General features: G+C 37.4%; 51 protein-coding genes, 28 tRNA genes, 1 rRNA gene and 1 riboswitch (1 of these 81 running past the window's edge). Of the genes, 7 read left to right on the top strand and 73 right to left on the bottom strand.

The window, feature by feature from the left end:
* The 11 genes from ligA to F5ESL0260_RS02875 form a co-directional block, all read right to left on the bottom strand.
* On the bottom strand, positions 1–1487 hold the 5' portion of the coding sequence (gene ligA, locus F5ESL0260_RS02925; protein ID WP_122025794.1) for an NAD-dependent DNA ligase LigA. The gene continues 526 nt to the left of window position 1, outside the view; the window shows 1487 of its 2013 coding nt (coding positions 1–1487); its start codon is at positions 1485–1487; the stop codon falls past the left edge of the window.
* A 44-nt stretch (positions 1488–1531) separates the two neighbouring features.
* Positions 1532–3775 carry a DNA helicase PcrA gene (gene pcrA / locus F5ESL0260_RS02920; RefSeq protein ID WP_122025793.1) on the bottom strand — a complete coding sequence of 748 codons (2244 nt, stop codon included), beginning with the start codon at positions 3773–3775 and terminating at the stop codon, positions 1532–1534.
* A 78-nt stretch (positions 3776–3853) separates the two neighbouring features.
* Positions 3854–4501 (bottom strand): glycoside hydrolase family 73 protein, encoded by a 648-nt coding sequence (locus tag F5ESL0260_RS02915; protein WP_110445793.1) that lies wholly within the window; start codon positions 4499–4501, stop codon positions 3854–3856.
* 164 nt (positions 4502–4665) lie between these two features.
* Positions 4666–4751 (bottom strand) — tRNA-Leu (locus F5ESL0260_RS02910).
* Positions 4752–4824: 73 nt separating this feature from the next.
* Complete coding sequence (locus F5ESL0260_RS02905) at positions 4825–6576, bottom strand: ABC transporter ATP-binding protein (RefSeq protein ID WP_122025792.1); 1752 nt, start codon at positions 6574–6576, stop codon at positions 4825–4827.
* 77 nt (positions 6577–6653) lie between these two features.
* Positions 6654–7334 carry a MarR family winged helix-turn-helix transcriptional regulator gene (locus F5ESL0260_RS02900; RefSeq protein ID WP_122025791.1) on the bottom strand — a complete coding sequence of 227 codons (681 nt, stop codon included), beginning with the start codon at positions 7332–7334 and terminating at the stop codon, positions 6654–6656.
* Between the two features lie 118 nt (positions 7335–7452).
* Complete coding sequence (locus F5ESL0260_RS02895) at positions 7453–7908, bottom strand: SprT family protein (protein ID WP_122025859.1); 456 nt, start codon at positions 7906–7908, stop codon at positions 7453–7455.
* Between the two features lies 1 nt (position 7909).
* Complete coding sequence (locus F5ESL0260_RS02890; protein ID WP_122025790.1) at positions 7910–8608, bottom strand: glycosyltransferase family 32 protein; 699 nt, start codon at positions 8606–8608, stop codon at positions 7910–7912.
* A gap of 3 nt (positions 8609–8611) precedes the next feature.
* Positions 8612–10042: an oligosaccharide flippase family protein gene (locus tag F5ESL0260_RS02885; protein ID WP_122025789.1), complete on the bottom strand. Its 1431-nt coding sequence runs from the start codon at positions 10040–10042 to the stop codon at positions 8612–8614.
* Between the two features lie 10 nt (positions 10043–10052).
* Entirely contained in the window at positions 10053–11192 is a 1140-nt protein-coding gene (locus tag F5ESL0260_RS02880) for a CDP-glycerol glycerophosphotransferase family protein (protein WP_122025788.1), read from the bottom strand.
* 125 nt (positions 11193–11317) lie between these two features.
* Positions 11318–12166 carry an aldo/keto reductase gene (locus tag F5ESL0260_RS02875; RefSeq protein WP_122025787.1) on the bottom strand — a complete coding sequence of 283 codons (849 nt, stop codon included), beginning with the start codon at positions 12164–12166 and terminating at the stop codon, positions 11318–11320.
* Between the two features lie 271 nt (positions 12167–12437).
* Between F5ESL0260_RS02875 and F5ESL0260_RS02870 the strand changes: the two genes are divergently transcribed.
* The gene (locus F5ESL0260_RS02870) at positions 12438–13178 is read left to right on the top strand and encodes a CPBP family intramembrane glutamic endopeptidase (RefSeq protein WP_122025786.1); all 741 of its coding nucleotides are present in this window, start codon (positions 12438–12440) and stop codon (positions 13176–13178) included.
* A 192-nt stretch (positions 13179–13370) separates the two neighbouring features.
* Here the strand turns inward: F5ESL0260_RS02870 and F5ESL0260_RS02865 are convergent, their stop codons facing one another.
* The 5 genes from F5ESL0260_RS02865 to F5ESL0260_RS02845 all read right to left on the bottom strand — a co-directional run bounded on the left by F5ESL0260_RS02865 (position 13371) and on the right by F5ESL0260_RS02845 (position 16922).
* On the bottom strand, positions 13371–13904 hold the full coding sequence (locus F5ESL0260_RS02865; protein WP_122025785.1) for a ClbS/DfsB family four-helix bundle protein: 534 nt from the start codon (positions 13902–13904) through the stop codon (positions 13371–13373).
* Positions 13905–14052: 148 nt separating this feature from the next.
* On the bottom strand, positions 14053–14706 hold the full coding sequence (locus F5ESL0260_RS02860; protein WP_122025784.1) for an amino acid ABC transporter permease: 654 nt from the start codon (positions 14704–14706) through the stop codon (positions 14053–14055).
* A 16-nt stretch (positions 14707–14722) separates the two neighbouring features.
* Positions 14723–15361, bottom strand: coding sequence for an amino acid ABC transporter permease (locus tag F5ESL0260_RS02855; RefSeq protein WP_046324514.1), 639 nt, complete (start codon positions 15359–15361; stop codon positions 14723–14725).
* On the bottom strand, positions 15358–16173 hold the full coding sequence (locus F5ESL0260_RS02850) for a glutamate ABC transporter substrate-binding protein (RefSeq protein ID WP_122025783.1): 816 nt from the start codon (positions 16171–16173) through the stop codon (positions 15358–15360). The genes F5ESL0260_RS02855 and F5ESL0260_RS02850 overlap by 4 nt, the downstream gene beginning before the upstream one ends.
* 11 nt (positions 16174–16184) lie before the next feature.
* Entirely contained in the window at positions 16185–16922 is a 738-nt protein-coding gene (locus F5ESL0260_RS02845) for an amino acid ABC transporter ATP-binding protein (protein ID WP_122025782.1), read from the bottom strand.
* Between the two features lie 331 nt (positions 16923–17253).
* Between F5ESL0260_RS02845 and F5ESL0260_RS02840 the strand changes: the two genes are divergently transcribed.
* Positions 17254–17703, top strand: coding sequence for a GAF domain-containing protein (locus F5ESL0260_RS02840; RefSeq protein ID WP_122025781.1), 450 nt, complete (start codon positions 17254–17256; stop codon positions 17701–17703).
* Between the two features lie 60 nt (positions 17704–17763).
* Here the strand turns inward: F5ESL0260_RS02840 and F5ESL0260_RS02835 are convergent, their stop codons facing one another.
* The gene (locus tag F5ESL0260_RS02835; protein WP_122025780.1) at positions 17764–20433 is read right to left on the bottom strand and encodes a calcium-translocating P-type ATPase, PMCA-type; all 2670 of its coding nucleotides are present in this window, start codon (positions 20431–20433) and stop codon (positions 17764–17766) included.
* Positions 20434–20674: 241 nt separating this feature from the next.
* Positions 20675–23077, bottom strand: a complete 2403-nt coding sequence (locus F5ESL0260_RS02830; RefSeq protein ID WP_122025779.1) for a phosphoketolase family protein — start codon at positions 23075–23077, stop codon at positions 20675–20677.
* A gap of 283 nt (positions 23078–23360) precedes the next feature.
* Between F5ESL0260_RS02830 and F5ESL0260_RS02825 the strand changes: the two genes are divergently transcribed.
* Both F5ESL0260_RS02825 and F5ESL0260_RS02820 read left to right on the top strand, forming a co-directional pair.
* Positions 23361–24125, top strand: a complete 765-nt coding sequence (locus tag F5ESL0260_RS02825) for a DeoR/GlpR family DNA-binding transcription regulator (RefSeq protein ID WP_122025778.1) — start codon at positions 23361–23363, stop codon at positions 24123–24125.
* Between the two features lie 4 nt (positions 24126–24129).
* Positions 24130–24501 (top strand): bacteriocin immunity protein, encoded by a 372-nt coding sequence (locus F5ESL0260_RS02820; protein ID WP_122025777.1) that lies wholly within the window; start codon positions 24130–24132, stop codon positions 24499–24501.
* 53 nt (positions 24502–24554) lie between these two features.
* On the opposite strand, the gene F5ESL0260_RS02815 is transcribed toward F5ESL0260_RS02820, so the two are convergent.
* The 6 genes from F5ESL0260_RS02815 to F5ESL0260_RS02790 all read right to left on the bottom strand — a co-directional run bounded on the left by F5ESL0260_RS02815 (position 24555) and on the right by F5ESL0260_RS02790 (position 29720).
* Entirely contained in the window at positions 24555–25280 is a 726-nt protein-coding gene (locus F5ESL0260_RS02815) for a GntR family transcriptional regulator (protein ID WP_122025776.1), read from the bottom strand.
* Between the two features lie 8 nt (positions 25281–25288).
* The gene (locus tag F5ESL0260_RS02810) at positions 25289–26212 is read right to left on the bottom strand and encodes a nucleoside hydrolase (protein ID WP_122025775.1); all 924 of its coding nucleotides are present in this window, start codon (positions 26210–26212) and stop codon (positions 25289–25291) included.
* 107 nt (positions 26213–26319) lie between these two features.
* Complete coding sequence (gene rpiA, locus F5ESL0260_RS02805) at positions 26320–27012, bottom strand: ribose-5-phosphate isomerase RpiA (protein ID WP_122025774.1); 693 nt, start codon at positions 27010–27012, stop codon at positions 26320–26322.
* 117 nt (positions 27013–27129) lie between these two features.
* A complete protein-coding gene (locus F5ESL0260_RS02800; RefSeq protein WP_122025773.1) occupies positions 27130–27600 on the bottom strand; it encodes a DNA starvation/stationary phase protection protein in 471 nt (156 codons plus the stop codon).
* A gap of 162 nt (positions 27601–27762) precedes the next feature.
* Positions 27763–29127 carry a PTS cellobiose transporter subunit IIC gene (celB, locus tag F5ESL0260_RS02795; protein ID WP_122025772.1) on the bottom strand — a complete coding sequence of 455 codons (1365 nt, stop codon included), beginning with the start codon at positions 29125–29127 and terminating at the stop codon, positions 27763–27765.
* Positions 29128–29219: 92 nt separating this feature from the next.
* Positions 29220–29720 carry a PTS cellobiose transporter subunit IIA gene (locus F5ESL0260_RS02790; protein WP_122025771.1) on the bottom strand — a complete coding sequence of 167 codons (501 nt, stop codon included), beginning with the start codon at positions 29718–29720 and terminating at the stop codon, positions 29220–29222.
* 148 nt (positions 29721–29868) lie between these two features.
* Here F5ESL0260_RS02790 and F5ESL0260_RS02785 point away from each other — a divergent pair, with 148 nt between their 5' ends.
* On the top strand, positions 29869–31314 hold the full coding sequence (locus tag F5ESL0260_RS02785) for a 6-phospho-beta-glucosidase (protein ID WP_122025770.1): 1446 nt from the start codon (positions 29869–29871) through the stop codon (positions 31312–31314).
* Positions 31315–31415: 101 nt separating this feature from the next.
* On the opposite strand, the gene F5ESL0260_RS02780 is transcribed toward F5ESL0260_RS02785, so the two are convergent.
* From F5ESL0260_RS02780 to F5ESL0260_RS02735, 10 genes are all read right to left on the bottom strand, one after another.
* The gene (locus tag F5ESL0260_RS02780) at positions 31416–32357 is read right to left on the bottom strand and encodes an aldo/keto reductase (protein WP_122025769.1); all 942 of its coding nucleotides are present in this window, start codon (positions 32355–32357) and stop codon (positions 31416–31418) included.
* Between the two features lie 169 nt (positions 32358–32526).
* Positions 32527–32898 (bottom strand): PTS lactose/cellobiose transporter subunit IIA, encoded by a 372-nt coding sequence (locus F5ESL0260_RS02775; RefSeq protein ID WP_122025768.1) that lies wholly within the window; start codon positions 32896–32898, stop codon positions 32527–32529.
* 10 nt (positions 32899–32908) lie between these two features.
* Positions 32909–33244 carry a PTS sugar transporter subunit IIB gene (locus F5ESL0260_RS02770; protein ID WP_046324495.1) on the bottom strand — a complete coding sequence of 112 codons (336 nt, stop codon included), beginning with the start codon at positions 33242–33244 and terminating at the stop codon, positions 32909–32911.
* Between the two features lie 242 nt (positions 33245–33486).
* Positions 33487–33714: a hypothetical protein gene (locus tag F5ESL0260_RS02765; protein WP_046324494.1), complete on the bottom strand. Its 228-nt coding sequence runs from the start codon at positions 33712–33714 to the stop codon at positions 33487–33489.
* A gap of 101 nt (positions 33715–33815) precedes the next feature.
* Positions 33816–34034: a hypothetical protein gene (locus F5ESL0260_RS02760; protein WP_122025767.1), complete on the bottom strand. Its 219-nt coding sequence runs from the start codon at positions 34032–34034 to the stop codon at positions 33816–33818.
* 155 nt (positions 34035–34189) lie between these two features.
* On the bottom strand, positions 34190–35386 hold the full coding sequence (locus F5ESL0260_RS02755; protein WP_122025766.1) for an MFS transporter: 1197 nt from the start codon (positions 35384–35386) through the stop codon (positions 34190–34192).
* A gap of 6 nt (positions 35387–35392) precedes the next feature.
* Positions 35393–36835: an FAD-binding protein gene (locus tag F5ESL0260_RS02750; RefSeq protein ID WP_122025765.1), complete on the bottom strand. Its 1443-nt coding sequence runs from the start codon at positions 36833–36835 to the stop codon at positions 35393–35395.
* A 12-nt stretch (positions 36836–36847) separates the two neighbouring features.
* Complete coding sequence (locus tag F5ESL0260_RS02745; RefSeq protein WP_122025764.1) at positions 36848–37582, bottom strand: SDR family NAD(P)-dependent oxidoreductase; 735 nt, start codon at positions 37580–37582, stop codon at positions 36848–36850.
* A gap of 13 nt (positions 37583–37595) precedes the next feature.
* Entirely contained in the window at positions 37596–39071 is a 1476-nt protein-coding gene (locus F5ESL0260_RS02740) for an FAD-binding protein (protein WP_122025763.1), read from the bottom strand.
* 89 nt (positions 39072–39160) lie between these two features.
* Entirely contained in the window at positions 39161–40039 is an 879-nt protein-coding gene (locus F5ESL0260_RS02735) for a LysR family transcriptional regulator (protein ID WP_122025762.1), read from the bottom strand.
* 178 nt (positions 40040–40217) lie between these two features.
* Here F5ESL0260_RS02735 and udk point away from each other — a divergent pair, with 178 nt between their 5' ends.
* A complete protein-coding gene (udk, locus tag F5ESL0260_RS02730) occupies positions 40218–40859 on the top strand; it encodes a uridine kinase (protein WP_046324487.1) in 642 nt (213 codons plus the stop codon).
* 90 nt (positions 40860–40949) lie between these two features.
* Here udk and F5ESL0260_RS02725 read toward each other — a convergent pair whose 3' ends face one another.
* Positions 40950–41528 carry an ECF transporter S component gene (locus F5ESL0260_RS02725; RefSeq protein WP_046324486.1) on the bottom strand — a complete coding sequence of 193 codons (579 nt, stop codon included), beginning with the start codon at positions 41526–41528 and terminating at the stop codon, positions 40950–40952.
* Positions 41529–41571: 43 nt separating this feature from the next.
* A riboswitch (TPP riboswitch) is annotated at positions 41572–41661 on the bottom strand.
* A gap of 75 nt (positions 41662–41736) precedes the next feature.
* Entirely contained in the window at positions 41737–42819 is a 1083-nt protein-coding gene (locus tag F5ESL0260_RS02720) for a M42 family metallopeptidase (protein ID WP_110445757.1), read from the bottom strand.
* Between the two features lie 237 nt (positions 42820–43056).
* On the opposite strand from F5ESL0260_RS02720, the gene hpt reads away from it, so the two are divergent.
* A complete protein-coding gene (gene hpt / locus F5ESL0260_RS02715; RefSeq protein ID WP_046324484.1) occupies positions 43057–43626 on the top strand; it encodes a hypoxanthine phosphoribosyltransferase in 570 nt (189 codons plus the stop codon).
* Between the two features lie 36 nt (positions 43627–43662).
* Here the strand turns inward: hpt and F5ESL0260_RS02710 are convergent, their stop codons facing one another.
* The 37 genes from F5ESL0260_RS02710 to rrf form a co-directional block, all read right to left on the bottom strand.
* Positions 43663–45009 carry a hemolysin family protein gene (locus F5ESL0260_RS02710; protein WP_046324483.1) on the bottom strand — a complete coding sequence of 449 codons (1347 nt, stop codon included), beginning with the start codon at positions 45007–45009 and terminating at the stop codon, positions 43663–43665.
* Positions 45010–45099: 90 nt separating this feature from the next.
* Positions 45100–45756 (bottom strand): nitroreductase, encoded by a 657-nt coding sequence (locus F5ESL0260_RS02705; RefSeq protein ID WP_122025761.1) that lies wholly within the window; start codon positions 45754–45756, stop codon positions 45100–45102.
* A 435-nt stretch (positions 45757–46191) separates the two neighbouring features.
* Positions 46192–46650, bottom strand: coding sequence for an SsrA-binding protein SmpB (gene smpB / locus F5ESL0260_RS02700; RefSeq protein WP_046324481.1), 459 nt, complete (start codon positions 46648–46650; stop codon positions 46192–46194).
* A gap of 9 nt (positions 46651–46659) precedes the next feature.
* On the bottom strand, positions 46660–48984 hold the full coding sequence (rnr, locus tag F5ESL0260_RS02695; protein ID WP_122025760.1) for a ribonuclease R: 2325 nt from the start codon (positions 48982–48984) through the stop codon (positions 46660–46662).
* A 74-nt stretch (positions 48985–49058) separates the two neighbouring features.
* Positions 49059–49292 carry a preprotein translocase subunit SecG gene (gene secG / locus F5ESL0260_RS02690; RefSeq protein ID WP_046324479.1) on the bottom strand — a complete coding sequence of 78 codons (234 nt, stop codon included), beginning with the start codon at positions 49290–49292 and terminating at the stop codon, positions 49059–49061.
* A 68-nt stretch (positions 49293–49360) separates the two neighbouring features.
* Complete coding sequence (locus F5ESL0260_RS02685) at positions 49361–51421, bottom strand: LTA synthase family protein (protein WP_046324478.1); 2061 nt, start codon at positions 51419–51421, stop codon at positions 49361–49363.
* 69 nt (positions 51422–51490) lie between these two features.
* The gene (locus tag F5ESL0260_RS02680; RefSeq protein WP_046324477.1) at positions 51491–52516 is read right to left on the bottom strand and encodes a lysylphosphatidylglycerol synthase transmembrane domain-containing protein; all 1026 of its coding nucleotides are present in this window, start codon (positions 52514–52516) and stop codon (positions 51491–51493) included.
* Positions 52516–53559 (bottom strand): glycosyltransferase family 4 protein, encoded by a 1044-nt coding sequence (locus tag F5ESL0260_RS02675; protein ID WP_122025759.1) that lies wholly within the window; start codon positions 53557–53559, stop codon positions 52516–52518. Before F5ESL0260_RS02675 ends, F5ESL0260_RS02680 begins: the two co-directional genes overlap by 1 nt.
* Positions 53552–54724: a glycosyltransferase family 4 protein gene (locus F5ESL0260_RS02670; protein ID WP_110445751.1), complete on the bottom strand. Its 1173-nt coding sequence runs from the start codon at positions 54722–54724 to the stop codon at positions 53552–53554. The genes F5ESL0260_RS02675 and F5ESL0260_RS02670 overlap by 8 nt, the downstream gene beginning before the upstream one ends.
* A 113-nt stretch (positions 54725–54837) precedes the next feature.
* Positions 54838–54922: transfer RNA gene (locus tag F5ESL0260_RS02665), tRNA-Leu, on the bottom strand.
* 44 nt (positions 54923–54966) lie between these two features.
* Positions 54967–55037 (bottom strand) — tRNA-Cys (locus F5ESL0260_RS02660).
* 22 nt (positions 55038–55059) lie between these two features.
* Positions 55060–55131: transfer RNA gene (locus F5ESL0260_RS02655), tRNA-Gln, on the bottom strand.
* 7 nt (positions 55132–55138) lie between these two features.
* Positions 55139–55211 (bottom strand) — tRNA-His (locus F5ESL0260_RS02650).
* 12 nt (positions 55212–55223) lie between these two features.
* A tRNA-Trp gene (locus tag F5ESL0260_RS02645) sits at positions 55224–55294 on the bottom strand.
* A gap of 4 nt (positions 55295–55298) precedes the next feature.
* Positions 55299–55380 (bottom strand) — tRNA-Tyr (locus F5ESL0260_RS02640).
* Between the two features lie 7 nt (positions 55381–55387).
* Positions 55388–55460, bottom strand: a tRNA-Phe gene (locus F5ESL0260_RS02635).
* 6 nt (positions 55461–55466) lie between these two features.
* Positions 55467–55540 (bottom strand) — tRNA-Asp (locus F5ESL0260_RS02630).
* A 3-nt stretch (positions 55541–55543) separates the two neighbouring features.
* Positions 55544–55617: transfer RNA gene (locus F5ESL0260_RS02625), tRNA-Met, on the bottom strand.
* 10 nt (positions 55618–55627) lie between these two features.
* Positions 55628–55714, bottom strand: a tRNA-Ser gene (locus tag F5ESL0260_RS02620).
* Between the two features lie 27 nt (positions 55715–55741).
* A tRNA-Glu gene (locus F5ESL0260_RS02615) sits at positions 55742–55813 on the bottom strand.
* Between the two features lie 310 nt (positions 55814–56123).
* Positions 56124–56213 (bottom strand) — tRNA-Ser (locus F5ESL0260_RS02610).
* 4 nt (positions 56214–56217) lie between these two features.
* Positions 56218–56291, bottom strand: a tRNA-Ile gene (locus tag F5ESL0260_RS02605).
* 5 nt (positions 56292–56296) lie between these two features.
* Positions 56297–56367: transfer RNA gene (locus F5ESL0260_RS02600), tRNA-Gly, on the bottom strand.
* A 12-nt stretch (positions 56368–56379) separates the two neighbouring features.
* Positions 56380–56452: transfer RNA gene (locus F5ESL0260_RS02595), tRNA-Phe, on the bottom strand.
* Positions 56453–56458: 6 nt separating this feature from the next.
* Positions 56459–56532: transfer RNA gene (locus F5ESL0260_RS02590), tRNA-Asp, on the bottom strand.
* A 3-nt stretch (positions 56533–56535) separates the two neighbouring features.
* Positions 56536–56609, bottom strand: a tRNA-Met gene (locus tag F5ESL0260_RS02585).
* A gap of 41 nt (positions 56610–56650) precedes the next feature.
* Positions 56651–56724 (bottom strand) — tRNA-Ile (locus tag F5ESL0260_RS02580).
* 13 nt (positions 56725–56737) lie between these two features.
* A tRNA-Met gene (locus tag F5ESL0260_RS02575) sits at positions 56738–56811 on the bottom strand.
* Between the two features lie 29 nt (positions 56812–56840).
* Positions 56841–56914, bottom strand: a tRNA-Pro gene (locus F5ESL0260_RS02570).
* A gap of 6 nt (positions 56915–56920) precedes the next feature.
* A tRNA-Arg gene (locus F5ESL0260_RS02565) sits at positions 56921–56994 on the bottom strand.
* Positions 56995–57003: 9 nt separating this feature from the next.
* A tRNA-Leu gene (locus tag F5ESL0260_RS02560) sits at positions 57004–57089 on the bottom strand.
* 10 nt (positions 57090–57099) lie between these two features.
* Positions 57100–57171, bottom strand: a tRNA-Gly gene (locus F5ESL0260_RS02555).
* Between the two features lie 11 nt (positions 57172–57182).
* Positions 57183–57255, bottom strand: a tRNA-Thr gene (locus tag F5ESL0260_RS02550).
* A 32-nt stretch (positions 57256–57287) separates the two neighbouring features.
* A tRNA-Leu gene (locus tag F5ESL0260_RS02545) sits at positions 57288–57369 on the bottom strand.
* A gap of 12 nt (positions 57370–57381) precedes the next feature.
* A tRNA-Lys gene (locus tag F5ESL0260_RS02540) sits at positions 57382–57454 on the bottom strand.
* A 4-nt stretch (positions 57455–57458) separates the two neighbouring features.
* A tRNA-Val gene (locus F5ESL0260_RS02535) sits at positions 57459–57531 on the bottom strand.
* A 4-nt stretch (positions 57532–57535) separates the two neighbouring features.
* A 5S ribosomal RNA gene (gene rrf, locus F5ESL0260_RS02530) occupies positions 57536–57652 on the bottom strand.
* Positions 57653–57671 lie beyond the last annotated feature (19 nt).

Genomic DNA, 57671 nt, shown 5'->3' with positions numbered 1-57671 from the left:
GCGTTTAATAAATTGCTGATAGATTTATCTTTAAAATGATCCAGTTTTTCCAAATCAGCAGCGGTTAAATGATACAAATCAGCTACATTATGAACTAGACCATTCTTAATTAACTGCCGCACGATCTTAGGCCCTAAGCCGTCAATATTCATAGCCGGTCTTGAAGCAAAATGAGTTATGCCCTCTTCAATTTGAGCAGGACACGACGGATTAACACAGCGCAATGCTACTTCATCTTTTAGATGAATCAATTTTTCTCCACACGACGGGCAAGTTGTTGGAATCGGATAAGGTTGAGCATCCTTCGGCCTTTTAGCTAATACCACTTCTGAAATCTCGGGTATAATATCACCCGCTTTATGTAACATAACGGTATCGCCAATACGGACATCTTTTTGTTGCAATAAATCGGCGTTATGCAAAACAGCATGAGAAACTGTAGTACCAGCTAACTGGACAGGATCCATAATCGCAGTTGGCGTTACAACTCCAGTACGACCAACCGTCCACTTAATTTCATGAACCACAGTTTCCTGCTCTTCAGGAGGAAATTTATACGCTATTTCCCACCGTGGCACTTTGACGGTATTTCCTAGTTCTTGTTGCAAATCCAAATCGTCAACTTTTAAAACGATCCCGTCAATACCGTAATCTAGCGAATTTCTTTTAGCAGTATATTCGTCAATAAAAGCAAAAATATCGGCCATTTTCGCAATTCTGCGACCGGTTTGATTAGTATGAAAACCCAGCTGCGTCATCTTTTCAATGGCTTGGTGTTGGCTGGTAATTTCTGCTGGCGGATTAACCAAGGTATAAATAAATGTGCTCAAGTGCCGGTGTTTGGTAATACTTGCATCTAATTGCCGTAAAGAGCCGGCTGCGGCGTTGCGCGGATTAGCAAAAGTTGTTTCACCTTTTTCATCACGCTCCGCATTGAGTTTAGCAAACGGTTCTTTACCCATGTAACATTCACCCCGGACTTCCGTGGTCAATTTTGCGGGCAAGGTTTGCGGTATATCAGAAATATAGCGTGCATTAGGAGTAACATCTTCACCTACTTGACCATTTCCCCTGGTAGAAGCCCTGGTTAATTTACCGTCAGTATATTCTAAGGCAATAGACAGACCATCTATCTTTAATTCGACATTATAAGCAACTTCGTGACCTATTTGTTTTTGCACTCTGTCATCAAATTCCTGCAGTTCTTCTTTAGAAAAAACATCTCCCATTGATAACATTGGAATTTCATGAGTAACCTTAGTAAACTGATTGTCAATCTGTCCCCCTACTTTTTGAGTAATGGAATCTTGTGACACCAGCTGCGGAAATTCCTGCTCAAGTTCAACTAAACGATTATAGTTTTTATCGTACACATTATCTTCAACTTCAGGTGTGTCCTTTGTATAATAGGCATTTGCCCATTCGTCTAGTTTATCTCTTAGAGCTGCGACTTCTTTTCTGGCCTCATCAAGAGTTAAATCTGCCATTTTCTTCCTCCTGATTTAAAACTATTTTTTTATTTCTGCTTTTATTATACCTTTTTAATTGGTGCAAATGCTGCTAGAAGCCGCTTGATTCCCTTACCACTAAAAGCAATATCAAGTTCCATATCTTCGCCCTTGCCGTTAACTTTAGTTACAACGCCTCTGCCCCAGGACTTATGCTCTACCTGGTCGCCGACATTCCAGCCTTTTTTCTCCGCTCCTACTGCACCAGCAGGTTTAACTTTTGGAGTATAAACTTGTGCACGTGCCCGTTCATCACTATTAGCAAATGGTGCAGTTTCAGCTTGCAAGTTAGCACTAGTCAAAGTAATTGGAACGGAATTTTCAATATTCAGGTCGTCTTGATCAATTTCTGCCAAAAATCTGGAAGGAGGATTATTTTGCATTCTGCCATACATCATGCGTGAGTAAGCATTGGTTAAAAACAGTTCGCGCTTAGCTCGGGTAATACCCACATAAGCCAATCTGCGCTCTTCTTCCAGCTGATCATCTTCCATCAAAGCGCGGGACAAAGGAAAAAGTCCATCTTCCATTCCCACTAAAAAGACTACTGGAAATTCCAGTCCCTTCGCAGCGTGTAATGTCATTAACGCAACTTGATCATCATTATTGGCCAAATCATCTTGGTCACTTAAAAGAGAAACCTCGGCCAAAAATTCACTCAAAGCATTTTCAGCGTCATCATTTTCTTCATATTCATCGTCAAAACGCTTAGTAACAGACAAAAATTCATCCAGGTTTTCTAATCTAGTTTCTGCTTCAATTGTATGTTCAGCTTTCAAGGCAGCAGTATAGCCAAAGTCTTGCAGTATTTTTTCAGTCAAACCAGTAACTGTATGATCTTTAGCGAAGTTAATCGCATCGCGTAGTTTAGCGCCAAAATCACTTAGTCTGGCGGCTGCCCGAGCAGTAACGCCCGACATACTAATGTGATCAAAGGCTCCTAAAATTGATAAATTGTTATCACGGGCAAAGTCCATAAAACGCCGCACACTTACTGGTCCAATACCGCGCTTAGGGGTATTAATAATCCGGTTGAAACTCATGGAATCGCTGGGATTAGCAACTAACTTTAAATAAGCCATAATATCCATGATTTCTTTTCTATCATAGAACTTATGACCACCAACAATTTGGTAAGGAACATTTGACTTAACAAAGGACTCCTCAACTGTTCTGGATTGCGCATTAGTACGGTATAATACCGCAAAATCGTGATAAGAACGCTTTTTCTCTTTTACCTCTTCTTGTATTTTAGCAATAATAAAATGCGCTTCATCGTCGCCACTTTGGGCGCGATAATAAGTTACTTTTGCACCTTCACCTTGGTCTGTCCACAGCTTTTTGGCTTTGCGGTTACGATTATTCTTAATTACGGCATTAGCAGCTGCTAAAATATGACCAGTTGAACGGTAATTTTGCTCCAGTTTGACAGTTTGCACGCCATCATCATGATAGTCCTGCTCAAAATTCATAATGTTTTCCATGTTGGCACCGCGCCAGCCATAGATTGACTGATCTGCATCACCGACAACACAGATATTTTTATATTGTGCAGCTAAAGCATGACACAGTTCGTATTGTGCCTGGTTGGTATCCTGGTATTCATCTACCAGTAAATAACGAAATTTATTTTGATAATAATGTAAAACTGTCGGAGCCTTTTTGAATAAAACCAGAGTTTGCATAATCAAATCATCAAAGTCCATAATTTGATCATTCTTTAGGCGTTTTTGATACTCCTGATACACTTGAGCAGTTATTTTTTCAAAAGGTGAGGCAGCGCTAGCTGAAAATGCATCTGGAGTAAGTAAATCATTTTTGCCATTGGAAATGGCAGACAAAATCCTCCGTGGTTCATACATTTTGGGATTAATATTTTGCTCTTTTTGAATATGTTTAATTAAAGTGAGCTGTTCAGCTGAATCAGCAATCGAAAAATTACTGCTATAACCAATTTTTTCAGCATCCCGTCTTAATATGCGGACACAAAGAGCATGAAAAGTCGACATCCAGATACCGTCAGCCTGCTGGCCCAATAACTTATATTCGCGCTCTTTCATTTCAGTAGCGGCTTTATTGGTAAAAGTAATAGCCAAAATATTCCAAGGCGCGATCCCTTTTTCAGCAACCAGATAAGCAATTCGCCGCGTTAGCACGGATGTTTTCCCGGAACCAGCTCCAGCAACGACTAATAAAGGCCCTTCTGTAATCTGTACTGCTTTTTTTTGCTGTGGATTTAAACCTTTTAAAATTGATTCTACGCTCATTCTGAATCCTCTCACCCTAAAAATTATAACTCTTCTATTGTACCAAAAATCGTAATTGTATTTGCTACCCTGTGCATTCTATTTATCAAAACGGTCAAGATTGTATTCTTCAATTAATTTAATCAGTTTGTCCGCATAATCAGGGTCGGTGGCATAGCCGTCTTTGACTAAAGCATGAGCCTGAGCCTCATAATTTTTGGCTGCCAGAACGTGTCGGTACTGCTTGGCATCCCAAGTTGTCCCTTTTTGGAACAAGCGCGCATGTGCCCTGATTGAAGCTTCATAAGAGTCATAAATTTGAAAACGAGCTTTAATTTCAATCCACTTGCCTTTTTCAAATTCTTTGGTTTTCAAGACAGCAGAGGTATTAGGGTTATTGCCTTTGACACCAAAGAGGTTATTGTATTTTTGCGAAAGATCGCTTTTACCATAATCACTTTCGAGACAGGCTTGGGCAATAGTAATACTAGGTAAAAGATCAAAAGATTTATCCACTTCTTTAGCTATCGGGCCAATTTCTCGGATAAAGGCCTTATGCTGTCTGATAATCTTTTGCCTTGCTTCTTCACGCGCAAGCTGCTCTTGTCTAATCTGTTCAGACTGAATTGCCTGCCTCCGATAATAACGAAAAGCCACAAAAGCAATTATTAACAAAAATAAAATAATAAAAGTGCGCATAATGATTGCTGTATTAGATAACTTCTTGCTTCTTCGTTTTCTCGCCATTTGTTTTCCCTTGCTTTAAAAAATCTCTTCTTAAGTATAACCTCTCTTAATTATAAAACTATGCAACATAATTAATTTTTAAAATAAAGTTAGTTGGTTGCAAAATAAATCTGCTCAAAAAAATTAAGCACAAAAAAATGGAGCCAAAGCTCCATTAAAGCAAATGCGGGCAAGAAGACTCGAACTTCCACGATCTAAAAGCGATCACAAGATCCTTAGTCTTGCGCGTCTGCCATTCCGCCATGCCCGCAACACATTCAATACTATAACCCAAAATTGAATTTAGCACAAGAGTTTTCTTAATCATTTTTATGTAAAAGCGGTTAATTTACCATCTGCTCGGTGACATACTTAGCGTATAAACTATGCTTTTGCATCAATTCGTGGTGGGTTCCATGGCCCGTAACCTTACCGTGTTCTATAAAATATATTTGATCGGCATTAACAATCGTCGCCAGTCGGTGCGCAATTACCAAAGTAGTTCTGTTAACCATCAGTTTATCGAGTGCTTGTTGCACTTTTCCCTCTGATTCTGAATCGAGACTCGCAGTAGCTTCATCCAGCATTAAAATCTTGGGATCACGTAAAAAAGCTCGGGCAATAGCTAAGCGTTGCTTTTGACCACCAGAGAGCTTAATTCCGCGCTCACCTATTTCAGTCTCCATCTGATCAGGAAATTCACGGACAAATTGATCCGCATAAGCCAAAGAAAGTCCATGCCAAAGATCTTCATCGGTCATCTTTTTAGTTAAACCATAAACCAGGTTTTCCCGAATTGTTCCAGAAAAAATAGCACTATTTTGAGAAACATAGCCTATTTGGCAGCGCCAATTTGCCAGGTCAATATCTTGAATGTTCTGGTTTCCAATAGTAATTTTGCCACTATCCGGTTGGTAAAACCGCTCTAGTAATGCAAAAATAGTTGACTTCCCGCCACCACTGGGACCAGCAAAAGCAATTACAGAATTTGGCCGTGAAACAAATGAAATTGACTGTAAAACTGGTTCATTTTTCACATAGCTGAAATTCAGATTTTGTGCAGTTAAAGTTTTATTAGTTAAATCGCAGGTCTGTTGACCCGAGTTCTTTTCGGGCTCTATTCGTAAAATTTCTTGGATACGTTCAGTTGAGCCTAAGGCTTTTTGAATCTGGGAGAAAAAGGTGGCAAAATTGGCAACAGGGCCAATAACATTAAATAAGTACAGTAAAAAGGCCACTAATGAACCACTTGTTAAAGAACCTTGACCAACGCGAATAATGCCAAAAGCCAAAATGCCGGCAAAAGCAGCCATCATCAAGGTCATAATGATTGGCTGTAAAACAGCTTCGACGCGTGCGTCTAAAACTCCAATGGTGAAAATTTTATTGATTCGGTGATTACCAGCTTCCTGCTCATGTTTTTCGCCGTTACTGGATTTAATCAAGCGGACCTCAGATAGTTTTTCACTGACCTCACCATTAAATTTGGCTGTTTCCGCTTGTAGTTTCCGACCTAGTCTCACCATTATGCGACCAACCGGTAATAAAATTACTACCACAATAGGAACTACGACAAACATTAAGGTGGCCATTTCCCAATCCATCACAAATAAAATGATTAATGAGAAAAATAATTGGATTGCGCCGGTAATAAAATTAGGAAACTGCGAAGCCAGTAAATCTTTTATTATTCCAGTATCATTGACTAGTCGCGAGCTGCTTTCACCCACTTTATTAGCATCAAAATAAGTAACAGGTAATTTTAAAAGGTGAGCCCATAAGCGTTCACGCAGGGTCTTGACTACGCTTTCACCAAAATAGCGCAGTACATATCCACCCAAAGTTCCTAAAACTAGCTGCAACACAAAAACTATAATGATAATAATTAAACTTGAATAATTAAAGTTATCCCATTTACTAGTGTCCACTAGCTGCCTGGTTAATAAAGGTAATGCTAAATTGGCTGCACTTGTGATAAGACTAAGTAATAAGCCAATTATGAACAAAGACTTTTTCACATTTAAACTTTTTAGCAGGTCTAAAAAGTCACTAATTTTAACATTTTGCTTTCCATCTTTACGTGACTTAAATGCCATAAAAGATACCGGCTTTCCTTATTTAGACTAAATAAAAAAGTTTTTCAATAATTGAAAAACTTTAATCATGTTGCTAATTATAAATCTTCATCTTCATTATGCCAAAATTTACGCCAAAAGTCGCGGTCATAACCGTGCATCTTATCATAATTGCAATAATTTCTGTTAAAATCTTCGCGAGGGCAGTCATGATGGTAGTGATGCCGTTCATGCATATGATGACACATAGCGCGCATATCTGATCTTGAAAAATGATGCTCAGCAGCATATTCACGCCATTTTTTAATTCTTTCCATTCGATAGGCCGGATCAACAAAAGAACTGGCTTTATCCTTAAAATCATCATCCCAGCCCGCAGCAATTTTTTGCAGATACTGACCAAATTGGTCTTGCTCTTCTGCAGTTAAACCGGCAAAAAATGGCGCAGTATCTTGCTTGTCTTTTTGTTCAGCCAACTTTGCGGCCTTTTCTTTTCCGCTCTCTGTTAGATAAACTCGTTTAACCCGTTTGTCTTGCTCATCAACTTCACGTTGGATATCGCCTTTTAACTCCATTTTTTTCAATAATTCTGCTAAAGACCCGGGCTTCAGAGCCAAAATCTCAGCCAGATAATTTTGAGTTAAGCCGTCTTCTAACTTTAAGATTGCTAAAACTCGTTTTTGACCAGATATTGGTTCTTTATTCTGAAACAGGTAGTAGCGACTGGCACGCATAATAAAATGAAGTTGTTTCATTAATTGATCACTTGTTTGACTCATAGTTAAACTCCTTTAAACTAAAACAGCAAATTGTTAGGTACCTAATATGTTTTACAAGTTAATTATAGTTTGGTACCTAACATTTTGTCAAACCAAAAATTTTTAAGTTGTTTTTAAGTCACCTGTGGTCAACCAGCTTCAATTTACCTTTACAATGACCACACGCATATCGTCGTAAATCTAGCCGGCGAACTCGCCAATATTTTTGTCCGCAAACTGTGCAAACGTATAAGTATTTTGCTTTGCTTTTGCGTCTGAGACCAATATCCGGTGCATACCTTGAACCACCAACTTTATTAAGTAAAACTTTAAAATCATGGTCTTGATGACGATATCCTCTGTGATTTAAATGTAAGTGGTAATGCGTCAATTCGTGCTTAATTATGCCAATCAATTCTTGATAATATTGCGGCACTAAAAAATGCGCATTAATTTCAATGTGGTGATCATCTAAGTGATACCGACCACCAGTTGTTGTCATGCGCTTATTAATTTTTACTTGGTGCTTAAATTGTTTGCCAAAATATTTGAGAGAAACTTCTTCCACCAAGTTCTGTAATTCTTCTTCAGTCAGATTATCTGAAAACTTTGGCATATAGTGCTGCCTCTTTTTTCGTTTTGATCCTGACTTTCAGAGCTGTCACTAATTTTCTTTTTAACGGCTTAGCTCCTTCCATCCATGTGCCAGTAAAAACATGGATGGTCTTTGACTGCGCAGAAGGATTACAAAGTACTCCATCCGGATAAACGTGTATACCGGTCTGCAATTGCTGCTCCTTGTTATTAGGCTGAGCACCATATTTATTTTTTAAAATATCAGATACAGAAACAGTATTCACTCCTGCTAATTGGTCTTGTTTGTCAAACGTAAAATTACGGTCATCATAATAAGAAAGCATGTCTTTAATCAGTGGATGACCTTTTTCCGCTCCAAATACTGCTGTAAAAGGATTATCCTTATTTTCAAAGCCGACAAAAGCTTTATTATTTAACAAATCGTGCAAATTATCCAAAACTAAAACATCCGTATCCAGATAGATACCGCCCATTTCATAGACTGCTTTAGCTCGAATGTAATCTGAAACAAAGGCCCATTTTTTAGCTTGATATGCTTGTTCTACATATTTATTTTCGTGAATATCAAAATTGTGTTCGTTCCATTCGATAATTTGATAATCCTGCAAGTGTTTTGACCAGGTCTTCATGCAACGCTGAATATTCTGTGGTTTAGGGTTACCCCCTACCCACACATAATGAATTATTTTGGGAATCATTTATTAACCTCTGGTAAAAAATTTTTTCAATAACAAAATTATGTCTTGGTTAAAATCGAGTTTTAATAAAAACATTAACGCGATATATAAAACAAACATAATGATTGATTTGCAGAGCATATTAAGAAATGCCGAAGCAAACATTTGGGGCAAAAGGAGACCTACTAGCAAAACAATAGCAGCAATTATAAAATACTTGGGAATTTCACGAAAAGAGTATTTAAAATCGTAACCATCCCGCACAATCCACAAACGCAAAAGTAAAACTATAAACTCGGTTATTAAAATTGCTATCATAGCACCTGTTGCACCGTATAGTTGATCCAGAAAATAGCTTAATATTACTTCCAAGAAAGCACCAACTATGACTGGAATGGCATAATCGCGATCTCGATGATTGGCAAGCGCAAATTGATTAGCGAATACTCCGCCAGTTGGAATCATAATGATAGTTAAGGTAAAGAAAAACATCAACGGTGTCATAGGAATGAATTTATGACCGAAAAAGAAAGGCACAAATTCCTTGGTATTAGCCATAATAATAACTGCAAACAAAGTTCCCAGCATAACCGTCGCTTCAAGGGACTTTTTTAAAACTATTCGTTGTTCTTTTTTCCCTTCACCCGCCATTTTAGGCATAATCACTAAGGAAATACTGGTTACAATTCCCAAAACCATGTTAGAAATTCTTTGGGAATTATCATAAAAGGCAACCTGCGTCGAATTTTGAAAGAGACCCAAAATAGGTTTATCAAGCGAGGTATAAATTTGGGTAGCAATTTGGGGAATTAACAGGGTAATGATTGCTTTAACAGTCGCGCGGTATTGATAGAAATGTCTGACCGGTCCACCAACATAGCGGTGAATGTCAAACCAAAAAACAAATGAACCCAGCATTGTTGAAACTGACATGATCAACATGTACTTCCAGAGATCGCCTGGATTTTTTACCCATAATAAGATCAGAATGACAGAAACCAGCTTAACCGCAGTATTTTTTAACACAACACGACCAAAATCAGCTAATCCCTGAAAGAACCACGAAATATCAACTTGAGCTGAAATAAGATAGGGCACCATTAATAGTAAATATTGACCGTACTTAATCTTAAAAAAGCTGGTAACAGCAATTACTATCACTATTGTGACGAATCCAGCTATGGCCTGAAAATACCATAAGCCCCAAAAGGCCTTGGTTAAATCCTGCTCGCTGCCAAAGGCTCTAATCTGAGAAATTGTCCTCATCCCAATATAGGACACTGAAAGAGTACAGAAAATCATTAAAAACTGAACAATATTATTGACGTTGCTGTATATCCCATATGTTTTGGGACCTAAAATTCTTGAAAGATAGGGAACTGTTATTAACGGTACTAATACCAGAAAAATTTGGTAAACCGCATTATACAGAATGTTTAAAAAAGTTCTTTTCACAACTTACCCTCTAAATACTCTTTAACAACTGAACTACATTTGCGCAACTTGATTGGTCTTGAACCTGATTTGTTAATTCTAACCAGTAACGACGTTTCGCCCCGTAGCGATCGGGCCTTGTAAGTGCTTGCAAGAGTTCTTGCTGTGTCTTTACACATATTCCAGGTACAATTTCTTCATAAGGTCCCATTAAAAGGCCACGCTTTTCTTCGTATTGCCGTAAATAATTGGTTATAAATATTATCGGCTTATCAATATTTAAATAATCAAAATAAATTGAGGAAAAATCTGTAATCAGAAAAGCAGTATTACCCAAAAGCTCATAAAGGTCAATATCTTGCTGATATAAATAATCATTATTAAGAAAGGCAATATTAGAATAATTACTCTGCAAATGCTTAAAAAGTTTCATTTCATAAGGATGCAGTTTCACTACTAAATATTGGTGATTCTTTTTTAATGAATTATTTAACTGCTCAATGTTAAAATCAAACAGCGTTAAAAAATTACCCTGCTGAACTTGCTTCATAATTTGACTGTCTTCCATTTCATAACGAAATGTTGGCATATAAATACCAATTTGCGCCTCATCATCCTCGGTTTTAAATAAATCACCAAGTAGCTGTTTTTTACTAATAACTGGGTTTTTCAAAGCATCAATACGAGGAAAACCAGTTTTATGATACTTATTAGATTCAATTCCGCAGCAGGCACTCATCAAGCTTTCATATAAATCGCTGCTTGAGCAAACTATATCAGCATTCTTTTGCCACAACTTAGCATTGCGCTGGTCAACCTTGGAACTAGTATTATTGGCCATGAAGCCCATGCGTTTAAGGGGTATACCGTGCCAAAACTGAATATTAACCTGCCTGGCATGAACTTTGAACGGCTGATGTGTGGTGAACACAAATTTCGCTGCCCCAATTTTTCGCCAAGTTTTAAGTGGCAAATGTGACGATGGCCAAGGTTCTACAATAGTAACCTCATATTCGGGATGGCTTTTTTGTAAATATTTACCAAACAGATAGCCATTGGAGCCAGAACGACCTGCACCATTAAGAACAACCACTTTATTGTTTTGTATTGGTGTAAAACGAGCAATCATTTTCATTGCCAACAAATATAAACGAAATAAAAAACTTTTCATTATTTAACTTCCCAATTTATTACCTAGTATTAGGGTACAGAAAAAGCCTGAGATAACTCAAGCTTTTTTACTTTATTTTTTAGTTTTTTAATGATTATTGCTTATAAGGACAATTAAAACTCGTTTTAATAAATTGCCAGGGGCTCTTTGCGTTCAGGCTTAGGATATGCCTTTTCCAAAATCTGCAAGTCTTCTGGAGTTAGCTCAATATCTAAAGCTTTCAGGTTGGATAATAAATGCTTTGAGCTACTGCTCTTTGGTATTGCCAAAACATCGGGCTGTTGCATTACCCAGGCAAGTAAAATTTGATAAGCACTTGCCTCGTGTTTCTCAGCAACTTGTAAAACGGCCTCGTTTTTCATCATTGTGCTGCCCATTTTTGGTCCACGTCCTAAAGGACTATAAGCAATTAGTGGAACGTGATGCTCTCTTTGCCAAGGTAAAAGACTATATTCAATTCCCCTGGTTTCTAAATTATATAAGTCCTCATTAACTACACAATTTTGGCCTTCCGGAAATTGCCATAATTCTTCCATATCGTCTATATCAAAGTTCGATACGCCCCAGGAGCGAATTAACCCTTCATTTTGTAAAGCCTGCAATTCAGAAACGGTCTCAGATAAAGGCACCATTCCCCGCCAATGATATAGATATAAATCCAGATAATCAGTTTGGAGCCTTTGCAAACTGTTTTGCAAACTTTGCCGCATTTTTGATCTAGACGCATTTTGCGGTAAAACTTTAGAAATCAAAAAGATTTTTGCTCGTTGATATGGTTTAATGGCTTTCCCCACCAACTCTTCAGAACGACCATTTCCGTACATTTCAGCGGTGTCAATCACACTTAAGCCTGCATCAAGACCGGCTCTAATTGCTGCTATTTCTTCATCATGAAGTTTAGGATCGTCTCCCATTTCCCAAGTACCTATTCCTAGCGCTGGTAATACTTGATTATTAATTGTGACTTTTTTCATATAATGAACCTTCTTAATTAGTTAAATAAATATATTTTGAGATATAAAGTTGATGACTGCTGGTTTTAAATTTAATATAAAACAAATTAAAATACTGTTAGCTTCCAAGATAATTGTAGCACTTAGCCAGAAAGTTTATTAACCTATAGATTATTTTTTAACGTAATGCTATTTAAGTAAAATTAAGTTGCTTTTGTGATACTTTCACAAGCCAGCAAATTGTCTTTTACAAAATAACAATATAAAATCAAAAACAAAAGGAAGAATAAACATGGTTAACAATTTAAATAGTTCATATAAATTATCTGGTAAAAAATGGCTGATAATATTGCTCTCAAATTTAATAGCATACTGCTGTTTGATTATGCCAGGTGTGCAAATCCCGGATTCTCTAATTTTTGACGAAAATCATCCCACTTTAATAGCAGCAGGCTTTCAAATCTTAGTAGTAACTGTCTTTCTGATAATTCAAATAATCGGAGTGCAAATTGCTACTGGGAGTAAATGGCAGCAATTATTTCATACTCCTCGTGCCAAAGAATGGCTGTGGGTGCTAGTCTTTTTCATTTTAGCTTATTTCGTATCCGTTGTTTCAGGAGCGGTTTCTCAGAAGTTGTTTGGTGCAGTTTCTGGAAATGCAGCTGCTGGACTAACCATGAGTACACCCCACGTTTGGCTCATTTTCATTTATCAGCGCTTCAGCAGTGCGATTCAAATATTGGGTGAAGAGTTTTTAGCAATTATGCCGCTGTTAGCTGTGACCCAATTAGCTGATTCTATGCACATGCCACTCCCGCTTTTCTGGGGCAATATTGCTTCAGCTTTAATATTTGCTTTACTTCATTTGTCAACTTATGATTACAACTTGGGCTATGTTATTTTAGGATTAGCATTTACACGTCTGGTTTTAAACTGGGCTTTTATCAAAACCCACAATATCTGGGTAAGCTTCTTAGTCCATTTCTTGTTCGATACATTAGCTTTCCTAGTTTTATTATTAGTTACAAAGTAAAAATAATTATTGACTAACAAAAAAATGATAGCTGGAACTATGTTCAACAGCTATCATTTTTATTTTGTAAAATATTAAAGCAAAAATTAATTTCTACTGCTGCAAATAATAAAAGTAAGGGTAAAACATTGAACATTTGAAAAATGGTCAGTACTTTCAGAGCAATGCTAATCTTTATGCTTTTAGTTACATTTATTTCAATGATCTTTGATATTTACGCAATTTTTTCAGCGCCCATTCATAATGACTAGAGGTATTTGCAATAAAGTACGTACCTAAAGCGTTCGTTCCAGTCCAGGAAAATACATTCTTTTGGAAAAGTTGATCGTCAGTAAAAGTATCAAGCAATGCCATTGTTTGCTTATGACTTTCTGCCAATAATTTTTCAGCTTCATCTAGCGCAGTAGCTTGGTGCTTTTCCCAAAATTGCTGATTCATTTCACCATAATTGCGCCAATTGTACCCTTCTGGTAAAAATTCTTGTGCATGACCGGCCTGATTGTTTTTAACCCATTCCAGTAATAATCTCTGCCATTCGTATAAATGAATTAGAACGTCACGAACATTGCGATCTCTTTTCCAATGGGCTTCTTTTAATTTACTAGTATCAAAGTTGAAGCTACCTGTGCGAGCATCTTCCGGCAACTTAGAAATCAAAGCAACAATCTTTTGGTAAGATGCATTACTTGCATCTATTAATTCTTGTTTGGTTTTAGGACGAGGCATAAGTTCTCCCTTTTAAATTTAGTTTTTATCTTTATAGTATTTTAACATATATGATTATCTAATAATAAATATTTCTAGCAGCTTCTTAAATACTAAAAAAAGCACCTCACAATTAGTGAAATGCTTTAAATAATAAAACGATCTTCCTTTAAGACAAGTGCTTACCAATCACATTACCAATAATTGATAATGTAAAACAAACAGCAAAATATAAAACCGCAAGTGCAGCAAACATTGGTAAGATATAGTTTGCATCTTGTCCGTAAATAACTTGTGCATGTTGCATCATTTCAGGAACAACAATAATCGTTGCTAGAGATGTATCCTTAATGAGGGAAACAAACTGACTAATAATTGCAGGAACCATATTTTTATAAGCTTGTGGCAAAACAACATGCCATAGTGCTTGTACAAATGACATCCCTGTAGACCGTGCCCCTTCCATTTGACCAACAGAAACAGACTGAATACCTGAACGTACAATTTCAGCAATCATACTCGATTCGAAAACAGTCATGGCGATTATCGCTGCTGGAATTGTTTCTGGTCTTAAGCCAAAGTTAGGTAGTCCAAAGTAAGTAAAGAAGATAATTAGAAGTAACGGAATATTACGAATAATATCAATTACAAAGCCAACAATCTGTGAAACATACTTTATTTTAGAATACCTGATTATGCCTAAAATTGAACCAAAAATGAAACTTAAGATAACTGAAATTACTGAAATATAAATAGTTACCCAGAGGCCCATTAACAAAAAGCGCACATTAAGCCATGAAAAGGCATTAATCCAATTTTGCATTTTCTAATACCTCCTTCTAACCTAATTTCTTTTCTAAGTGTCGCATGTAGTAGCTAATTGGCAAAGTAACGATCAGGTATAAAACACCTACAACTAAATAACTGTTAATGGTGTCAAAAGTAGTAGACGCAATTGAGTTTGCCTGGTACATCAAATCAAACCCTGCAACAAAGGCTAAAACTGAAGAGTTTTTAACTAAGTTAACGAATTGATTACCTAAAGGCGGAATTACTATTTTAAATGCCTGAGGCAAAATAATGTAACGCATTGCCTGCCAATAGGTCATACCGGTTGATCTGGCTCCCTCCATTTGCCCGTTAGAGACCGATTGAATACCTGAACGGATAGTCTCCGCAATAAAGGCAGAAGTATAGAGTGTTAAGCCAATAGTTCCTGCAGTAAAGCCATTGATTTTGACAACATACATCGGAATTACTAGATAGAAAAACATAGTGATTACAAGCAAAGGAATGTTACGCATAATTTCCACATAAGCATGGCCAATTACACGCATTACTTTACTTGGAAGAACTTCCATAATTGCAAAAATTGTTCCAATTATTAAACTGAAAAATAGAGCAATTACACTAGATAGTACTGTCCAGCCTAAGCCAACAAACAGCTGGCTGCTGAATTTTGAAAAAATATTAATCATCGGCGATACAGCTCCTTATACTTAAATCCTGGAACGTCGCCAAACCACTTTTTAATTAAGCGATTATATTCACCGTTATGCTGCATCTCAAGAACTGCCTTGTCTACAGCTTCAGTAAATGAGGTTTGTCCCTTATTAACCGCAACACCGTATGGTTCAACAGTAAAGGTGCCACCACGAACTTCGTAGCCCGGGTTCTGCACTGCCAAACCAAATAAAATTCCGTTATCAGTAGTAAGAGCATCCCCTTGATGCGATTTCAATGCATTCATTGCTTGAGCATAATCCTGCAATTCAATCACTTTTGCTTTAGGAGCTACTTTTTTAATGTTTGCAACCGAGTTGGCACCTACAACACCAATAACCGTCTTACCATTTAGATCTTTTGTACTTTTAATTGAAGAATCCTTAGGAACTAAAAGCGATTGACCAGCATCAAAGTATGACTTTGAAAAAGAAATAATCTTTTTACGCTCTGGCGTAATCGACATCGTAGCAATCACAGCATCCACATTACCATTCTTTAACAGAGGAATTCTGGATTGAGAGGTTGTAGTGACAAATTCTGCCTTACCCTGAGGACCTAAAATATGCTTCGTAAGATGTTTAGCCATATCAACGTCAAAACCTTTTTGCTGGCCATCACGAACATCGATTAAACCGAAAAGCTTAACGTCACCTTTAACACCCCAAACAATCGTATTAGATTGCTTAGCATTTTTTAAAACGGATTGATCATTAACGCTTTTACCACAGCCGGTTAACATTAAAATACATGCCAATAAAGGAAGTAGCCAAAATTTCTTTTTCATAATTGGCCTCCTTAGTGAGAAATAATTTTACTCAAAAATTGTTGTGCCCGCTCCGTCTTTGGCTGTTTAAAGAAGCTCTCGCTATCATCATCCTCAACAATCCGACCCTGATCCATGAAGATAACTCTATTAGCCACCTCTTTGGCAAAGCCCATTTCGTGAGTAACGATTAATGAAGTCATACCACTTTCGTTGGTAACTTTCTTCATAACTTGTAAAACATCATCAATCATTTCCGGATCAAGAGCAGAAGTTGGTTCATCATATAAGATAAGCTTTGGCTTCATTGCCAGAGTTCGTGCTATTGCAACACGCTGCTTTTGACCACCAGAAATCTGTGAAGGCATATTATGTGCCCATTTGCGTAACCCAACCATATCGAGCAAGTCTAACGCCTGTTTTTTATTTTCCTCTTCAGGAATATGACTTACTATTCTAGGTGCCAGCATAATATTTTCCAATACGTCTTTATTCTTGTACAAATTAAAGTGCTGGAAAACCATCCCAACATCACTACGTAAAATATTGAGATTAGTCTTTGGGTCAGAAAGATCGTGACCGTTAACTACCAACTTACCCTTCTGGATTGATTCAAGTCCATTAACGGTCCGTACAAGTGTACTTTTACCAGAACCGGATGGCCCGATCAGAACCACCGTTTCACCTTGATCAATCTGTAAATTAATGTCGTGCAGTGCATGAAAATGGCCATAAAATTTTTGCACGTTATGGAACTCTATCATCGACATTGTCATCGCCCCTTTCATAATCAATGCATGAAATAATAAGTTGTAGTTTCTATTTTACTATAACGGTTAAGAATTTTAAAAGTGATACAGTTTTTTTAATAAAAATTTAGACAAAGCTCTGTTTGATTCACGTCAAACTAAAAGTCTGTTAGTGCCTGCCATATAAGCAAACAATAAATAATGATGGCTATATTGTATGTTCAATACTAATATTTTTTTGTCAAAAAAAGCAATTATCATTAAAAATATCTGTGAGAAATTTATTTTGAATTACAGATTGGCACTTTTAAAAAGAGCTAAACTAGCTTACACTTTCATTAGGAGAATACTTATGGATAAAATAAAAGATTACAAGTTAATTTTGAAACAGGCTGATAATTTGCTCCAAAATGAGCATGATTTAATTGCCAATATGAGTAACATCAGTTCGCTGCTTTACAATAGCTTACCTGATGTTAGTTATGCAGGTTTCTATCGTTTTAAAGATAAAGAATTAATTTTAGGACCATTTCAGGGACCTATTGCTTGCATGCATATTCCAATCGGAAAGGGAGTTTGCGGTGTAGCTGCCAAAACTCAGCAAATTCAAATTGTGCCCAATGTTCACGAATTTTCCGGTCATATTGCGTGTGATGCGGCTACAAATTCTGAAATTGTCGTTCCGCTTATCAAAAATAACAGCTTACTTGCAGTTCTTGACCTTGACAGCAATAGTTTCAATAGATTTGACCAAATTGATGCTGAATATTTACAAAAAATAGCTGATCTTGTTTCAAAATAAACTAAAAAAGTTCCGCAATCTAAATTAAGATTACGGAGCTTTTTTATTATAGTTAGCTTTTTATTTTTTGCCCACTAGACGTTGACATGCTTTGACAATTTCAACTATCACTATCATACAAATTCCGGCACCTAAAACTATCAACCATTGTGTGGAATTCAATTCTGTGACATCAAAGAATTTTGTCATAAATGGCAACTCTACTGCCGCCATTACCACGGCAGAAATTAATATTGCCCAGTTAAACCATTTATTGGCAAATGTTCTTCTTGAAAAGATAGACTGGTGAATATACTTAGAATTGAAAGCATGAAACAGTTGAATTAAGCCTAGCGTAAGAAAGGCCATAGTTAATGCATCACCATGTTGTAAGTTAGCTTCATTCATATGAGGGCCAAAATTTAATCCTAACTGATAAGTAGTTAAAACAATAGCACCTTCTAAAATTCCCTGGTAAACAATCGAGCTTGCGACTCCACCACTGAAGAAGTTTGATTTTTTACCCCGTGGTGTCCGCTTCATGATACCTTTTTCAACTGGTTCAAGACCTAGAGCAATAGCCGGCAGCGTGTCCGTAACTAAGTTAATCCACAATAACTGAACAGGAGCTAAGATATCCCAGCCCAGCATGGTCATCATGAACACAGTTAGAACTTCACCAACGTTACAACTCATCAAGTAAAGGATGGCCTTTTGGATATTGCTAAAGACTTTACGTCCTTGTTTGACAGCTTCAACGATCGTAGCAAAGTTATCATCTGCCAAAACCATATCACTGGCCCCTTTTGAAACTTCGGTACCGGTAATCCCCATACCTATCCCAATATCAGCCTGCTTCAAACTAGGAGCGTCATTAACGCCATCGCCTGTCATAGCCACAATTTTGCCTTGTGCCTGCCAAGCCTTGACAATGCGGACTTTATGTTCGGGTGAAACTCTGGCATAAACGTTAAAATCTGCTACGTGCTTTTCCAGATATTCATCACTAAATTCATCCAGTTGTGCACCGGTAACAACTCGTTCATCTTCGCCCGGTTTTAAAATCCCTAATCTTTCCGCAATCGCCTGTGCAGTTACCTGAAAGTCACCTGTAATCATAACGGTCCTAATTCCAGCATTATGGGCTTCAACAATGGCCTTTTTGGCTTCTGGCCGTTCCGGATCGATCATCCCCACTAAACCTGCAAAAATTAAATCTTGTTCAACATTGTCAGTTGAAGGATCATCGTATAGCTTTGCAATAGGTTTATAGGCTAGGCCCAGAACTCGCAGCGCATTTTTAGCCATATTTTGATTAGCAAGCATAATTTCGTCTTTTTGCTTTTCACTAATTGCACTAACTTTGCCATCTAGTTCAATCTGCGTTACTCGTTTCAGCAGCTGATCCGGTGCTCCTTTAACTGCTACAAAGTAATTTCCATTGTCTTCATTGACGGTGCTCATCAGTTTACGGCCAGAATCAAACGGTACTTCCTGCAGTCTTTTATGACTTGCAAGTAGGTTATGCACATCGATCTTTTGATCAAGAGCGTATTGAATTAGGGCAGTTTCGGTAGGATCACCCAGCAACTGATTACTTTCATCAAGTTTAGAATCATTAGCTAAAACCATCGCCATTAAAGCATGATTATCATGACTAATACTGCTGGAAGATTTATGTGCTTGATTATCATAATAAATCTGCTCAACTGTCATTTTATTTTGGGTTAAGGTACCAGTTTTGTCGGAACAAATGATGTCTGTTGCGCCCAAGGTTTCAACTGCAGGTAACTTGCGCACAATAGAATTATGTTTCGCCATTACCTGCGTGCCTAATGCCAAAATAATAGTAACAATGGCCGGCAGTCCTTCTGGAATAGCTGCAACTGCAAGTGACACGGCAACTAAGAACATATCAATTGCTAATTTATCTGTTGGTTCTGTTCCCTTTTTGGTAAAAAAGCCTACTACGAATACCACAGCACAAATTAGCAGAATCATGATCGTCAGTGTCTTACCCAACTGGTTAAGGTTGCGCTTTAAAGGTGTATCCGTTTCATCGGTATTATTAAGCATTGTGGCAATTTTACCGACTTCAGTGTTCATTCCCGTTTCAGTAACTATACCTTCACCGCGACCATAGGTCACATTGGTATTGGCAAAAGCCATATTATCTTGGTCTGCCAGTGCCACCTTTTCGTCATTAATAGGCTCGACATTTTTGTCAACTGGAACTGATTCACCGGTTAAAGCAGATTCTTCAATTTTAAGGCTCTTAGTAACAGTTAAACGCAAATCCGCGGGAACCACATCGCCTGCCTCAAGTAAAACCACATCACCTGGCAGTAATTCTGGACTGGGAATTTCAACAATCTGACCATCTCGCCGAACATGAGCATTGGGAGTAGCCATTTTCTTTAATGCGTTAATTGCTTCTTCTGAGCGTGTTTCTTGGAAGACACCTAGAACCGCGTTCAAAATAACCACAATCATAATTATTGCAGCATCTGTCCATTCTTGTGCGACAAAACCTGAAAGTAGCGCTGCAACTATCAAAACGATGATCATGAAGTCTTTGAATTGCGCTAAAAAACGTTGCCAAATACTGGTTTTCTTTTTACTGGCCAAACTATTAGTGCCGTATTTTGCACGCAAGGCACTAATCTGACTGGTCTGCAAACCTTGACTAGTTGATGTTGACAACTCTTGAGCTACATTTTCAATTTCCTGGTTATAAAATTTCTGGGGCATTGTTACCTCCTACTAACAAAAAAGAGACCCATATGTTTAACACACACAAGTCTCACTATTTAAGATAAGTCCAGAAGGATTCCTTCGGTTGTTGGGCTTATCGCAAGTAATTGCTGTTACTCCCTCATGATGATACTTATTATAAATAAATTTTTTATTTTTAACAAGAATAAGACTATTAAAATTAGCTAAAACAAAAACAGTTTCTATTACTTAGAAACTGCCTTCGCTCAATGTTCTGTTAATTAAGACCAGTCCATTGCCATTCTGTAACTTCAGGCATATCTTTACCATTATCACGAATGTATTGGTGATGCTTAGCAAGTAATCTGTCCATTTCTGCTACAAAGCCTGCACTCTTTTCAGCGTAACGAGGAACACTTAAAATGGCATCTTTAGCTAAGTGGAAGCGATCAAGTTCGTTAACTACCCGCATATCAAACGGAGTGGTAATGTCTCCTTCTTCTTCATAGCAGTGAATGTGAACGTTGCTGCGTTTGCGACCAAACCAGATTGACTGCATCATAGCCTTGTAACCGTGCCAGGCAAAAATCACTGGCACATCGCTTGGGAACAATTGCTCAAATTCTTCATCTGAAATTGCTTCTGGATTATCCTTGGTATTCATCAACTTCATAACATCAATAACATTGATATAACGAATTTTCAGGTCAGGGAAATTCTTGTGCAAAATATCGATTGCGGCAAGAGATTCCATTGTTGGTTCAGTTTCAGTTGAAGCAAACACAACATCAGGTTTAGCACTATGGTCAGTTGAAGCCCAATCAATGTAAGATAAGCCGTGATTTGCAATACGAGTTGCTTCATCAATTGAGAACCATTGTGGTCTTTCTTGCTTAGAAGTTACCAAAATATTAATACATTCACGATCAGTGAAAGCCTTTTGGGAAATTGCCAATAATGAGTTAGTATCGGCAGGCAGATACTCATGAACTAAATCAGGACGATTCTTTTCATACATGTGAGTCAATACACCTGGGTCTTGGTGGGTATAACCGTTATGGTCTTGCTGGAACACAGTTGAAGTTGCAATAAAGTTAAGTGAGGGGTAATCCTTACGCCAATATTGTTCCTTAGCTTTTCTTAACCACTTCATATGCTGGGTCAGCATTGAATCTACAACCCGGCCAAATGATTCGTAGGTAGCAAAGAAGCCATGACGACCTGATAACACATAACCTTCAAGCCAGCCCTCATCCTGGTGTTCTGATAATTGCGAATCAATTAAACGACCACTTGGTGCCAAGTTTTCATCATTAGGAGTATGAACAGAACTTTCCCATTGCCGTTTTTGCTCATCAATGAACTTAAACAAGCGGTTAGACTTGGTCTCATCTGGTCCAAAGCCACGGAAAGTGTTTGGATTAAGTTCAGCGATTTCATTTAAGTACTTAGCCCATTCGGTCATATCCTCAGCTTCCATAGAACCTGGTTGATCAAATTTCAAAGCGTACTTGCGATAATCAGGCAAGCTAAGGCGCTTAGCTTTTTCACCACCAGCATTAGTGATTGGGTTCATAGCCATTCGACTATCACCAGCAACATTATCCGCTGTTACCACTGCAGTTGGCGCACCATTTTCATCAAATAGTTCTTCCGGTTTATAGCTCTTAAGCCAGTCAACGAGCATATCTTTGTGTTCCATATCATCTTGAGCAACTGGAATTGGGATTTGGTGTGCTCTAAAGGAGTTTTCAATTGGATTACCGTCAAGGTCTTTCTTGGGACCAGTCCAACCCTTAGGCACACGGAAAATAATCATTGGCCAGTGAGGTAAGGTTAAATCATTGTTTTCACGTGCATTCTTTTGGATTGCTTTAATCTCTTCAATGACAGTATCCATTAATTTGGCCATTTCTGCGTGAATTTGCATATGGTCTTTATAACCGTCAAATTCGCCGCCATTATATGCGGAAATAATATAAGGATGCCAGCCCATACCTTCAAAATATTTGGTCAGTTCTTCGTCTGACATTCTGGAAACGATCGTTGGATTAGAAATCTTAAAACCATTAATTTGCAAGATCGGCAGCACAGCACCATCTTTAATAGGGTTAATAAATTTATCACTGAACCAGCTTGCTGCAAGCGGACCAGTTTCAGCTTCTCCATCACCGATTTCCACAGCTGCAATCACATCAGGATTATCTAATATGGCACCAGTACCATGGGAAAGTGAGTAACCTAATTCTCCACCTTCATGCATTGATCCTGGAGTTTCAGGTGCAGCGTGCGAAGCGGAGCCACCCGGAAAACTAAAGCGTTTAAAGAGCTTAGCCATGCCCTTTTCGTCTTGTTGAATTTCAGGATAAAGCTCACTATATGAACCATCAAGATATGAGTTTGAAACCATAACCTGACCACCATGACCTGAGCCTTCAATATAGAACATATTTAAGCCATACTTCTTAATAACTCTGTTTAAATGGGCATAAATAAAGTTTTGCGGTGAAATAGTACCCCAGTGACCAATTGGCTTAGGTTTTACCTCACTTGCTTTTAAATCATGCTTTAATAATGGATTGCTCATTAAGAAAAGCTGACCGACTGATAAATAATTTGCAGCCCGCCAATGAGCGTCAACGCTTTTAAGGAATTCTTTTGAATCATAATCAACTGCCATTTTAATTCTCCCTTAGTTGTTTAGCTTAATTTCATTTTATAAACATATTATAGCAATTTTTGATAAAAGTTCAACCATTTTGAAAATTGGTTCGTCCCAATTTTATAAAAACGTGTTTGTTTAAAGTCAGTAGAGGAAAAACACTATTATTACACTACTTTTTATTTACAGATCAGCATATTTATGCTCAAATACTGATAAGTGCTTATTTTTATAGCTAAACGCTGAAAAAGTAGTTAAACAATATTCGCTGTAGTGTTAATTTATTTAGAGGAGAAGTATGATGTCACAGGAAGACCGTCTATTAAAAATCAAGCAAATGCTTAAAAATGAAAAACATTTACGAACTCGCAGCTTAGCACGTTATTTCAATATTTCTTTTGACACTGCTCGTCGAGACGTGGTTCGATTAACCACAACTGGGCAAGCAATCAGAGTTCATGGCGGATTAATTGCTATTGATGAAAATGAGGTGCCTAATTTTCTTACCAGAAACCAAATCGATTCACCTATTAAAATTAAAATGGCCCAGATGGCTAGACGTTTTGTACATCCTAACCAGTGCGATTTTATTGGTCCCTCAACTACTCTTAAAAAATTGTGTGAATTAATTTGTGGTACAGATTTGCAAATAGTCACTAATTCGATTGACAACTCATTAGCATTGATGCAAACAAAATTACCAAGTGTAAGACTGCTGGGGGGAAAAATTGATAAAGAGCATAGGTTTAATTATTCTGTAACTTCACTTGATCTTTTACATAGGATAAGTTTTAATACTGCTTTCATTGGCACCTCCAACGTTAAAGATGACGGTATTTATTCAGCAAAAATGAGTGATTCGGAGTTAATTAAAACCGCATGTTCCAGAGCAAAGCAAGTTATTGTTGTTGCAGAAAAATATAAGTTTGATAGTGAAAATTCTTCTCCTTACATGTCAATTCCACTTAATGAAATTGACGTTTTGATCACAGATTTGCCTTTGTCCGAAAAATTTCAGAAAAATTTTTCGCCGAAGACCCAAATCATTTCGGTTTTAAGGAAGTGAGGTTATGCATAACTTTTTTGGTAGTTTGTTTTCAAAAAAGCAGCAACAACTAATCGAAGAAGTTTATCAGGATTTAGAGCAGTTTTATCAGAGTTTTTACTCTAATATATATAATGAATTGAATATCAATAAATATAAGCAAATTCGTGACGCCATTGGTATGGTAATGCGCAAATTTGACAATCAAGACCATCCATTAGATTATACTGGCAAATTAGTATTGTACATTCAAGCTTCTGTTGTGCTGCAGCATTTGCATCTAACAACTATGCAGCAAAAGCTTCTACAGGATTTAAGTGACAAAACCAAAAAGATTAACTTAAATTTTGTTTATACCGGGCGGCTCACGGATATGCAACAATTTAGCAATGTTTGATTTCCTTTTTTATATAGAATGTATCCAAAAAAAAGCAGGCTTTCGCCTGTTTTTTATTTATTCAAATTAACAAAAGTGTTAAAGCGCATGTATTGATAATGAATACGCATGGTTGAGACTTCAAATGGAGTACCATCATCTAAAAAGAAAATACCTTCCATTACGCCAACTGGTTCAGTAGACTTTAAATTAAGCCTTGCTTGATCATCCCTATCAGATGGTTCAACAGTAATATTAAGAAAGGCTTTAGTGACTACCTTATTTTGTGAATCCTCTAAGTAATTAAAAAGGGACTTTTTTAAGTGCTCAGGCTTGAGCTCTGGAACTATTTTAATAGGTACATAGCCAGTTTCTATCAAGAAGGGCTGTTCATCCAAAAAACGAAGTCTTTTAAATTCGTAAACAAAGTCATTTTCTTTAAGAAACAAATCCTGAGCTATTCCAGCGGGTGTTTTAATCACGTTAAAAGAAAGCAGCTTAATACCCTGCTTTTTTCCCGGGACTTTAAGGCTATCTGTCAACCCTAAATTTGATCCTTCATAACGAAACAATGACTGATTTTTTAAGTATAAAGGATTAATAAATGTGCCACTACCCCTTTTTTTAAAAACAATGCCTTGTTGAGAAAGCAGCTCCATTGCCCTTTTCATTGATGAGCGACTTACTTGGTAGTGTTCAGCTAGACTACGCTCGTCTGGAAGACGCATTCCTTCATATTTGTTATCCAAAATATTTTGTTTGATATCACGCATCACAGTACGATAAACGAAATCTGCCATTATCTACCTCAATTACTTACTTCTTTGATTGCCGCAATAAGCCACTCTGAAAATTGTCTACGGTCAATTTCGACACCAACTTGAACATTTGCTGGCTGACCAAAGAAGTTGTCAAAATCAATCATTGATGCGCCATAAGCACTAGGACTTTTAGTATCGACCACGACATAAGCCGGTTTAAAAGTGTACATTTCCGGTTTTACCAACATTCCAGATGCCAGCGCATCATAAACTTCACGACCATTAGTTTTAGTGTGATCTTGCAGTTTGTCCATAATATGATAAAGCATATTACCAGTTCTGCCTATTTTCTTAATTTGCGTTAAGACTTCCGGAGTAACATAAGCTTGATGACCTAATTCCAGTGGTGCCAATAAAATCTTTATGCCACTTGAGAAGACAATTTGTGCTGCTTCAGGGTCACCTGCAACATTATATTCCGCATAGGGACCCCAGTTTCCACGGCCGATTGCACCGCCCATAATTACTAATTGTTCTATTTTAGGTAAATCTTCCGGAAACTGTCTAAAATAAAGGGCAAAATCAGTTGCTGGGCCGATTTGCATTAAAGTTACCTTTTCGCTGCTATTAGCAACTACTTCATGAATAGCTTGAGCAGCTAACCCTTCTTTTAATAAGCTGTAATCAGGTTCAGGAAAATCAAAACCGGCAAGGCCACTTTTGCCGTGAACGTCAGAAGCATCAATTTGGTCTCGTAATAAAGGTCTTTGTGCTCCACTCACGACTGGCACTTTAGTTTGCAAAAAAGTTTCCAGTTTTAAGGTATTGATCAAAGTGTTTTTAAGCGGAACATTGCCCCATGTTGCAGCAATCAGCTTTACATCAAGTTCAGGAGCAAACAAGGCTGTTGTTAATGCTACTACATCATCAATTCCGGGATCGGTACTAATTATCAAAGGTTTTTTTAACATAAGAATCCTCTTTTAAAATGGTTATAGCAATATGATACCAAATTTAGCTTCCAGTTGCTCTTTAAAAAAAGTTAGCCAAAAACAAAATCTTAGGCTAACTCGTAAAGTTATTTTTTGCGGTCTTCAATATTGCCATTAGCATGAGCAATAATAACTTCATCGCACATCCCTAAAAAAAGACCATGCTCGACCACACCAACGGTATGATCCAGGTAATCAGCTAGGCCGCTGGGGACTGGAATAGGATCAATGTTTAAATCAATAATATAATTGCCATAATGAGTGACAAAACGCTTATTTCCACTCATCCGCCACTTGGGATTTAGTCCTTCAGCCTGAAAAAGTTTGAAATTTTGCTCACACGATATTGGCAAAACTTCAACTGGTAATGGAAAACCACTGAGGTGGTCAACCATTTTAGATTCATCCACAATCCAAACTACTTGGCGTGAATTAATCGCAACATTTTTTTCCATTGTTAAGGCACCGCCACCACCTTTGATGCCATCAAAATTAGCGGCTATTCTGTCTGCACCATCAATAGTTAAATCAAGTTGATCTACAGTTGCCAACTCATCAACCTGGAAGCCATAGCTTTCCAGCTGTTTTTTACTTCTGCTTGAAGTTGTAACAACTGCTGCTAGCTCAAGTCCTTCTTCTTTTTTTCTTCTGCCTAATTCAGCAATTAAAAAAGCGACTGTAGAGCCGGTTCCGACTCCCAATTTCATTTTCGGCTTAACTAATGCAGCAGCCTTTACTGCAGCTAGTTTTTTCAACCTATCCTGTTCTTCTTTATCCATGATCTGTGCTTTCTAAAATTAAATTATTAACTAGTAGTTCAATTTCATTATAGCAAAAATAGCAGAATAACAGGACATAAAAAAAGCAGTCATGGACTGCTTTTTGAATTTTATTTATTATTCAGGATCAATTTCAGGAGCCTTGTTAATTTCACCAGACATCATCCAAATACGTTTTTCAACATCTGAGTGGAAGCCAGTCAGCATATCATTAGTTGAGTAGTCTCCCTCTTCATCACTAACCTTGATCCCTTCCTCATAAAGTTGATCGAGATAATGGTAATCAGAAATAATTTTTGCATAGCGCTCATCAATAGTTTCATCCCAATTGCCCTTTTCATCAGGAATCTTAGTTTTAGCTGCTATTTCGCTTAGTGTAGAAACTGGAGAACCATCGAGGGTAATTAGACGCTCTGAAACTTGATCCAGTTGATCAGCTAATTCATCCATTACTTTATCAAGATATGGGTGTAATTTCAAAAAGCGGTTACCACGCATATACCAATGGTGTTGATGAACAACCATATGCAGTTGTGTCAGATCAGCAACTAATTGGTTTAAAACTTCTTTGGTTTTTGGATATTTCATAAAAAATTCCTCCACAATCAGATAATACGACTACACTTTTATTATAACGAGTAAGCGCTCTTAATACTAAAATATTGTTTAGCATTTTGTTAATTATACTGGAATATTAACAAAGAAAAAATCTGCCTTTTACAAGACAGATTTTTAAAGACTAACTAATATTTATGCGGCATCCGGAGTGGCGTTACTCTTTTCATTCTTGAGAGTGACGTTATCGAAATGCTTAATGAATGGGTACCAAATTAAAAATGCCACTATCGCACATATAATTGAAACCAAGCCTCCTTGCCAACTTGTAGTAGCAAGATAACCGCTTAAACCAACTGGTGTTGGCCAAGGCTGTTGTACTATGATAACCGGAACAAGCTTTGCAGCAATAGCTAAGTAAGCTACGAGTCCTGAGGCCATCGGGGCACAAATAAATGGTATAAACAAATCAATATTATACACAATTGGCAAGCCGAAAAGAATTGGTTCATTGATATTGAAAATAGCAGGCACAATTTCAACTTTACCTAATTCTTTTAATTGTGTTGAACGAGCACGTAATACCAGCCAGATAGCCAAACCTAAGGTAGCACCAGAACCACCAATTGTAACAAAGGCATTTAAGATTTCACCCGCAAAAACGTGGTGAGCACCTTGATTAACATTGGCTTGCATATTAGCTAAAACAATTGGTGAATAGAAGGAGCTGATAATCGTTGCACCATGAATTCCAAACCACCATAAGAAGTGAATAAGGAAAAGAATGATTAAAAAGCCCCACCAAGTATCAGCAATATCACTAATAAATGAGAATGGAATAAACAGAACGTTGAATAAGTCAGTCCCAGCCATAACTAAAGCCATATTTATTGCTGACATAACTACAGCAACGCAAAAGCCTGGAATCATTGCACTAAAGGAGTTGGCAACACCTGATGGTACTGAATCCGGCATTTTTATTTGCCAGTTATGTTTAATAGTAAAGCGGTATATTTGTACCGTTATCCAAGCTACAACCAGACCGATAAAAATACCGACAGCACCGATACGGTAAATACCAGCTAATGGAGAAGCCTGATAACCCCCAGCAATCATTTTATCTTTAGTAAATAAAGTTATAAATTCAACTCTACCGTTTTTCCATACTAATTCAGCAACAGTAATGAAGAAACCCATTAAAAACATCATTAAGCCATCAATAGGAATTAAACTTAAGTGTTCTTCATCACGATAAATCTTGGTATAGGAATAAGCAAAAGTACCTGAGAAAACCAGCGCAATAATACCCATCGTGGCGTTGTAAACGGACTGAAACAGGTTAGTAAAACGTCCTATTGTTCCCACATACCAAGCAGCAAATCCGGGAACAGGTATAGCTTTCGGCAACACTGTCAAAATTAAGAAAATGGACCCAATAATGGAAAATGAAATCACACTATAACCAGCGTCCATAATAGCCCTGACGAACCGCGTGGCAGCAAACTTGCCCGCCATTTCAGCAATTCGATCTTTTATTGGTTTTTTATTTGGTTCAGCCATAAAAACTACTCCCTCTATATAATTATTATTAATCAACTATATTTAATTGACTATAATAGTTATTGTAAGCGTATTCAAGAAAAATGCAAACTTTAATTATTTTTAAATGCTTTAATTGCCTTTAAATATTTATCTTTTCCAATATTAATATTATGTATTCTGCGTTCACAAAAATAAGCCAGCAAAATACCCGCTAACAGAAACGCAACCATAAAATAGACTGAATTCTGATCAGTAATAAAGGGCAGAATTTGTTTTTTGAAAGGTAGAAATAGACTGCAAGCCAGCAAAATATTACCGATAATTTGAAACCATAAATAAATCCTGGTAATCGGTACATCACTCTTGCGGTTATGCATTTTAGTCAGCTGTTCGATGGCAGCAATTCCGGACAAAATAGTCATTAAACCAGCTAAAATTATTCCCGGTAGTTTCTGGTATTCAACTAAAATTAACAACCAAAACAAATTAGCAAAGAGAAAGATGACTACGCTGTAACGAACCATTAAATAGCGGCTAAAATAAAGATATTTGATACTATCTTCATGTTTTTTACGCTCAACATCACTTTGATTAGAAGATTTGCTTGTCATATTTTCCAGTCCTTTACGATATTATATTAACAATTATAGCCTTATTTTTTGCAATAAAGCTAGTGTTAATGTTACTTGAAGATTAAGTAGCAATTGTATAAAATATAACTGTTAACGCTATCACAAAAATATTAAAAAGGAGATAAAAATGTATTCAGCAAAAATGCCAGAGGGATTTTTATGGGGCGGTGCCGTTGCTGCTCATCAATTGGAAGGCGCCTGGAACGAAGATGGCAAGGGGATGTCAGTTGCCGATGTCATGACTGTTGGCTCTGCCACTAAACCACGCGAAATTACTGATGGGGTCATTCCCGGCAAGAATTATCCTAACCACAGTGCTATTGATTTTTATCACCACTATCAAGATGATATAAAATTAATGGCCGAAATGGGCTTTAAAGCCTTTAGAACTTCAATTGCCTGGACCAGGATTTTTCCTAACGGCGATGACGAAAAACCTAACGAAGCAGGCTTAAAATTTTATGATGATTTGTTTGATACCTGCCACCACTATGGTATTGAACCGGTAATTACTTTATCTCACTTTGAAATTCCCTTTAATTTAGTGAAAAAATATCATGGTTTCACCAATCGCAAATTAATTGATTTCTTTGTGCGCTTTGCAACAGTTTGCTTTAAGCGCTACAAGAATAAAGTAAAGTACTGGATGACCTTCAATGAAATTGATAATCAGTCTGCTTATAACGAAGACTTTTTAATGGCAACAAATTCAGGAATAATTTTTAATGGCATGACTGACAAAGAAAAAGAAGCCGCTATGTATCAAGCAGCCCACTATGAGTTAGTAGCGTCTGCTTTAGCTGTTAAAGTTGGACATAAAATTAATCCTGATTTTCAAATTGGTTGTATGATTAATTACTCACCTGTTAGACCACTGACTCCTTCTTCAGACGATGTGTTGTTAGCTGATAAGTTTGAACAGCGTCGTGACTGGTTCTCTGATGTTCATGTCTTTGGTGAATATCCTAAAGAAGTTGAAGCATATATTAAGCGAAATGGTTATCGTCCTGACATTACTGATGAAGACAGAATTGTTTTGCAAGAAGGCACTGTTGACTATGTAGCTTTCAGTTACTACCAAACAACTACTGTTTCAGCTAAAAACGTTAAACCGGACGAATTAAACGACTTATCTAAGGCAATAACCCAAAACCCAACTTTAGAAAGAAGTGATTGGGGCTGGGAAATTGATCCCGCTGGATTAAGAATTGCTCTAAATCACTTAACCGATCGTTATCACAAACCTTTATTTATCGTTGAAAATGGCTTAGGAGCTTATGATAAAGTTGAAGCAGATGGCTCTATTCATGATGATTACAGAGTTGATTATTTGAGAAAGCATATTTCTGAAATGGAAAAAGCAGTTGCAATTGATGGTGTGGATTTAATGGGCTATCTGCCATGGGGACCAATCGATCTTGTATCTGCTGGAACTGGTCAAATGGATAAACGGTATGGCTTTATCTATGTTGATAAGAATGATGCTGGTGAAGGTACTTTGAAACGTTCACGTAAAGATTCATTCGACTGGTATAAAAAAGTCATCAATTCAAACGGTCTAGATTTGGATTAAATTCATAGTAAAGCACAATAAAATACACGATGCCAATTTGTTGGCAATCGTGTATTTTTTTATTTTAACATTTAAAAGTTAAACTATATTCTTAATTTTTATCAAAAGCTACTGAATAAGTGATCAATTTGCTGATATTCACTTGAAGACAATTCAACCTTCAGAGCTGCAGCGTTACTTCTAACTTGAGCCGCATTACGAGCTCCAGGAATTACAACACTTATTGCAGGATTTGCCATGTACCAAGCCAATACAATTTGCGTAACAGTTGCTTGATGATCTTCAGCGATCTTTCTAATCCCATCAATTCCTGTAATTGCTTCATCATATTGTTTCTTGTCGAAATTACCCAGTAGTTTACCACCATCACTATTTTTAAACTTGTCCCAGTCTGCTAAAGCATATTTACCCGTTAAAAGTCCTGATGCCAGTGGGAAAAATGGCACAAAGGAAATATTATTTTCCTGTAAATACTTTAATTCTTCTTTAACTGGAGATTGGTGAACCAAACTGAATTGATCTTCAACAATATCAACTTTACCGTTTTTGTTAGCTTCTTTAATTTGATCCAATGAAAAATTAGAAACACCAATTGCTCTTATTTTTCCAGCTTTTCTTAAATCGGACAAAGTTTCGACTGCTTCATCTTTAGGCGTTTCTTTATCCGGAAAATGCAAATAAAAAATATCAATGTAATCGGTCTTCAGTCGTGATAATGCTTCGTCAACTGCTTTTTTAATAAACTCGGCACTATTATTAATGGCCATATCCTGCGACTTATCTTGGGCAGCTTTAGTGGCAATTATAACTTTCGAACGATCATAATCTTGCAAAACATCACCAATAATTTCTTCTGATCTACCAAGACCATAGACATAGGCTGTGTCCAAGAAATTAATTCCTAGATTTAGGGCTTCTCGCAGGAGGTCATATCCATCTTTTTCGTTTAAATTATTAAACAGATTATGTCCTCCGACCTTATTCGTCCCTAAACCTAACTTACTGGTATAAACGTCACTTTTGCCTATTTTTACTTGTTTCATATTTCACTCCAAATAATAGATCTAAAATGCGCAATGTAAAAAAGTACAATTATAAAACCTACCTAATAAAGACAATGATGCAAAAATTGATCACGATTAATTAACCGCGCCTTGTTTTTCAAAAACAGTATCGTTTACAAATTCATCAATTTGCTTTTGTTCATTAAGTTTATTCGTCTGCTTCTTTCTTTAATACATTCGCATTAAAGAGCTTTTCATAAAGATCAACCATTTCTCCAGCTAAATCTCTAAATGTAATAGCATTCATCAAATGGTCTTGTGAATGAACAACAAGCAGAGTAACTTTTGTATGGTCTCCTTGAGCTTCTTTGGTCAGCATTCCAGTTTGAGAGTTATGTGCTTCGTTAAGAGATTTATCGGATTCTGCTAACTTATCCCTAGCACCTGCAATGTCGCCTTTTTTAGCCAGTCTGATAGCTTCAAATGCAAGACTCTTAGCATTACCACCATTGGCAATAAGGCCCATAGCTGCTTCTAAAGTTTCTTGCTCTTTCTGTTCAGGTGTTTGTTTTTCTGCCATTGTTATCCCCTTATCCGTTAATCAAGTCTTCAGCTTGTTGCAATACTTTTTTACCGTCCATCATGCCGTATGAACGCATATCAATAACTCCAAGAGGAATATCGTTACCATCTTTTCCTTGACCTTTTACTTTATTCTTAAAGTCATCTTCCATGTACCGAATTTGTGGTCCGAGTAAAATGCAGTCTGGATGATCTTGCTCAATATGTTGAGAAGCTTCTGAAGCAGGGCATGCAAAAATATTTGCATCAATACCTTGATCCTTTGCAGCTTGCTGCATTTTGGTAACCAATAAAGATGTACTCATTCCGGCGCTGCAATTAAGCATGATAGTTTGTTCTGCCATAATAATAATTTCCTCCTAAAATGTATCCTAATATTTATTTCTTCTATTATAGCACTTTTAAAATAGCGCTTACTAATAAGTCTATTAATTTTTCCACTATTTTCAGAAAATTTAATGAGGGCTTACTTTTTGTCTGAAAATAAAATATACGTGGTCGGTAAGATCTTACCGACTACGTATATTACATAATATAGTTCAATTGTATCTATTCAATTTCACAATGATAACTGTTATAGCCTTATTTAAAAACCTTTAAAAGCTAAAACAATTGCAGCGATACCAACAATTAACAATGATAAACCAATAACTAAAGAAGTCCACATTGCCAGAGGCATAAAGCCATTATTAGTACCCTTATGTAAAATTCCGTGGATATAAACGACACTATTAACTACTTGATAAGACCCTAAAGCCATCATAATCGCAGCGATAATCATTAAAAATGCTGCACTTGTTAAAAAGCTTGCCATTTTAACACCCTCTTTTAAACTAATAACTATACTATACAATGATTCTACCACGTTTTTAAATTAAAGTGGATAATAACTTATAATTTTTTTCTATTCAAAATTTAAAAATGATAGAACAAACAAATAATTCCACCACAAAATAAAACAAGCCCAAAATAGAAAGCAAAAGCAATTGCCAAAATTGAAAAGCCATTACTAGTCCCATTTTGGAGAATACTTCTAGTATATTTATAACTAGATACTAGTTCAAAACCAGCTAGCAAAAGCAAAAGGATACCCATAATTTTCTGGAATATTATGCCGTTAAAAAAGTTACTCATTACTATCGCCTTCTTTAATTTTAAAGCCCTTTCACTTTTATTTTGCCTAATTATAAATCCTTTAATAAAAAAAGTATAGCAATTATATGTTACCCAAATTTAGGAAAAATTTAGTGGATCACAGCCAAAATATTGTTTGCTTTTATTTATCTTTTTTATTGTTCTTTCACAGCTAAAACTAAATTCTTTTGAAATTTAACCACTAAACAAATTACGGCTAGCATTAGTGCCAGCAAACCGCTTAAAGAGAAAACATTAAAGCCTATATGACTGACTAAACTAGTCAAAGGATTAATTATCAGTGGACTAACGACCCCACCTACGGAATAAATCGCAACATAAATTCCCAAAGCCATAGAAACACTGTTATCATCAACAATTAAGGAAATCAAATAAGGAAATTGTCCCATTGCAATACTCATCGCTGCTCCTACTATAAAACTACCAATAAAGACAATTAACAAAGAATGAAACAGACCAATTAATAAGTATGCAATGCCATACAAACATAATGAAAGAGCAATTGAAGAGTAGCGAAGCCTTTTGCCAATTTTACCCACAAATAAGCCACAGATCATCCCACCAACAAGAGAAATGGTGGATGTTAGAGCTGCTTGTGCAGTGGCACCAAGATTTTCTCGCACTACAAACAAAGAGATATTATTATTTAAAACATTATTAAGTAACATTATCAAAAACGCCCAGAAGGCACTATAAAACACGAATTTGTTTAAATGAATTTTAGTATTACCTGCTTTGGTGTCATTCTGAGAAGCTGTTCCAGTTTCAAAGGGCAGAAGAAGAAATACAATTAGGAGTATTAGCAGTGAAAACAGGTATATCCAGTAATTATTAATCCAGCTGCTTGAAGCTGCCAGTTGACCTCCGCCCATGATAAAGACCATGCCACCAATATTAATAAAAGTTGTAGATAACCCCATAGTAGATTCACGGTCACTTTGAGGCAGCAATTGTGCGATTAAAACTTGAGTTAAATTGGTGCAGGCTCCTTGACCTAAGCCCACTAAGCATGAACAAAAAAGTAAAAACTCAAAATTCGTGTGCAGCATTAGTGGCAATAACCCACCAATTGTCACCAAACAAATTGAAACAAGGGTCAACACTTTTAAATTAACTTTATTTGCTGTCAATTTACCAATGATTATTCCCGCAAGCATCATAAATAAATTTGGTAAAGATGTCAGCATTTGTACACTAGTATTATTAAGGGTAAAAAATTTAGCAATGGCAGCGTAAGATGGAGTAATAGCTAAAGATGCCATGCCAATCATACTAACCGCTAAGATACCTATACGAGTTTTTGAAACAGAAACTCTTTTAGCACTATTCATTGATATTTACCGCGTTTTAGTAATACTTTGAACGGCATTTCTACCTGAAAATACGGCATACCCTGCTGTACTTCCTGGTAAAGTGACAGCGTAAGTATCACCAACAAGCATCCCTGCAGCATCATTGCCAACAGCATAAACTCCGGTAAGTGGATAACCATAGGAATTTAAAACGGCATTATTATTATCAACACGAATACCACCAATTGCACATGCCATACCAATACCCAATTCTACTGCATAATATGGACCATCTTTTAAAGCTGTCATGTATGCGGGAGCTTTACCAAAATCGGTATCAGTTCCTTTAGCCACTAAGTCGTTATAACGCCCAATTGTTTGTGGCAAATTGGGCAAATTCAATTTTTCTGCTAATTCAGCCAGAGTGTCGGATTTGGTCAAGTACTTATCACCATTCTGTAAGTCACGCGTAATTTCTTCTTGTAAATGTTCGAATTTTTCAGGTGAAACCGGTGAATTGCCTACTTCTTTGTAAAGGCCGACATTAGTTAAATGGTTAACCGTTTCTTGATTAAGGATTGAAAAAGTTCTTGACTGGGTCAAAAGGGCGCTGCCCGCATGACACATATTGTCATTGACATCTTCATTAACAAAGCGTTCACCTTGCTCATTCACCCATAAAATTGCCTCTTGAGTCGCTGCTGCTGCCAATTGTTCAGGCATATGAACAAAAGGTGGACGTGTTTTATCCAAAATAGCACCACCACCATATTGAATAGCCCCCATCTGATAGTGTTCAGCTCCAGCCTGCCATGCTAGTTTCATGCCGTCTCCGGTAGATTTGCCATCACTAACTGACAGCAAACGTTCAGTTGCAGGAGTCCGTTTCTTAATTAAATCAGGATTATCCACATAGCCACCTGTAGCTAAAATCACGTTAGTTGCAGTTAATTCTCTTAACTGTCCTGTAGCCTCATTTTTAATAACTAGACCACTGACATGACCATTATGTTGTAAAATTTTTTGCGCACTAATGCTAGTCACAATTTCCACGCCAAGAGCTTTAGCTTTAGGTATTAACTTTGCAATCACAGCATGACCACCACCGGCAAAAGTGTGAATAGTAGGCCAGCTTTTACCCTGAGGACCAACTTTACTATACTCAACTCCAAGGGAATAAAGCCAGTCAATTACTGAACCACTTTGACTAATATATTTTCGTAAATGAGGGGCACTGGCTTCATAGTGCGAATAGTTCAGTTCATCTTGGAGCAATTGGGTAGGATCAATCTTAATGCCTTTTTCTTTTTGCAAAAAGCTGTTGACTCCCATTGCGCCTTCAACATAGTTGCCGTCACCGCCTAGTGTCCTGCCTTTTTCAATTACCAAGGTTTTAATACCCTGCTCGCCAGCACTGACAGCGGCTGCCAAACCGCTAAGGCCGCCACCAACGATTATTAGGTTATATGCGAAATTTTTAGGAAACATGAATTTTTTCTCCTACTTCAAGCCGACTGAAACACCGCCATCGCTTAAAACGGTTTGGCCTGTCATAAATGTGGCTTCACTTGCTACAAAAACAAAGACTTTAGCAACTTCGGCAGCGGTTTCTGCCCTCTTCATTGGTACAGTCGGTAAAACTTTCTCCAAAAAGCCGCCTTCGTTAAGTGGGGTTTTAGTTAGGCCGGGAGCAACACTATTAACACGAATATTTTTGTCAGCATAATCAATCGCCGCAGCTTGAGTCATACCAATAATGCCATTTTTGGCTGCATTATAAGCGCCCATACCACCAGGATTATAAATGCTGCCTAAAGCACTGGTATTGACGATTGAGCCATAGCCTTGTTTTAAGAATAGTTTGATTTCCTCACGCATACATAAGAAGGTTCCACGCAAGTCCAAATTAATCGTATTGTCAAAATCTTCATCAGTCAGTTCGGCAAATGGCTTCAAAACGCCGCCACCAGCGTTATTCATTACATAATCAATCTTACCGTAATCGGAAACGATAGTTTGTAACCCGTTCTTAATACTGTCTTTATCCATGACGTTCAAAATCAAGCCGGTAATTTTACCGTTATATTTTTCATTCATTTCAGCAGCAACGTCCAGCACTTTCTTGTTATAGTCAGTTAAAACGACATCACTACCTTGCTTGGCAAATTCTTCACTAATAGCATAACCAATACCTTGAGCAGCTCCAGTAACAACAGCAACTTTTCCTTCTAACATTTTTCTTTTTCTCCTAATTTAAACTCTTAATTGCTTCTTCTGCAGCAATCCAGCCGGAAACAAAGGCAAAGCCGTTAGCAATACCTTCATAACTGGGGTAGCCATCAGAATATAAACCGTTAACATTATTACCAACAATATATAAATCTTTTAGTGGAGTGCCATCTTCTTTTACCGGCTGACAGTTGCGGTCAACATTGACACCGTCTAATGTTCCTAAAATTGCGCAGTGCTCAATTATCGCGTAAAACGGTCCTTCTTGAACGTCAAACAATAATTCAGCAGCCGGCTTTAAGAAAGTGTCGTCCTCTTTCTGCTTAACGGCCTGATTATAAGCATTGACGCTCCTTGTGAGTGAAGAATATGGCAATTGTAACTTTTGGGCTATTTCTTCCAGGGTATCTGCTTTTACTACTTCACCCGTTTTAACCGCTTCGTCAAAGTCTGTTTGAATATTAGATAAAGGCCCCACAGTTGTTCTAGGCGTTTGGCCCACATCACAGAACTGTCTCTCAAAAGTGTCTTCAAGATTAACCTCTTTTTGCTTAAAAGTGTCTAAAGTCTTTTGGTCCAGTAAAACGTAGTACATACCGTTAACGTTATGGGCGGCATTGCCCCACATAGCAAAATCATAAACTACATCCTCGTTTACAAAACGATTAGCGGTTTGATCCAGCCACAGCAATGGTAAATTAGTTAGAGTTTCAACCGCACTGTCTCTTTTCATAGGATTAATACTCATGCTTGGTGCACAGCCATGGGCAAAAAGAACTGGGCGGTGACGACAATCTGCACCTAATTTATGCGTTAATCTAATTCCCGTACCCGTAGATTTGCACTCTCCCAGGTTCAAAAGTGCTTTAGTATCTGAAAAATTGGCTGTCATCATTTCCTGACTGCCGCAATAGCCGCCATCAGCAAATATTACTTTTTTAGCAGCAATTCTAATCTCTGCACCAGCTTTATTTTGGGCAATAACGGCTTTTAAGCCATTATCATATTCCAGATCGACGGCTGCAGTTTCCAACATTACCTTATTGCCAGCTGTGGTAAATTTATCCGGTAATTTATCCCAGTTAGTCATTTTCTCTTTAAAATTATTAAATTTATGGTAGACCAGTGGATCATTTAAGTGTGCTTTTTGTTCGCTTTGTTCCACGGTTACCGGTAAACCCATTTCTGCTAAGCGAGCAATATTAGCCCCTGACTTTTTTAAAAATCGCGCCAATAATTCACCATTAACAAAGAAGTGATTGTAATCTGTTAATCCGTTAAAAGCTTCACGATAGCCATAATTTACGTGCCGCTTTTTTTGTTCAGTGGAATTAATAGCAAAAACTCCATGAGCACCAAATTTGCCGGCACCTCCAACTTTGTTACCTTTTTCTAAAAGTACAAATGGCACATGCTTTTGATAAAGCTCAAAGCAAGCTGAAATTCCAGCCGATCCTGAGCCAACAACTACGACATCAGTTGAAAAAGAATTCAATGTAACTTCACCCTTTCTGATATTTTGTGATTCTTATTACAATTGAATTCTATGTCATTTTTAATAAAAGTGCTAACACATAAAAGTTATTAGCGATAAGTTAAAGTTGTCACATGCTTAAGCATTTTGCTAAATTTAGTTGAAACCATTGGATTCATTGCTATTACCACATTAAAAGCTTTTTGCAATTGAACTGGTGCTAAGCGCTCAATATTATTGCAGTTTTGCGGTAAACTAAATGATTCCGGTACGATTGTGATACCACCATTAAAGTTGACATTTAAACATCCAGCAGCAAAGCTGTTTACCTCTGCCACTTCTTTATATTTCCAACCATTTTGACAGTAGATTTTAAGCATAGCAAGCTGAATATCAGTAATACCAGTTGATTTCCAGTTTTGCATAAAAAGCATACTGTTTTCAGCAAGTTTCTGCTTATCGCCGTGATATTGTCTTAGTTCATCTTTATTTAGCAGTAAGTCAAAACTAGTTTTCCTAAAAGGTAGACAGTCAATTTTATTATTACCGGCAAAAGCTAAGTCAAAGCCAACCAGTATGTCATAATTACCATTAATCAATCTTTTGATGCAAGAATCAAAATTTTCTTCGTCAAAATTTGGCTGACAAATATCTGGTATTTTTGAAGCAAATAATGCAGCGTCATTTTCAAAGCCTTGCAAAAAATGGACACGTAACAGCTTCTCCGGGTTAGGATCCGGGTGGTGCCAAATTTCACTGTACAAATTAATAATTTCTACGCTGCGTTTATAAAAAACTTCTCCTACTGGCGTTAATGAAAACTTACCAGCAGAACGGTTAAGCAGTTTTTGACCCAACTCATCTTCTAATTTTTTAATAGCTGAACTGACAGCTGTTTCTGAAACATAATTTCTCCTCGCTGCTGAAATGAAGCCGTGAGTTTGAACGACATCAACGAAATATTTTACGGGCATTAAGTTATAATTCATTTTGCACCTATGCTATTTAACACAAATTACTTTTTTCACATTTATCATATAAAAAATTTAGTCAATTTTAAACCGTATTCAATAGAAAAGTAGCATTAATTATCAAATATACCTTAACTGTTGGTAATTATGGCAAAAGTAAAGTAAAATGTTTAAGGATTAAAAAAGGAGTGGCATAATGTCTAGACTTGAAAAGCCCGTAGTGATTGGTATTACCGGTGGTTCAGGCAGCGGGAAAACTACCATTGCGCAAAAAATTGTTGCCCAAATGCAAGAGAATGAACACGTTTTGATTATGACTCAGGATTCATATTACAAAGATAATACCGGGATTCCTATGAGTGAAAGAAAGAACATCAACTATGATCACCCAGATGCTTTTGATGTTCCTTTGCTTAGAAAACAGTTGCAAGACTTATTAAATTATCGGTCAGTCGAGATGCCGGTTTACGATTTTAAAGAACATACCCGTAGTCAAAAGACCATTCATACTGAACCTGCCGATATCATTATTCTTGAAGGAATTTTGGTTTTAGCTAACCAAAAAATTCGTGATTTGATGGATATCAAAGTTTACGTTGACACGGATGACGATATTCGCTTTATTAGACGTTTAGAACGTGATCTAAATGAGAGAGGCCGGTCCATTGACTCTGTGATTGAACAATATTTAAGCACAGTTAAGCCGATGTATCATCAATTTATTGAGCCAACCAAGCGCTATGCGGATATTATTGTTCCAGAAGGCGGTAAAAATGATGTCGCCATTGATATGCTTACAACTAAGGTACACTCAATTTTAAGTAAAAAAGAAAAATAAAAAAGGAGTAATTGCTTCAAGTGATATGACCCCCCAAATTTGTCCTAATTTTAGGGTTCACATCAAAGAGCAATACTCCTTTTTAAATATTTAAGCTATTTTTGGCTTTAATGCTTTATCAAATAAATTCGTAATCAGCTTAACTAAAACGCCATCAAAAACCAGAGCAGAAATGATATTGGTAATAAGCATTACGATTTGCACTTGCATACTGAATTTGCTCCAGCCATATAAAATATATGAGGGAATAAAACAGCCAAATGAAGCAAAAAACGCACCAGTTAAGACGCTTTTCCAAGTGAAATTTTGATAACGTTCTTTTTTAGGGAAAAAGCCGATTTCATTAGTAGCGCCTTGAATAATTCCGGAAAGAATCGTAGTAGCACCCCACTGACCACCTATGGCCATTTCAACCACAGAAGCTAATAATTCACCAATCGTACCGGATCCTGCAGTAGGAACAAAATACATCGCTAAAGGTCCAGCCATAAGCCATAAACCTGTAAAAACAGTATCAGTCACCGGTGCAAAACCTGTCGGCACCAGCAGCATTTTGATTAAATTAAAAGCCCAGTTAAAGCCATACGTATAAATGACTCCCATAATAATTCCAATTAATGCAATTAAAATAATCGACTTTACATTCCATTTTGAAGTTCTAGTAAACATAAAAAAATACTCCTAACTTTACATGTCAGTAGGAGTATCATTATTACCTAATTTTACACTTCCCTAACGCAGGTATTGTCCCGATCAGGTTCAGAGGGTATTTCTCAGCTTTTTGGCACCCCTAGTGACTGCTATTCAATTTTTACTATTATAGCATACTTTAATTAAATTTGTTGCCTATTTTTGACGATTACTGTAGTTAATGCCATTAAAATTGACTAAAACTTGCCAACTTTTCTTTAGTTAAATCACGAATAATAGCAAGCGTCAAAGCAACAGAGGCTTTAAAATCTGAATAAGCACTAAAACAATAAGGAGAGTGTTCATAACGAACTGGAATACCAATCACAATGGTTGGTGCGCCATTTTCATAATAAATTGCTGCTCCATCTTGGCCACCGCCAGTGCGAACAGAACGAGTATACGGAATGTTATTCTTATCAGCTAAATCGCAGGCATACTGTTGAAATTTAGGATTAGGCAAAAACGAAGTATCCATGTCACGCAACATCGGTCCCCTTTTCAGTCCGGTTTGCGACAACCATTCTGGAGTAAAAGTATCATCTGCTGGACAAGACTCAAGCACGATTGCTACATCAGGCTTTACGGCTCTTGCTGTAACATACGCTCCGCGCAGACCGACTTCTTCCTGGCTGGAAAGTGCTGCAACAACGTTAAATGCAGTTTGTTCATCTTTTAAATTGTCTAAAACGTCAGCCATGGCAGCAGCGCCAAAGCGGTCATCAAAATCTTTGCCGAAAAACAAACCAGATTTTTCATTGTATTCACATTTAACATCCACAAAAATAGGACAACCCGTATCAATTTGATAATCATTAATTGTTTCGGCACGTGAACTGGAACCAACATCAATTGACATATCGGCTACGTCCGGTACATTATTTTTTTCGGCTGCAGTCATAAAATGAGGTGGTTTAGTAGCCACAACACCGGGAACATATTCACCTGCACGATTTTTAATTTTTACGCGCAGAGCAGGAATATTATATTTAACCCACCCGCCAAGGGGCACGAATTTAATCATGCCATTAGGACGGACAGCTTGGGTAATAAAGCCAACAGCATCTGAATGTGCATCCAGTTGAATCACTGGCCGACCTGGTTGGTTATCTTTTTTGCTGGCATACACATTGAGCATACCGTCAACCTTCACGTCAGCAAAATCTTGAACAGTATCGGTAAATAGTTTAACAAATTCTCCTTCAAAGCCAGAAGTAGAATTGGCATCAGAAAATGCCTTGAGCATTTTAATTTCTTGTTGTTTTTGCATTTTTTTACCTTTCACTAAAAATACTTATGCATTAATTTTACCAAAAACTGGGGTTACACGTTAAAAATTTAAGCAAATCGAGAATTATCTTACTGCTTTTAGCAATATGGCTACTTTTTGTACGTAATTGACTGCTAAAAAAGTTAAAATAGTTGAAAATGGTCTGTTTTTTTAGCAAAAAAATGATATAATCGAAATATTAGGAATTTAAATTGTTTTACAATGAAGGGTAGATAAATGCCAAAAAACGACAATATTAATAGTATTATTGATCATAAATTGTTTAGTGAAGAGGACATTCACCAAATGTGTGTTAAGTTAGGAAAGCAGCTTACCAATGATTATGCTGGTAAAAAGCCATTAATTGTGGGAGCTCTTAAGGGTGCTGTTTTCTTTTTAACTGATTTGGTTAGAGAAATGGACGTCAAAGCTGAAATTGATTTTCTCGATGTCTCAAGCTACGGTAATGAAATGGAGTCTTCCGGGAAAGTTAAGCTAGTTTCTGATTTAGCATCTGATGTGAAAGATCGTGATGTTTTAATCGTTGAAGACATTGTTGACACTGGTTTAACTTTAGATTTTATGAAAAAGTTGCTTGAAAAACGTGGGGCAAAAAGCGTTAAATGTTGCGTTTTACTTAACAAGGAAGCAAATCGTAACGTTGATGTTGATGTTGAATATTATGGTTCAAAGGTTGGTAATGAGTTTGTAGTAGGCTACGGACTTGATTTCATGAATTATTACCGTAACCTGCGTTACATTGGTGTACTAAAACCCGAAATTATTAAACTGGTTAATAATAAATAAAAGAGTTGTCTTGAGGACAACTCTTTTTAAATGCCTTTATTCTTCTTGAGACTCTTTTGCTTTTTCGTTAATATTTTTAACGATAAACCAGCGCATGAAACCCTGTTCGATATCATCGAGCTTAAATTCAAAACCCTCTAATTTAACTTTCTCGCCCTTTTTTAAGTCCGGATAGTGTTCCATCATATAGCCACCGATGGTGATAATATCACTATCCTGGAAACTTTTTAAGTCAGTCTTAAAATATCTGGCAAAATCATATAGGGTCGTTTTGCCCGATACATGAATATTACCTTGCTCATCTCTAATTATATAATCATCAGAAACGTCATCTATTTCATCTTTAACCGTACCGAATAGTTCCTCATAGATATCCTTATCAGTAACTATTCCACTGGTACCGCCATATTCATCCACCACCAAAACGATTGGCGTGTGCTTTTTAATCATTAACTGCAAAATATCTTGGATTGGCATGGATTCAGGTACTGTAATCATTGTTCTAATAATACGTGTAACTGGCACCTTGTCGTCAATCTGGCTCTGTTGGATAACATCAAAGGCATAGATGTAACCAACAATATCATCTTTGTTATTGTCGCGAACAACCGGAATTCTACTTGAACCTTCATCCAAGTACAATTTAAGGGCTTGCCTGATAGAATCAGTCGAATTAATAACCACTAACCGCGTTCTATCCGTCATAATATCTTTGGCTATTTTATCATTCAGCTCAAAAGCACGCTTCATATATGTCAGATCATTTTTATCAAGCGAGCCACCATGAACGGCTTTCCGCGATAGTTTAATGATTTCTGACTGCGAGTAAACCTGATTTTCTTCATCAGCCGGCTCAAAACCCAACATTTTAAGTAACCCATTTGAACTGGCATTAAGCAGCCACACAAAAGGATAAACCAAGGTATGGAAAAGTTGCAAAGGGGTCACAATTTTAAGCAAGATTTTTACTGGCATGTCAATCGCAATATTCTTAGGTACAATTTCTGTTACTACAACTTCTAAGTAAGTTAACAAAATTACACCTAAAATCGCACTTAGTGAACGAATTACCGCATGATTAAGTTCTAATAAATTAAATGCTCTTTCAAATATTGCAGCCAAAGTATCCGCTGAAAACCAGCCCAAAACTACACCAACTAAAGTAGTTCCAACCTGTGTCGTTGAAAGGTATTCATTTAAATTATGAGTCATGTGCAAAGCGCGCTTTACTTTGCGCTGGTTGCCAATTTTATTAGACAACATATCTTCAAGCTGGCTGGGCCTGGTTTGAACCAAAGCAAATTCTGCAGCAACAAAGAATGATGCAAAAACAAAAATAACTAAAGTTGCTATTAAATTAGTAACTATTTGGGCTGTACTCAAAATCTATATCATCCTTATCAGTATAACCGTGAAAATTTCCTATTAAACATTCTATCATTAATAGCGCTTTATTTAAATTGAAGTACTTGTCTATTTAACTAATTTATATATTTTTTTGAATGGCAGACGATCAGGATAAAATTTGGGATCATTAACCTCAGCTGCATTATCTTGATATCCTAACCCAATTGCCATACCAATAAGCTCATCTTCTGGAATTTTGCCATATTTACGCACTAAATCGGGATAAGACACCATTGAGTGCGCCGGCATAATTGCTAATCCGGCATTAAGTGCCAGCAACATGATGCTTTGAGAAAAAATCCCTAGATCATAAACTGACCAAATGGGGGAATTTCTAGGAATCGTAAGAAATGCCACATCTTGAGCATTAAACATGTTGTTATTTGATTCTGTAAATAAGTCCATTTTATTATTGAAAAAATATGGTTGTGAAGCTCCAACTGCAGCCATATTTTGACTGGGATATGAATCCCAATTAAGTGACAGCATTTTGACAAAATCTTCATGAGGCTCAATATTGTTCTTTATTTGAGCTTTGACCTCTTTTTTTAAACCAGCAAGTGCATCACCAGTTAACATATATACCTTCCAAGGTTGCGAGTTAAGCAGTGACGGGGATAATTGTGCCCTTTCAATAATATTAGCAAGTAACTTTTCGTTAACTTTTCTATTAGTAAACTTGCGAGTAACTCGTTCATGGTTATAAACTTTATCAAATTCCATTACGACTCAAATCCTTACATACAAATAGCATTATCAAACACTCTACTTATTAAACAAAATCTCTCTAAAATTTTAAAAACAGGTAGAACTAATCAAAAACACTCGTTTTTTGCGATACTCACTTGTTTACACTTTATATAAAGCTATAAATTAAAGTATTACTATCTAATAAATTCAATCATATAAACATTAATTATATTAATAAATTATACACAATATTGCAAAAGTATTCAGTAAGATTAACAAAATATTTCTAGTAAAATTGTTCTAAGGACAACTTTTGTTTAAAACATAAAATTTTTCGTGCTGCTTTTACACTATATAAGTATTACTTAATTATATATAAATGAATAAGCAAAGTGTTGATAAGTTGCTAATTTTAAAACAAATGCATAATTAAAAAACAGTTCAACTAGAAAACTAATTAAACCGTCCTTAAATTTTATATTGCCTGCGTAATTCACGCTCTTGATCGCGCTTCTTAATGCTCTCGCGCTTATCATATTTTTTCTTTCCTTGGCCAACACCAATAAGAACTTTGGCAAAACCATGTTTAAGATAAACCTTCAAAGGGATAATTGCAATCCCCCGCGTAGATTGGTCTTTAGCAAGTCGTTGAAGCTGCTTTTTATGCAAAAGTAATCTTCTTGAACGAAGAGGTTCATGGTTATAACGATTACCTTGTTTATATTCACTAATGTGGACATTCTCAAGAAAAGCCGAACCATTTATAACTTGTACATAACCATCGCGCAAGTTAATACGTCTTGCTCGCACGGATTTAATTTCTGTACCTGTCAAAGCAATACCGGCTTCATATGTGTCCTTAATAAAATAGTCATGATGTGCTTTTTTATTCTGAGCAATTAAATTCTCATTTTTTTCTTTTTTCAATTTTTCAACCTAATGTTTATATCTACTTAAATGTGGATGATTGCCATTTTTTTGAAAATTGTTACGGTAATGTCCTTTATGGGCGTGATCATTGCGAAAACCCCGATTGCCCCGCCTTTCAGTTTTAACGCCGCGATTATTATGAGGCTTTTTAGGGGCATTGGGATCATAAATTTCAAAGTCAAGTTGATGCTGTTCAACATTAGCATTTGTCAGAGTGACCTTAAGCGGCATCCCTACGTGGAACTGTTTATGAGTCCCACGACCAGTTAATGTCATGCTTTTTTCATTATAATTGTAAAAATCATCTGTTAAATTGGAAATATGAATAAGTCCCTCTACAGTGTTTGGAAGTTGAATAAACATACCAAAACTGGTAACAGATGACACTACAGCATCAAAGTGATCACCCACTTTATCAGCCATAAATTCGGTCATCTTTAGATCATTAACTTCTCTTTCAGTATCAACGGAAACTCGTTCCTGAGTTGAAGTTTGATCGGCCACATCTGGCAAATAGCTGGCAAAATGATCCTGCGTTTTCTTGTCAGTCCCTTTTTCACAGTAAGCATGAATCATCCTGTGAACCATCAGATCCGAATACCTTCTGATTGGCGAAGTAAAGTGGGTATAAAACTTAGCTGCCAAACCAAAGTGTCCTAAAGGTTCTTCTGAATAATGTGCCTGCTTCAAGCTGCGCAGCATCATCATTTGTACTACGGCTTCTTCGGGAGTACCAGTAGTTTTAGCAACTACTTTTTGTAAATCAATTGGTTTAACATGGTTTGGATCAGCTGTAATATGTAAGCCAAATGCACTGCAAAACTCAAAGAAGCTCTTAATCCGCTCACCATCAGGAGTTTCATGCACGCGGTATAAAAATGGGACATGCTTACGATAAAAATCTTCCGCAACAGTTTCATTAGCCAGCAGCATGAAGGATTCAATCATCTTTTCAGCTATTCCGCGATCGTGTAACACAATATCCGTTGGTTTACCCTGATCATCCACAATAATCTTTGCTTCAGGTTCTTCAAAGTCAATTGCACCACGTTGATGCCTCTGCTGGTATAAAATATTGTGCAGTTCAGCCATATCCTGCAGCATAGGAGCAAGCTTAACATATTTTTCTTCAAGCTCTTCATGATTATCAGGATCTAAAACTTTATTAACATTGTTATATGTCATCCGGCCATGTGATCTCATTACCGAAGGATGAATACGATAATTAACCCTCTGTCCTTCCGGGGAAATTTCCATTTCACAGGATAATACTAAACGATCTTGACCTTCGTTGAGGGAGCATATGCCATTTGAAAGCCTAAAAGGCAACATTGGAATAACGCGATCAACTAAATAAGTACTGTTGCCTCTGGTAAAAGCTTCCTTATCCAAAGGAGAATTTTCTGTCACATAGTGAGCAACATCAGCGATATGAACACCTAAATGATAGTTACCGTTAGGCAATTTCCATAACACGACTGCATCATCAAAGTCTTTAGAATCATCACCATCAATTGTAACAGCAGGCTGGTCCCTAATATCCTCACGGTTTGCCATTTCAGCTTCAGTTACGTGATCCGGAATGGCGTTAGATTGAGCAAGGGCATCATCGGACCATTCAGTTCTAACGTCATGCTCTGAAACGATTGCCATAATGTCAACGCCCGGCAAATTTTTGTTACCAATAACATTGGTAACTACACCAGTCATTGAATCAGGATTGTTCTTGTCAGGATAACTAGCAATAGCTACTTTAACAATGTCCTGCTTTTGCGGCTGTAAACCGTCTTGGCTGATATAAACCCGATAATTAGCCAGCTTTTTATTTGAACTTAAAACATAACCAATAAAATGACTAATTTTCACTTGGGCATCGGTCATTGGATAAAATTCACCCACAAGTGTCTTGGTCCCCCGCTCAAGAATTTGCTCCACTTGACCTTCAGGGCCTTTACCATTCCAGGGATTGCCACCTGCAGTAATTTTAACCTTCACACTGTCTCCGTCAACAGCATATTCAGTATAGTCGCGGGCAATAAAAATATCATCAGCATCTTCATCATCAAGTTTGACGAAGCCAAAGCCTTTGCTATTTGCTTTAAAAATACCTTCGACTTCAGTATTTTCCTGTGCTAATTGGTAGTGACCCATACCATCAGTAATTATTTTCTTTTTTTGCTCTAAATAAGATAGTGCTTTGACCATATCAGAAAAACTGCCAAGTCTGTCTCGGCGTAACATACGGTCAATTTGTTCTACTTGATACTGTTTTTTAGGATTACGACGAAAAATCTCTAAAACATTAGCTAAAATGCTCTCGTTTTGTGCCATGCACTTTTAACTCCATTTCATTATTAAAAAGATAAAAAAAGTCCTCCCATCACTTGATCGGGAGGAACCATTAGTTATTTTGAAGACAAATAAGCTAATACAATAGCAAAAGCGAAAAAGAGAACCAGTAATACAGAGGTTACTTTTTCCATAAATGCTTCAAAACCACGTTTCTTCGTTTGACCACTAAAAACTGCACCGCCAGAGAGTGCATTCAATGCATCTTGCTGCTTTTGCGGCTGCATCATTGTCGCAATAATGATTAAGATTGAAACAATAATTAGTAGCGTCATAAATAAATTGTACAATGCGCTGCCTCCAATATACAGATACGTTACTGGTAAATTTTAGCACAAAATAGATTTAATTTCGAGTTTTATTTTTCGAGCTCTGGAGCATCAGTTTTAAATTTATTTTGTGTTGTTTTCTGGTGGTTTTTATACCACAGAGAAGTCTTATTTTTTGAATATAGTTTTTTTAGAGCCTTTTGTTCATTATAGTCGTAATCTTGCGGTTTGACCTTTTTAAACCATTTAGGATGGTAAAAGCGTAACAGATTGCCGGCGATAACACGGTCAGATAATGAAAGCTGCGTTGTTACTTTGTTTGATATTGCTACCAATTCAGTCTTTAATTTTTTATCTGGCTTAATTATTTCTGCACCTGTCTTAGTATCATAATAGGTACTACCAACTTTGGCATATAACGGTGTGATGAAGTCACCGTTACGTTGTGCAACTATCTGTGGTGCATTTTTACTTAACAAGTCATGACCAAACTGGATCGTTTTCTGGTTCTTAATTCCAAGCAAATTAAGCAGTGTAGGTAGTACATCAATTTCACCACCATAGGTTTTTTTGATGCCTCCCTTTAGGCCCTTCATATGAAACATTAAGGGAACCCGTTGGAACTTCAGATTATCGAAATTAGTAAATTCATCTTGGTTAAGTAGCTCTGCGCTAGCCTTGTGGTGATTACCGGAAATACCATAGTGATCACCATAAAAGACTAACAAAGTGTTTTTAGCTAAACCTGTTTTTTGCAGCCACCGCATTAACTGACCAATCGCCTGGTCGAGATAATGGGCAGTTTGAACGTAACCATCAACCGTTTCATCACCAGTTTCAGTCTTAGCAATTGACTGATTTTTCTTATCTAAATCATAAGGATAATGATTGGTAACCGTTATTAATTTAAGATAAAAGGGTTGTGGCAAACGTTCGATATATTTAATAGACTGGGAGAAGAAAATCTTATCTTTTAAACCATAGCCGATGTAATATTTGGGCTTATTCTGATAATAAGAAAGCGGCATGAAGTACTCATAACCAAATTGTTTATAAGCATTATTACGATTCCAAAAAGAACCGGCGCCGCCGTGCATAACCGCCGTAGTATATCCACCCTGTTGACTTAAAATTGCAGGAGCGCTCTCAAACGTATTTGAAGTACCATAACTGGACATTGCTGACCCAGACTGTAAACCAAAAAGAGAATTTTCCAGCATCATTTCAGCATCCGACGTTTTTCCTTGTCCAACTTGATTGTAAAAATTGGAGAAGCTAAGCGTATTCTTGGCGTGATAGAGTTTATTTAAATTAGGGGTGACCTCTTTGCCTTTCCATTTGTACCCTATTAAAAATTGCTGGAAGCTCTCAAGGTGAATAACCATCACGTTTTTGCCCTTGGCTACTCCGGTATATGCACTATTGGGTTTTACATAATTAAGCTTTAAGTACTTTTTGACTGCTTGCAAATCAGAAACATTTGCCTTAGCCATTTGTTCACTTGTTTGTGCAGTCTTAAAAGCATCATAAACGGCATATTCATTCATACCCAAATATTTAACAATGTAACTGTTGTCAAAAGTTCTCGTCAATAGCCCTGGACGGTCTTTTTGGGCCATCATCAAATTGATCCCTATCAGCAGAACTGCGATACCTTCAAGCAAAAGATTAAATTTAAGCTTTAATGGGCGTAAATCGTACTTAACTATCTTGCTAACCATCAAAATAATGACAAAAGCAATATCAATAAAAGTTAAAAAATCAGTTGCTCGGGTAATCCCTACAATACTTTTACCTAAATTATCCGCGGTTGAACCGGAAGTTTTAATAATTGATAACGACAAAAAATTAGAAAATTCACGATAATAAAGGATGTTGGCAAATAACCATAAACTGAGTACCAAATCAGTTGCAATCAGAATCCAATATGATTTTCTGCCTTTAAAGAAAAGACTAATGCCTAATAATAGCAAACCCGCTGGTAAAGGATTTAAAAACAACAGAAAATTCTGCATTGCTCCTTCAGCACCGAGATTAAATTTTGTCAGATAAATAACGTAAGTCTTTAACCAAAAGGTCACTAAAACAATAGTAAAAAAGCCTAGTTTGGTTTGTGTCAGCCATTGTAGAAAAGACTTGATCCGTGTCATCTTATTCTCCTCTCACTAAGCTTATATCTTACCCTTAACTGCAATTATAAGTATGGATTTTAATAAAAATTAATTATTTGACGGGCTCACTACTTTTTTAGGCTTGAAAATCCAGCCAAAAATTCCCAAGATCATGCCAAAGAAATAGGTCACAAACCGCCACAAAAACATCCCTACAATTAAGGTACCATTAGCCGAAATAAAGGTAGAAAATAAAGTTTGAAAACTGTATTCAGCTCCCCCAGATGCTCCCGGAATTGGTATTATCGCCATAAACATAATAATCATAATATTCATTTGCGTTACGCTCGCCCAATCGGCTGGTACGTTTAACGTAACTAAAGTCATGTAAGGGATGGAATAAAAACATAATAATTGTAAAACGGTCAGTATGCCACATACAATTAACTTCTTTTTTTCCTTTTTTAATTTTTGGCTCTCATCATAAAAAGTATCAATCTTTTCAAGCGTGTTTTGGCGCCAAACACTAACTCGATCTTGCTTAATAAATTTAGCCAGCAAGTTCATAATCCAGTTAGCAGCGTTTTTAGTCCAGTTATAGGCAAACAAAATTGCAAGCAAAAAGATGATCGAACCTACATGAATCAAAAAGCCAATGGCAATGAAAATGGCTAAACCGGCAAACTTAGTTGCGACCATGTGAAAGCCGGTAATAATTGTCGTGACATAAGCCAAAAACACTACAATTTGATAGATAATGAACTTCATAAGTAGCAGAGAAGTTGCGCGCCCCCCTTCAATACCCATTTGCACCATCGCAGCTAATTGCGAAGGTTGGCCTCCGGTTGACATCGGAGTAATCGCATTAAAAAGAGCCTGAATTAAAGGGATTCTGAAAAAAGACCATTTCGAGCGCTGGGGTTCATTTTTACGTTCACTTAAAACGGCTAAAATACTGGCCTCAAAGACATAGGAAAGAAGCATTAAGCCGAACACCAAAATTAAAGCAATAACATTAATATTACGAGTTGCCTGTTCTAACTGGGCAATGGGAGTCGATCTTAAATCAACGTATAAAACAATACCACTGATTAAAAGAACGACGGCAACACCCCACAAGTGCTTTTTATTCATTAGCGAATTTGTCCTAATTTCCGGCCGATTTCATATTGCTCGTGGTAAAAATCATCCCAGATCCGTGCCAGATTGTCCTCTGAATATTTGTCACTAGCCTCAGCAGATAACTTGCTATATTGATTTAAAATGGCTGGATCTTGGGCTGCTACCTGCAACTGATTATTCATTTCCGTAAAATTGTGCCCCTTCATGTAATAGCCACTAATTATTGCCTGATATAAGTCAAGGTCACGTAATAAGACTGGCGTTCCACAACTAAAAGCTTCAAGTACAGACATAGGAAACAATTCGTCATAAGATGGCAAAACAAATAAATCCGCTATATTGAGATAATCAACGAGTTTTTGCCGATCAATTATTCCAGTAAATTTGAGATTTTGGGGTGGATTATCTACTAATTTTTTAAAATGGTCGTAGCCGTCTGTTATTTTCCCAAAAGAAAAACCACCAGCCCATATAAACTGCATCTCTGGGTTGGCCACAGCCAGTTTGGCAAAGTCATCAACCCCTTTGCGTTCCTGTACTTGGCCATCACCAAAAACGACAAATTTATCAAGAGATATATTCAACTGATGGCGAAATGCGTTCTTTCTTTCTTGTCTTTCAGGATAAAATTCGTCTTTAGCTACAAAGTTAGGAATATATTTAACGTTTTCGCGTTTAATACCATATTTAACTAACTTATCTATAAAAATAGGATTGACAACGACTATTTCATCCATTCGTTTATAAAAATCAATCACATATTTGTAAAAAACTTTTTTTGCTAACGGTGGCAACTTTACCGAGCCTTCAAGGGTCTCAGGCAAAAAATGCACATAGCCAATTTTGCGTCCGCGAGCCGGTGAGAAACTGTTGGCAAAATAAGTGGGGTTCACAGTATGATAATGAGTCAGATCGCTTGCACCATATTTGTTATTTGTAACATAAAACTTATCGACTAGGTGCGTTCTAAGTAAGTGAATTAATTCTATGTACGCTGAACCAACTCCCTGCCCTTTTACAGATGCAGCCTGTGAAAACATATTAATTCTAATCATTTGACTCCTCTTTGTGATCCTTTTGATAATCTAAAATGACATCCTGATAGAATTGGTAAACTGCACTGGCAAATTTTTTAGCCGATATTTGATCCATTTTAGCAGCTAATTTTGCAGGCGGAATTGGCTTGCGCCCTTGTCTTAAATAAAACAATATTTCGCTTAGCATTTCACCAGGACCATTAAAAACTTTGCCAAGTTCATCATCATCAAAAACATGTTCTGTATAATCCGTATCATAAACGACGCATTTTGTGCCGGAAGCTAAAGCTTCAATGTAAGTTAAACCCTGTGTTTCAGTATCACTGGCTGAAACAAACAAGTCTGCCATTTTATAGTACGAACCTACATCATCATGAGGTACATCACCTGTAAATATTACATTATCTTCTAATGTTAATCGTTCAACCTGCTCCTGCAAAACTTCCATATCAGGGCCGTCGCCGGCAATTACTAAACGAGTTTCAGGAAATTCATCAATAATCTCCGGCATAGCATTCAAAATACGGTCAATCTTTTTTTCCTCAGCAACTCTACTTAAGGTCAATAAAACCGGAGCATCAGCAGGTATGCCTAATTCTTGGCGCATATCATTATTAGCTGCCTTATTTAGGCTATTTACGTCCACTCCTGTTGGAATTACTCTCATAGGTATGTTTACCTTATAGCGCTTCAAAAGGGCCTCTACGCGCTTACTAGGGGCAATAACGCCATCCATATTTTTTAAGTAAACGTTAGTAAATTGTTTAACGTGATAAGGCCTTAGCAGGTGCCCATTTAAAACATAATGTAAGTAATCTTCATACATAGTGTGATAAGTATGAATTGCCGGAATTTTCAATTGGTGGGCAACATATTTGCCTATCATACCCAAGGCAAACTCAGTTTGAGTATGAACAATATCAAGTTTAACTTCCCGTGCGACCTTTGTAGCTTCAAAAAAGCCCCTGAATGCGACACGGCGGTCAGTAAATGAAATAAAGGGAACACTACTAAAGCGAAAGACATTAGCTTCAACTGTTCCCTTTTTTATATGAGGATCAGTAGTAGTAAAGATAAATACATTATGACCTTGTTTTTCAAGAGCATCTTTTAAAGTTTTGATTGATGTGGCTACACCACTTAATTGCGGAAAATATGAATCGGTAAAGATACCTATATTCATCTGAAATACCTCCATAAAAGGTATTATAAAGATTACACAAAGCTTGTGCAATTTTTATATAATATATATTTACTAAAATAAAAGCAGCTCTCTTATGAGAGCTGCTCCAACAATAGCGGTGATCGGGGTCGAACCGATACGTCCTAAACGGACACCAGATTTTGAGTCTGGCGCGTCTGCCAATTCCGCCACACCGCCATATCAATAATTTAAAATTAACAGTTCAATGAGCGAACCGATAAAGGCGGGGATCGGATTTGAACCGACGATTAAGGTTTTGCAGACCTCTGCCTTACCACTTGGCTACACCGCCATCGAATTTTATTAACAATAGATTGGGATAGCTGGATTCGAACCAGCGCATAATAGAGTCAAAGTCTAGTGCCTTACCGCTTGGCTATATCCCAATGCTAGGGCGGAATATGGGATTCGAACCCATGTATGCCGGATCCACAAACCGGTGTGTTAACCCCTTCACCAATTCCGCCATGAAGGTTAACAGGGATAGTAGGAATTGAACCCACACTAGCGGTTTTGGAGACCGATGTACTACCTTTATACGATATCCCTATTATGGAGGAGGGTGGATTCGAACCGCCGAACTCAGAGAGAGCGGTTTTACAGACCGCCGCGTTTAGCCACTTCGCTACTCCTCCAGACTGATGGCGCGGGACGGAATCGAACCGCCGACACAAGGAGCTTCAATCCTTTGCTCTACCGACTGAGCTACCGAGCCATCCTACGGTCCATATCAGATTTGAACTGATGATCTTCTCCGTGACAGGGAGACGAGATAAACCACTGCTCCAATGGACCATATTGCGGGAGGTGGATTTGAACCACCGGCCTTCGGGTTATGAGCCCGACGAGCTACCAGACTGCTCCATCCCGCGATTATAATAAAGGAGGATGTGGGATTTGAACCCACGCACGGCAAGACCGTCTAACGGTTTTCAAAACCGTCCCCTTAAGCCACTTGGGTAATCCTCCAATTGTAAATATACCAAAGAATGGTAATGACCCGTACGGGATTTGAACCCATGTTACCGCCGTGAAAGGGCGATGTCTTAACCACTTGACCAACGGGTCATATTTATCGTTCTTACGTCATAAGACGCTTAATTATAATACCGAACTTATTACTAAAAGTCAACTATTTTTTTATTTTGTTGCTTCTGTAAATCCTTTAAGTTCTTGAATCACAACGTTATTAATAATACAGGATTATGATTCATCTTGCAAGAGTTTTGTGCAAAAAGTTGAACAATTTTAGCATAAAACTTTTTTATTGCAAAGCCTAGAAAAATTAAAACTTGTTGCTCAATAAAATCTTAGTAATAATTGAAATTTACCAATCAAAAAGACCGCTAGAAAAATCTACGGCCTTTTTATTATATAGCGGAGACTGAGAGATTCGAACTCTCGCACCAGAATAACCCGATCTACACCCTTAGCAAGGGCGCCTCTTCAGCCACTTGAGTAAGTCTCCACAATGGGCCTAAATGGACTTGAACCATCGACCTCACGCTTATCAGGCGTGCGCTCTAACCAGCTGAGCTATAGGCCCCTAAAAGCGGGTAACGAGAATCGGACTCGCGACTAAAGCTTGGAAGGCTTTCGTTTTACCACTAAACCATACCCGCACTAATAATAAATGGCGCGGGACGGAATCGAACCGCCGACACAAGGAGCTTCAATCCTTTGCTCTACCGACTGAGCTACCGAGCCATCCTACGGTCCATATCAGATTTGAACTGATGATCTTCTCCGTGACAGGGAGACGAGATAAACCACTGCTCCAATGGACCATATTGCGGGAGGTGGATTTGAACCACCGGCCTTCGGGTTATGAGCCCGACGAGCTACCAGACTGCTCCATCCCGCGATTATTTTAAATTAAAAGTACAAACAAACTCCATACTTTTATGGACCTTGTAGGACTCGAACCTACGACAGGACGGTTATGAGCCGTCTGCTCTAACCAACTGAGCTAAAGGTCCAAGCTCTGGGAAATAGCGGCGGGGGGGATCGAACCCTCGACCTCCCGGGTATGAACCGGACGCTCTAGCCAGCTGAGCTACACCGCCAACAAATGTAACCATATATCAGATTACAATCGGGAAGACAGGATTCGAACCTGCGACCCCCTGGTCCCAAACCAGGTGCTCTACCAAACTGAGCCACTTCCCGTGATTATGCGCCCTGAAGGATTTGAACCTTCAACCTTCTGATTCGTAGTCAGACACTCTATCCAGTTGCGCTAAGGGCGCATCACTAAATGCCGAGGACCGGAGTCGAACCGGTACGGTTGAAACCAACCGCGGGATTTTAAGTCCCGTGCGTCTGCCAATTCCGCCACCCCGGCAAGTAATGAAAGCGGAAGACGGGATTCGAACCCGCGACCCCCACCATGGCAAGGTGATGTTCTACCACTGAACTACTTCCGCAAAATATGAAATGCCGATTATACGATTTGAACGTACGACCCCCTGTTTACAAGACAGATGCTCTACCAACTGAGCTAAATCGGCAAAATGTAAATATGGTATATATTATTGGCGAATACGGGTGGTGGGACTTGAACCCACACGTCCGAAAACACTAGAACCTAAATCTAGCGCGTCTGCCAATTCCGCCACACCCGCAAAATGGGGCCATGAGTCGTGACGGGCTTGAACCGTCGACCCTCTGATTAAAAGTCAGATGCTCTACCAACTGAGCTAACGACTCGGAATGGAGGATACAGGGCTCGAACCTGTGACCTCCTGCTTGTAAGGCAGATGCTCTCCCAGCTGAGCTAATCCTCCATATGCACGGCAACGTCCTACCCTCGCAGGCAGTCTCCCACCAACTACTCTCGGCGTGAAGAAGCTTAACTGCTGTGTTCGGCATGGTTACAGGTGTTTCCTTCTTGCTCTTGCCACCGTACTTTTTTCCTTGTGAGCTT

This window comes from Lactobacillus sp. ESL0260, from assembly GCF_003692935.1.
GTDB lineage: Bacteria > Bacillota > Bacilli > Lactobacillales > Lactobacillaceae > Lactobacillus > Lactobacillus melliventris.
The sequence above is the reverse complement of the archived record's forward strand: the minus strand, read 5'-3'. Positions and strand labels throughout refer to the sequence as shown.

Bases quoted from the DNA above. Each gene is read 5' to 3' on its own strand.
- F5ESL0260_RS02745 (WP_122025764.1), bottom strand. From the start codon at position 37,582: ATGTTAGAAGGAAAAGTTGCTGTTGTTACTGGAGCTGCTCAAGGTATT.
- F5ESL0260_RS02735 (WP_122025762.1), bottom strand. From the start codon at position 40,039: ATGAATTATAACTTAATGCCCGTAAAATATTTCGTTGATGTCGTTCAA.
- F5ESL0260_RS02800 (WP_122025773.1), bottom strand. From the start codon at position 27,600: ATGAAATATCCAAAAACCAAAGAAGTTTTAAACCAATTAGTTGCTGAT.
- F5ESL0260_RS02880 (WP_122025788.1), bottom strand. From the start codon at position 11,192: ATGAAAAGTTTTTTATTTCGTTTATATTTGTTGGCAATGAAAATGATT.
- F5ESL0260_RS02865 (WP_122025785.1), bottom strand. From the start codon at position 13,904: ATGCCTCGTCCTAAAACCAAACAAGAATTAATAGATGCAAGTAATGCA.
- F5ESL0260_RS02750 (WP_122025765.1), bottom strand. From the start codon at position 36,835: ATGTTTCCTAAAAATTTCGCATATAACCTAATAATCGTTGGTGGCGGC.
- F5ESL0260_RS02835 (WP_122025780.1), bottom strand. From the start codon at position 20,433: ATGCCCCAGAAATTTTATAACCAGGAAATTGAAAATGTAGCTCAAGAG.
- rnr (WP_122025760.1), bottom strand. From the start codon at position 48,984: ATGGCACAAAACGAGAGCATTTTAGCTAATGTTTTAGAGATTTTTCGT.
- F5ESL0260_RS02770 (WP_046324495.1), bottom strand. From the start codon at position 33,244: ATGGCAGAACAAACTATCATGCTTAATTGCAGCGCCGGAATGAGTACA.
- pcrA (WP_122025793.1), bottom strand. From the start codon at position 3,775: ATGAGCGTAGAATCAATTTTAAAAGGTTTAAATCCACAGCAAAAAAAA.
- F5ESL0260_RS02915 (WP_110445793.1), bottom strand. From the start codon at position 4,501: ATGGCGAGAAAACGAAGAAGCAAGAAGTTATCTAATACAGCAATCATT.
- F5ESL0260_RS02755 (WP_122025766.1), bottom strand. From the start codon at position 35,386: ATGAATAGTGCTAAAAGAGTTTCTGTTTCAAAAACTCGTATAGGTATC.
- F5ESL0260_RS02720 (WP_110445757.1), bottom strand. From the start codon at position 42,819: ATGCAAAAACAACAAGAAATTAAAATGCTCAAGGCATTTTCTGATGCC.
- F5ESL0260_RS02905 (WP_122025792.1), bottom strand. From the start codon at position 6,576: ATGGCATTTAAGTCACGTAAAGATGGAAAGCAAAATGTTAAAATTAGT.
- F5ESL0260_RS02760 (WP_122025767.1), bottom strand. From the start codon at position 34,034: ATGAGTAACTTTTTTAACGGCATAATATTCCAGAAAATTATGGGTATC.
- F5ESL0260_RS02680 (WP_046324477.1), bottom strand. From the start codon at position 52,516: ATGAATAAAAAGCACTTGTGGGGTGTTGCCGTCGTTCTTTTAATCAGT.
- F5ESL0260_RS02830 (WP_122025779.1), bottom strand. From the start codon at position 23,077: ATGGCAGTTGATTATGATTCAAAAGAATTCCTTAAAAGCGTTGACGCT.
- F5ESL0260_RS02850 (WP_122025783.1), bottom strand. From the start codon at position 16,173: ATGAAAAAGAAATTTTGGCTACTTCCTTTATTGGCATGTATTTTAATG.
- F5ESL0260_RS02670 (WP_110445751.1), bottom strand. From the start codon at position 54,724: ATGAATATAGGTATCTTTACCGATTCATATTTTCCGCAATTAAGTGGT.
- F5ESL0260_RS02825 (WP_122025778.1), top strand. From the start codon at position 23,361: ATGTCACAGGAAGACCGTCTATTAAAAATCAAGCAAATGCTTAAAAAT.
- hpt (WP_046324484.1), top strand. From the start codon at position 43,057: ATGCCAAAAAACGACAATATTAATAGTATTATTGATCATAAATTGTTT.
- F5ESL0260_RS02675 (WP_122025759.1), bottom strand. From the start codon at position 53,559: ATGATTAGAATTAATATGTTTTCACAGGCTGCATCTGTAAAAGGGCAG.
- F5ESL0260_RS02685 (WP_046324478.1), bottom strand. From the start codon at position 51,421: ATGACACGGATCAAGTCTTTTCTACAATGGCTGACACAAACCAAACTA.
- F5ESL0260_RS02810 (WP_122025775.1), bottom strand. From the start codon at position 26,212: ATGTTAAAAAAACCTTTGATAATTAGTACCGATCCCGGAATTGATGAT.
- F5ESL0260_RS02900 (WP_122025791.1), bottom strand. From the start codon at position 7,334: ATGAGTCAAACAAGTGATCAATTAATGAAACAACTTCATTTTATTATG.
- F5ESL0260_RS02785 (WP_122025770.1), top strand. From the start codon at position 29,869: ATGTATTCAGCAAAAATGCCAGAGGGATTTTTATGGGGCGGTGCCGTT.
- F5ESL0260_RS02815 (WP_122025776.1), bottom strand. From the start codon at position 25,280: ATGGCAGATTTCGTTTATCGTACTGTGATGCGTGATATCAAACAAAAT.
- F5ESL0260_RS02845 (WP_122025782.1), bottom strand. From the start codon at position 16,922: ATGTCGATGATAGAGTTCCATAACGTGCAAAAATTTTATGGCCATTTT.
- F5ESL0260_RS02870 (WP_122025786.1), top strand. From the start codon at position 12,438: ATGGTTAACAATTTAAATAGTTCATATAAATTATCTGGTAAAAAATGG.
- celB (WP_122025772.1), bottom strand. From the start codon at position 29,127: ATGGCTGAACCAAATAAAAAACCAATAAAAGATCGAATTGCTGAAATG.
- F5ESL0260_RS02705 (WP_122025761.1), bottom strand. From the start codon at position 45,756: ATGGAATTTGATAAAGTTTATAACCATGAACGAGTTACTCGCAAGTTT.
- F5ESL0260_RS02855 (WP_046324514.1), bottom strand. From the start codon at position 15,361: ATGATTAATATTTTTTCAAAATTCAGCAGCCAGCTGTTTGTTGGCTTA.
- F5ESL0260_RS02790 (WP_122025771.1), bottom strand. From the start codon at position 29,720: ATGACAAGCAAATCTTCTAATCAAAGTGATGTTGAGCGTAAAAAACAT.
- F5ESL0260_RS02765 (WP_046324494.1), bottom strand. From the start codon at position 33,714: ATGGCAAGCTTTTTAACAAGTGCAGCATTTTTAATGATTATCGCTGCG.
- udk (WP_046324487.1), top strand. From the start codon at position 40,218: ATGTCTAGACTTGAAAAGCCCGTAGTGATTGGTATTACCGGTGGTTCA.
- F5ESL0260_RS02725 (WP_046324486.1), bottom strand. From the start codon at position 41,528: ATGTTTACTAGAACTTCAAAATGGAATGTAAAGTCGATTATTTTAATT.
- F5ESL0260_RS02840 (WP_122025781.1), top strand. From the start codon at position 17,254: ATGGATAAAATAAAAGATTACAAGTTAATTTTGAAACAGGCTGATAAT.
- F5ESL0260_RS02860 (WP_122025784.1), bottom strand. From the start codon at position 14,706: ATGCAAAATTGGATTAATGCCTTTTCATGGCTTAATGTGCGCTTTTTG.
- F5ESL0260_RS02775 (WP_122025768.1), bottom strand. From the start codon at position 32,898: ATGGCAGAAAAACAAACACCTGAACAGAAAGAGCAAGAAACTTTAGAA.
- rpiA (WP_122025774.1), bottom strand. From the start codon at position 27,012: ATGGATAAAGAAGAACAGGATAGGTTGAAAAAACTAGCTGCAGTAAAG.
- F5ESL0260_RS02820 (WP_122025777.1), top strand. From the start codon at position 24,130: ATGCATAACTTTTTTGGTAGTTTGTTTTCAAAAAAGCAGCAACAACTA.
- F5ESL0260_RS02780 (WP_122025769.1), bottom strand. From the start codon at position 32,357: ATGAAACAAGTAAAAATAGGCAAAAGTGACGTTTATACCAGTAAGTTA.
- F5ESL0260_RS02875 (WP_122025787.1), bottom strand. From the start codon at position 12,166: ATGAAAAAAGTCACAATTAATAATCAAGTATTACCAGCGCTAGGAATA.
- F5ESL0260_RS02890 (WP_122025790.1), bottom strand. From the start codon at position 8,608: ATGATTCCCAAAATAATTCATTATGTGTGGGTAGGGGGTAACCCTAAA.